At 73.6% G+C, this 57,671-nt stretch carries 34 protein-coding genes (1 of these 34 running past the window's edge); 15 read left to right on the top strand and 19 right to left on the bottom strand.

From position 1 onward, the window contains the following. A protein-coding gene (locus tag AB0J67_RS12150; RefSeq protein WP_363480196.1) for a glycoside hydrolase family 19 protein crosses the window boundary here: on the top strand, positions 1-653 show its 3' portion. Its footprint begins 427 nt before the window's first position; the window shows 653 of its 1,080 coding nt (coding positions 428-1,080); the start codon falls outside the window, past its left edge; its stop codon occupies positions 651-653. Between the two features lie 56 nt (positions 654-709). On the opposite strand, the gene AB0J67_RS12145 is transcribed toward AB0J67_RS12150, so the two are convergent. From AB0J67_RS12145 to AB0J67_RS12135, 3 genes are all read right to left on the bottom strand, one after another. Further along, on the bottom strand, positions 710-1,507 hold the full coding sequence (locus AB0J67_RS12145) for an ABC transporter ATP-binding protein (protein ID WP_363480193.1): 798 nt from the start codon (positions 1,505-1,507) through the stop codon (positions 710-712). A 61-nt stretch (positions 1,508-1,568) separates the two neighbouring features. Beyond that, positions 1,569-2,657 carry an iron chelate uptake ABC transporter family permease subunit gene (locus AB0J67_RS12140; protein ID WP_363480190.1) on the bottom strand — a complete coding sequence of 363 codons (1,089 nt, stop codon included), beginning with the start codon at positions 2,655-2,657 and terminating at the stop codon, positions 1,569-1,571. Positions 2,658-2,662: 5 nt separating this feature from the next. Next, complete coding sequence (locus tag AB0J67_RS12135) at positions 2,663-3,700, bottom strand: iron ABC transporter permease (protein WP_363480187.1); 1,038 nt, start codon at positions 3,698-3,700, stop codon at positions 2,663-2,665. Between the two features lie 143 nt (positions 3,701-3,843). Here AB0J67_RS12135 and AB0J67_RS12130 point away from each other — a divergent pair, with 143 nt between their 5' ends. The 4 genes from AB0J67_RS12130 (at position 3,844) to AB0J67_RS12115 (ending at position 23,520) form a co-directional block, all read left to right on the top strand. Beyond that, on the top strand, positions 3,844-4,884 hold the full coding sequence (locus tag AB0J67_RS12130) for an iron-siderophore ABC transporter substrate-binding protein (protein ID WP_363480184.1): 1,041 nt from the start codon (positions 3,844-3,846) through the stop codon (positions 4,882-4,884). A gap of 58 nt (positions 4,885-4,942) precedes the next feature. Next, positions 4,943-21,229, top strand: a complete 16,287-nt coding sequence (locus AB0J67_RS12125; protein WP_363480182.1) for an amino acid adenylation domain-containing protein — start codon at positions 4,943-4,945, stop codon at positions 21,227-21,229. Continuing rightward, a complete protein-coding gene (locus AB0J67_RS12120) occupies positions 21,226-21,447 on the top strand; it encodes an MbtH family protein (protein ID WP_363480179.1) in 222 nt (73 codons plus the stop codon). The genes AB0J67_RS12125 and AB0J67_RS12120 overlap by 4 nt, the downstream gene beginning before the upstream one ends. A 321-nt stretch (positions 21,448-21,768) precedes the next feature. Continuing rightward, positions 21,769-23,520 (top strand): prolyl oligopeptidase family serine peptidase, encoded by a 1,752-nt coding sequence (locus tag AB0J67_RS12115; protein ID WP_363480176.1) that lies wholly within the window; start codon positions 21,769-21,771, stop codon positions 23,518-23,520. Here the strand turns inward: AB0J67_RS12115 and AB0J67_RS12110 are convergent. After that, positions 23,484-24,773, bottom strand: coding sequence for a helix-turn-helix transcriptional regulator (locus AB0J67_RS12110; RefSeq protein ID WP_363480173.1), 1,290 nt, complete (start codon positions 24,771-24,773; stop codon positions 23,484-23,486). The genes AB0J67_RS12115 and AB0J67_RS12110 overlap by 37 nt on opposite strands. A 150-nt stretch (positions 24,774-24,923) precedes the next feature. Here AB0J67_RS12110 and AB0J67_RS12105 point away from each other — a divergent pair, with 150 nt between their 5' ends. From AB0J67_RS12105 to AB0J67_RS12085, 5 genes are all read left to right on the top strand, one after another. Then, entirely contained in the window at positions 24,924-25,130 is a 207-nt protein-coding gene (locus AB0J67_RS12105) for a hypothetical protein (protein WP_363480170.1), read from the top strand. Next, positions 25,102-25,350, top strand: a complete 249-nt coding sequence (locus AB0J67_RS12100; protein WP_363480167.1) for a hypothetical protein — start codon at positions 25,102-25,104, stop codon at positions 25,348-25,350. Before AB0J67_RS12105 ends, AB0J67_RS12100 begins: the two co-directional genes overlap by 29 nt. Before the next feature lie 163 nt (positions 25,351-25,513). Next, entirely contained in the window at positions 25,514-26,710 is a 1,197-nt protein-coding gene (locus tag AB0J67_RS12095; protein ID WP_363480164.1) for a fused response regulator/phosphatase, read from the top strand. Beyond that, positions 26,707-28,323: a CHASE3 domain-containing protein gene (locus AB0J67_RS12090; protein ID WP_363480162.1), complete on the top strand. Its 1,617-nt coding sequence runs from the start codon at positions 26,707-26,709 to the stop codon at positions 28,321-28,323. The genes AB0J67_RS12095 and AB0J67_RS12090 overlap by 4 nt, the downstream gene beginning before the upstream one ends. Continuing rightward, positions 28,320-28,766, top strand: a complete 447-nt coding sequence (locus tag AB0J67_RS12085) for a response regulator (protein WP_363480159.1) — start codon at positions 28,320-28,322, stop codon at positions 28,764-28,766. Before AB0J67_RS12090 ends, AB0J67_RS12085 begins: the two co-directional genes overlap by 4 nt. A gap of 24 nt (positions 28,767-28,790) precedes the next feature. On the opposite strand, the gene AB0J67_RS12080 is transcribed toward AB0J67_RS12085, so the two are convergent. The 10 genes from AB0J67_RS12080 to AB0J67_RS12035 all read right to left on the bottom strand — a co-directional run bounded on the left by AB0J67_RS12080 (position 28,791) and on the right by AB0J67_RS12035 (position 43,522). Continuing rightward, positions 28,791-30,992, bottom strand: a complete 2,202-nt coding sequence (locus AB0J67_RS12080; protein ID WP_363480156.1) for a transglycosylase domain-containing protein — start codon at positions 30,990-30,992, stop codon at positions 28,791-28,793. A 48-nt stretch (positions 30,993-31,040) separates the two neighbouring features. After that, the gene (locus tag AB0J67_RS12075; RefSeq protein ID WP_363480153.1) at positions 31,041-32,162 is read right to left on the bottom strand and encodes a phosphatase PAP2 family protein; all 1,122 of its coding nucleotides are present in this window, start codon (positions 32,160-32,162) and stop codon (positions 31,041-31,043) included. A gap of 129 nt (positions 32,163-32,291) precedes the next feature. Beyond that, entirely contained in the window at positions 32,292-34,223 is a 1,932-nt protein-coding gene (locus AB0J67_RS12070; protein ID WP_363480150.1) for a Xaa-Pro dipeptidyl-peptidase, read from the bottom strand. Positions 34,224-34,363: 140 nt separating this feature from the next. Further along, a complete protein-coding gene (locus AB0J67_RS12065; RefSeq protein ID WP_363480208.1) occupies positions 34,364-36,157 on the bottom strand; it encodes an ABC transporter ATP-binding protein in 1,794 nt (597 codons plus the stop codon). 121 nt (positions 36,158-36,278) lie between these two features. Next, positions 36,279-37,958 (bottom strand): ABC transporter ATP-binding protein, encoded by a 1,680-nt coding sequence (locus AB0J67_RS12060; protein ID WP_363480147.1) that lies wholly within the window; start codon positions 37,956-37,958, stop codon positions 36,279-36,281. Between the two features lie 143 nt (positions 37,959-38,101). Then, the gene (locus AB0J67_RS12055) at positions 38,102-39,295 is read right to left on the bottom strand and encodes an ArgE/DapE family deacylase (protein ID WP_363480144.1); all 1,194 of its coding nucleotides are present in this window, start codon (positions 39,293-39,295) and stop codon (positions 38,102-38,104) included. Next, positions 39,292-40,245, bottom strand: coding sequence for a methionyl-tRNA formyltransferase (locus AB0J67_RS12050; protein ID WP_363480141.1), 954 nt, complete (start codon positions 40,243-40,245; stop codon positions 39,292-39,294). The genes AB0J67_RS12055 and AB0J67_RS12050 overlap by 4 nt, the downstream gene beginning before the upstream one ends. 256 nt (positions 40,246-40,501) lie before the next feature. After that, positions 40,502-41,365 carry an ABC transporter ATP-binding protein gene (locus AB0J67_RS12045; RefSeq protein WP_363480138.1) on the bottom strand — a complete coding sequence of 288 codons (864 nt, stop codon included), beginning with the start codon at positions 41,363-41,365 and terminating at the stop codon, positions 40,502-40,504. Between the two features lie 70 nt (positions 41,366-41,435). Continuing rightward, positions 41,436-42,503: an iron chelate uptake ABC transporter family permease subunit gene (locus AB0J67_RS12040; protein ID WP_363480205.1), complete on the bottom strand. Its 1,068-nt coding sequence runs from the start codon at positions 42,501-42,503 to the stop codon at positions 41,436-41,438. A gap of 62 nt (positions 42,504-42,565) precedes the next feature. Continuing rightward, a complete protein-coding gene (locus tag AB0J67_RS12035; protein WP_363480202.1) occupies positions 42,566-43,522 on the bottom strand; it encodes an iron chelate uptake ABC transporter family permease subunit in 957 nt (318 codons plus the stop codon). 193 nt (positions 43,523-43,715) lie between these two features. Here AB0J67_RS12035 and AB0J67_RS12030 point away from each other — a divergent pair, with 193 nt between their 5' ends. Together AB0J67_RS12030 and ligD are read left to right on the top strand one after the other, a co-directional pair. Next, positions 43,716-44,762: an iron-siderophore ABC transporter substrate-binding protein gene (locus AB0J67_RS12030; protein ID WP_363480135.1), complete on the top strand. Its 1,047-nt coding sequence runs from the start codon at positions 43,716-43,718 to the stop codon at positions 44,760-44,762. A 91-nt stretch (positions 44,763-44,853) separates the two neighbouring features. Further along, a complete protein-coding gene (ligD, locus tag AB0J67_RS12025) occupies positions 44,854-45,825 on the top strand; it encodes a non-homologous end-joining DNA ligase (protein ID WP_363480132.1) in 972 nt (323 codons plus the stop codon). A gap of 92 nt (positions 45,826-45,917) precedes the next feature. Here the strand turns inward: ligD and AB0J67_RS12020 are convergent, their stop codons facing one another. Beyond that, positions 45,918-47,093 carry a metallophosphoesterase gene (locus AB0J67_RS12020; protein WP_363480129.1) on the bottom strand — a complete coding sequence of 392 codons (1,176 nt, stop codon included), beginning with the start codon at positions 47,091-47,093 and terminating at the stop codon, positions 45,918-45,920. 247 nt (positions 47,094-47,340) lie between these two features. Between AB0J67_RS12020 and AB0J67_RS12015 the strand changes: the two genes are divergently transcribed. Together AB0J67_RS12015 and AB0J67_RS12010 are read left to right on the top strand one after the other, a co-directional pair. After that, entirely contained in the window at positions 47,341-48,180 is an 840-nt protein-coding gene (locus AB0J67_RS12015) for an NAD(P)-dependent oxidoreductase (protein ID WP_363480126.1), read from the top strand. Between the two features lie 311 nt (positions 48,181-48,491). Beyond that, positions 48,492-49,853, top strand: coding sequence for a lysine N(6)-hydroxylase/L-ornithine N(5)-oxygenase family protein (locus tag AB0J67_RS12010; protein ID WP_363480123.1), 1,362 nt, complete (start codon positions 48,492-48,494; stop codon positions 49,851-49,853). 72 nt (positions 49,854-49,925) lie between these two features. Here the strand turns inward: AB0J67_RS12010 and AB0J67_RS12005 are convergent, their stop codons facing one another. The 4 genes from AB0J67_RS12005 to AB0J67_RS11990 all read right to left on the bottom strand — a co-directional run bounded on the left by AB0J67_RS12005 (position 49,926) and on the right by AB0J67_RS11990 (position 55,344). Further along, positions 49,926-51,176 carry an MFS transporter gene (locus AB0J67_RS12005; RefSeq protein WP_363480120.1) on the bottom strand — a complete coding sequence of 417 codons (1,251 nt, stop codon included), beginning with the start codon at positions 51,174-51,176 and terminating at the stop codon, positions 49,926-49,928. Between the two features lie 35 nt (positions 51,177-51,211). Continuing rightward, positions 51,212-52,630 carry an ATP-binding protein gene (locus AB0J67_RS12000; RefSeq protein ID WP_363480117.1) on the bottom strand — a complete coding sequence of 473 codons (1,419 nt, stop codon included), beginning with the start codon at positions 52,628-52,630 and terminating at the stop codon, positions 51,212-51,214. Then, positions 52,627-54,285, bottom strand: a complete 1,659-nt coding sequence (locus AB0J67_RS11995; RefSeq protein ID WP_363480114.1) for an FAD-dependent oxidoreductase — start codon at positions 54,283-54,285, stop codon at positions 52,627-52,629. Before AB0J67_RS11995 ends, AB0J67_RS12000 begins: the two co-directional genes overlap by 4 nt. A gap of 78 nt (positions 54,286-54,363) precedes the next feature. Beyond that, positions 54,364-55,344: an aminoglycoside phosphotransferase family protein gene (locus AB0J67_RS11990; protein WP_363480111.1), complete on the bottom strand. Its 981-nt coding sequence runs from the start codon at positions 55,342-55,344 to the stop codon at positions 54,364-54,366. Positions 55,345-55,755: 411 nt separating this feature from the next. On the opposite strand from AB0J67_RS11990, the gene AB0J67_RS11985 reads away from it, so the two are divergent. Continuing rightward, entirely contained in the window at positions 55,756-57,639 is a 1,884-nt protein-coding gene (locus tag AB0J67_RS11985; RefSeq protein WP_363480199.1) for a cellulase family glycosylhydrolase, read from the top strand. Positions 57,640-57,671 lie beyond the last annotated feature (32 nt).

Genomic DNA, 57,671 nt, shown 5'->3' with positions numbered 1-57,671 from the left:
CGCCGACGAGCAGCCCGCCGCCGACCAACCCGGGCGGGTTCGTGGTGACCGAGGCCCAGTTCAACCAGATGTTCCCGAGCCGCAACTCGTTCTACACGTACTCCGGCCTGGTCGCCGCGCTGAGCGCCTACCCGGCGTTCGCCAAGTCCGGCAGCACCACCGTGCAGCGGCAGGAGGCCGCGGCGTTCCTGGCCAACGTGCACCACGAGACCGGCGGCCTGGTCCACATCGTGGAGCAGAACACCGCGAACTACCCGCACTACTGCGACGCGGGCCAGCCCTACGGCTGCCCGGCCGGCCAGGCGGCGTACTACGGCCGTGGCCCGATCCAGCTGAGCTGGAACTTCAACTACAACGCGGCCGGCAACGCGCTCGGCCTGCCGCTGCTCACCAACCCGTGGCTGGTGCAGAACGACGCCGCCGTGGCCTGGAAGACCGGCATCTGGTACTGGATGACCCAGCACGGCCCCGGCACCATGACCCCGCACAACGCCATGGTCAACGGCGCCGGGTTCGGGGAGACCATCCGCAGCATCAACGGCTCCATCGAGTGCAACGGCGGCAACCCCGCCCAGGTGCAGAGCCGCGTCACCAAGTACCAGCAGTTCGTCGGGATCCTCGGCGTGCCCGCCGGGAACAACCTGTACTGCTGAGCGCCGCACGGGCGAAGCTCCGTTCACGCTGCTCGGCGGCGTGGACGGAGCTTCGGTCAGCCACGGGCGCGACGGTGTCGGCTGAGCGGGATGACCATCGGCGTCCCGGTCACCGGGTCCGGGACCACCTGACAGTTCAGCCCGAACACGGCGGTCACCAGCTCGGCCGTGACGATCGCCGTCGGATCGCCCTCGGCGGCGATGCGGCCGTCCCGCATGACCACGAGGTGGTCGGCGTAGCGGCAGGCCTGGTCGAGGTCGTGCAGCACCATCACCACGGTGCGGCCGTCGCGCCGGTTCAGGTCCACGACGAGGTCCAGCACGTCGACCTGATGGGCGAGGTCGAGGTACGTCGTGGGCTCGTCGAGCAGCAGCACCGGCGTCTGCTGGGCCACGGCCATCGCGATCCAGGCCCGCTGCCGCTGCCCGCCGGACAGCTCGTCCACCGGGCGCCGCGCGTGCTCGGTCATGCCGGTGGCGTCGAGCGCGGCCCGCACCGCCGCGTCGTCGGCCGCCGACCACTGCCGCCACCACGTCTGGTGCGGCGAACGCCCGCGGCTGACCAGGTCCAGGACGCTGATGCCCTCGGGCGCGACGGGGGACTGGGGCAGGATGCCGACCTGCCGGGCCACCTGGCGGGTGGGCAGGCTGTGGATGGCCCGCCCGTCCAGCAGCACCGTGCCCTGCGCCGGGCGCAGCAGCCGGGCCAGGGCGCGCAGCAGCGTGGACTTGCCGCAGGCGTTGGCCCCGACGATCACGGTGACCCGGCCCTCGGGCAGCCGCAGGTCCAGGTCGGACACGACGGTGCGGTCGTCGTAGGCGAGGCTGAGCCGCTCCGCCGATAGCGCTGTCACAGGTTCAGCCTCCACTTCCGGGCGGGGTTCGGGCGGGTGGGAGAGCAGGGCGGCCACGCTGTCAGCCGCCACTGCCGGCGCGGTGGGAACGGACGAGCAGCCACAGCAGCAAGCCCGCGCCGACGGCGCCGGTCACCACGCCGACGGGCAGGTCCAGGTCGGTGACCTGCCGGGCCAGCAGGTCGCTGCCGGTGACCAGCAGGGTTCCGGTGAGCGCGGACAGCAGCACGGGGGGCGCGGCGAGCCCGGCCAGGCGCTGCGCGATCTGCGGGGCGGCCAGCGACACGAACAGCACCGGCCCGGCCGCGGCGGTGGCGAACGACACGAGCGCGACGCCGACCAGCAGCAGCAGGCCGCGGGCGAACTGCACGGGGGTGCCGAGGCCGCGGGCCACGTCGTCGCCGAGTTGCAGGTCGCGCAGCCAGCCGGTGAGCAGCAGCGCCGCGGGCAGCAGCACGGCCAGGGCCAGGCCGACGGGGCGTACGGACTCCCAGCCGCGCCCGTTGAGGTTGCCGACCAGCCAGCCGACCGCCTCCTGCGCCTGGTGCAGCTTGGCCCGGGTGAGCAGGTAGTCGGTGGCGCTGGTGCACATCCAGGACACGCCGATGCCGACCAGCACGATGCGGAAGCCGGTGCTGCCGCGCCGCCAGGCCAGCAGGTACACCGCGAGCGCGCCGAGCAGCCCGCCGATCAGGCCGAGGGCGGGTGTCCCGAGGGTGTCGCCGAAGCCGAGCACGATCCCGGCGACCACGGCGGTGGTGGCCCCGGCGTTGATGCCGATCATGTCGGGGGCGGCCAGCGGGTTGCGGGTGATGGTCTGCAGGATCGCGCCGGAGGCGGCGAACGCGGCCCCGACCAGCAATCCGGTGAGCGCGCGCGGCAGGCGTACCTCGTGGACGATGAAGACGGTGCCGCGCGCGCCCTGCCGCCACAGCGCGGGCAGCACGTCGGCCGGCGGCACCGGGAAGTCGCCGTAGCTGAGGCTCACGCAGAAAACGGCCGCGGCGGCCAGTGCGACCACCAGGCACGCGGCGACCAGCCTGGGCCGGACGGGCAGGCCGAGCAGGGCCGGGCGGATCCGCCGGGTGCGGCGGAGCTTGGCGGGCACGCCGTCGGCGGCGGGCGGCGCGGCGGGGGTCAGCGTGGCCACGGCGGTCACAGCTCCGCGAGGCGCCGGCGGCGGGCCAGCGCGATGAAGAACGGGCCGCCGACGAACGCGACGACGATCCCGGCCTGGATCTCCTCGGGCCGGGCGACGACGCGGCCGAGGATGTCGGCGGCGAGCAGCAGGCAGGGTGCGCCGAGCAGGGTCAGGGCGAGGATGCGCCGGTGGTCCGGTCCGGTGATCATCCGGGCCAGGTGCGGGGCGACGAGCCCGACGAAGACGATCGGCCCGGCCAGCGCGACGGCGGTGCCCGCGAGCAGGGTGATGGCGAGGGTGGCGCGCAGCCGGACCAGGCCGACCCGGCGGCCGAGCGCGGCGGCGACGTCGTCGCCGAGGGCGAGGCTGTTCAGCGCGGGCGCGGTGGCCAGCGCCAGCACCCCGGCGGCGGCGAGCAGTGGCAGCACCCGCCACAGGGTGGCCGCGTCGGGGGCGGCCAGCGAACCGGCGGCCCAGAACCGGAACCGGTCCAGGGCGAGCGGGCTGCGCAGCACGAGCGCGCTGGTGAACGAGCCGAGCAGGAAGGTCACCGCGATCCCGGCCAGCGCGGTCTTGACCGGTGTCGCGCCGCCGCGGCCCAGGCCGCCGAGCAGGTGTACGGCTGCCGCGCCGCCGAGCGCGCCCGCGAAGGCGTACCAGACCAGGCCGGTGGGGGCGGTGCTCGCGCCGAACAGCGCGACCGCGACGACGATCGCGAAGGACGCCCCGGCGCTGACGCCGAGCAGGCCGGGGTCGGCCAGCGGGTTGCGGGTGAGCCCCTGCATGAGCGCCCCGGACAGGCCCAGCGCCGCGCCGATGAGCAGCGCGGCGGCGGTGCGAGGCAGGCGCACGTTCCAGACGATCGCCGCGATCTGGGGATCGACGTTCGCGCGGTCGAGCAGCGCGTCGGCGACCTGTCCGATGGGGACGGCGCGGCTGCCGAAGGCCAGCGAGACCAGGCACAACGCGGCCAGCAGGAGCGCTGCCGCGGGCAGGTACGCCGCGGCGCGGCGCAGGCCGGCGGGGCGCGGGGGCGCGGGGACCGGGGTCACTTCGACCTCATGGACGTCATCTTAAGGTGAGGCTTGCCTAACCGGGTAACCCCGTCTGACCTGCACAAAAGCCGCGAATCTTGAAATTAGGTTAGCCTTACTTTACCATCCCCTCAGTCTTATGCCTTCGTCGAGGGGATGCCATGTCCACCGTGTCGCAGCACGCCGCACCCGTGCGCCATCGTCGCATGTGGTCGGTCACCACCCGGTTGTCGGCGGCGCTCGCCGCGGCAGCGCTGGCGCTCACCGCCTGCGGCGGCGACCCGGCCGCCACCCCCGAGCCGGGCGCCTCGGCAGCCCAGGGCGCGGCGTTCCCCGTCACCGTGTCGCACAAGTACGGCGACACCGTCATCGACAAGGCGCCCGCCCGCGTGGTCACTCTCGGCCTCAGCGACCAGGACCCGGTGCTCGCCCTCGGCGTCGTACCGGTCGGCGCGATCGACTGGTTCGGCGAGCGCCCCTACGGCAAGTGGCCGTGGGCGCAGCCGCTGTGGGGCGGCAAGGCCCCGGAGATCGTCGGCGAGCGCGACGACTACAACCTCGAGAAGATCGCCGCGCTGAACCCCGACCTGATCATCGGGATGTACTCCGGCATGAGCCAGGACCAGTACACCAAGCTCACCCAGATCGCGCCCACGGTGGCGCAGGTCAAGGGCTTCGACGACTACTCCGCCCCGTGGCAGGAGATGACGATGCACGCGGGCAAGGCGCTCGGGCAGCCCGCCAGGGCCGCCGAGCTGATCGCCGGGATCGACAAGCGCCTCGCCGAGCTGAAGGCGGCGCACCCGCAGTTCGCCGGCAGGACCGTCGCCGTGGTCGAGCCGTACGAGCCCGGCAAGTACGCCGTGTTCGCGCCCAGCGACCCGAAGGTCGTGCTGCTGACGCAGCTCGGCTTCACCGTGCCGGACACCATCGTCAAGGCCGCCGGCAAGGAGTACGCCGCCGAGATCGGCTCCGAGCGGCTCGACCTCATCGACGTCGACAAGCTGGTCTTCCTCACCGCCGACGCCTCCACCGAGCAGACCGTCAAGGCCGACAAGGTGTACGCCACGCTCAAGGTCGCCAAGGAGAACCGGGCGGTGTTCCTGCCGTACGAGACGCCGCCGCTGGGCGCCGCGCTGTCCTTCGGCACGGTGCTGAGCCTCCCGTACGCGCTGGACCAGCTGGTCCCGCTGCTCGGCTGAGCCGTCCCGCCCCACTCTCCATCCGCGCCACCCGCACCACCCCGAAAGGTGTCTCCCCGTGACCGAGACCGTGTCCCAGCCCGTATCGGACGAGGAACTGCACCGCATCCTCGTGGCGTGGAACGACACCGAGTGCGCGGCGCCGCCCGCGACCTGGCCGGAGCTGTTCGCCGCCCAGGTCGCGCGGCGGCGTGACGCGATCGCGCTGGTCTTCGAGCAGACCAGCCTCACCTACGGCGGGCTCGACGCGGCCGCGAACCGGCTCGCGCACGCGCTGATCACCCGGGGCGCCGGGCCGGAGGCCGTGGTCGGGCTGTGCCTGCCCCGGTCGGTGGAGCTCATCGTCGCCCAGGTCGCCGTGCTCAAGGCGGGCGCGGCGTACCTGCCGCTGGACCCGGACTACCCGGCCGAGCGCATCGCCTACATGGTCGCCGACGCGCGACCGGCCTGCCTGGTCACCACGGCCGACCTCGCGCCCGTGCCGGCCGAGGCCGCGGCGACGAGCCGGCTGGAGCGCGGGTCGGAGCCGGGCGGGCCGGGGGACGACGCGGCAGGGCCGGTGCCGGTGCTGATACTGGACGACGCGGCGGTCGTCGCGGAGCTGGCGGCGCTGCCCGGCACCGCACCGTCCGACGCGGACCGGGGCGGCGCGCTCACCCCGGACAACGCCGCGTATGTCATCTACACCTCCGGCTCGACCGGCCGGCCCAAGGGCGTCGTGGTGTCGCACTCCGGCGTGGTGAAGCTGCTGGCCACCGCGACCGAGCGGCTCGGCGTCGGGCCGCACAGCCGGGTGCTGCAGTTCGCCTCGCCCAGCTTCGACGTCGCGTTCTTCGACCTGTGCCTGGGCCTGCTCACCGGCGCGCGGCTGGTCGTCGTGCCCGCCGAGCGCCGGGTGCCCGGCCCGGAGCTGACCGATTACGCCCACGCGCACGGCGTCACCTTCATGATCCTGCCGCCCGCGCTGCTCGCCGCGCTGCCGGAGGAGCTGTCGCTGCCCGCGGGGGCGACGCTGCTGGCGGGCACCGAGCGCATCTCGACCGCGCTGGTGGCCCGCTACGCGCGCGGCCGCGAGATGTTCAACGCGTACGGGCCCACCGAGGCGACCGTCAACTCGACCCTCGGGCTGTGCGATCCGGACATGGACCCGCTGGCCGGGGTGCCGATCGGGGTCCCCGACCCGGGCACCCGCTGCTACGTGCTCGACGCCGCGCTGCGCCCGGTGCCCGTCGGCGAGCTGGGCGAGCTCTACCTCGGCGGGCCGGGCCTGGCCCGCGGCTACCTGGGCCGCCCCGGCCTGACCGCGCAGCGCTTCGTCGCCGACCCGTTCGGCGCACCCGGCCGGCGCCTCTACCGCACCGGCGACCTGGTGCGCTGGCTGCCCGACGGGCGCCTGGACTTCGCCGGGCGCACCGACGACCAGGTGAAGATCCGCGGGTACCGGGTCGAGCTGGGCGAGGTCGAGACGGTGCTGCTGCAGCACGAGACCGTCGGGCAGGCCGCCGCGCTGGCCCGCCAGGACCGGCCCGGCGACACCCGGCTGGTCGTGTACGTGGTGCCCCGCGACGGGCAGGAGGTCTCGCCCGCCGGGCTGCGCGCGTACGCCCAGGAATGGCTGCCGGAGCACATGGTGCCCGCGGCGGTCGTGGTGCTGGACCGGCTGCCCGTCACCACCAGCGGCAAGCTGGACCGCGCCGCGCTGCCCGCGCCCGACTACGCCGGGCAGGCCGGCGGCGCCGCCGCGCGCGACGACCGCGAGCGCCTGCTGTGCGGCCTCTACGAGCAGGTGCTGGGCCTGGCCGGGGTCGGCGTCGACGACGACTTCTTCGCCCTCGGCGGCGACAGCATCGTCTCCATCCAGCTCGTCATCGCCGCCCGCAAGGCGGGGCTGACCCTCACCCCGCGCCAGGTGTTCGAGCAGCGCACCGTCGCCCGGCTCGCGCTCGTCGCGACGGCCGCGCAGGCCGCGCCCGCCGACGACCCGCTGGCCGGGGTGGGCGAGGTGCCGCTCACGCCGATCATGTCCTGGCTGGACACCTGCGGCGGTGAGATCGACGCGTTCAGCCAGTGGCTCGCCGTGCGCCTGCCCGCCGGAGTGACCCGCGAGGCACTGACCGCGGCCCTGCAGGCGGTCACCGACCGCCACGACGTCCTGCGCTCGCGCCTGGAGCGCGCCACCGGCGAGCGCCCCGGCCGGCTGATCGTCGGCGCGCCCGGCACGCTGACCGCCGCTGACCTGCTGCGTCGCATCACCGTCGCCGACATCGCGAACATCGCCGCAGACCACCTCGACGCGGCTTCCGCAGCTTCCGCGGATCCGGCTTCCGCGGCTTCTGCACCTTCCGCAGCTTCGGCTTTCGCAGATCCGGCTTTCGCGGATCCGGCTTCCGCGGAAGCTGCTTCCGCGGATTCGGCCTCTGCGGATGCGGCTTCCGCAGCTCACGCCGCTGTGGCCGTCGCCGGCAAGGCTGAGCCCGATCCGCTTTGCTCTGCACCCAAATACGCACGTGCGTATTTGGGTGCAGAGCAAAGCGAAGACAGCGACACACTCCGCCACCTGCTCGACACGGCCGCGCAGGAGGCAGGCACCCGGCTCGACCCGACCGGTGGTGTCATGTTCCAGGCGGTATGGCTCGACGCCGGGCCGGACCGTCCCGGGCACCTGCTGCTGATGCTGCACCACATGATCGTCGACGGGGTGACCTGGCGCATCCTGCTGCCCGACCTCGCCGCCGCCTACGCCGACGCGGCCGCCGGGCGGCTGCCCCGGCTCAGCCCGGTCGGCACCACCCTGCGCACCTGGGCCAACGGGCTGGCCGCCGCGGCCGAGCACCCGGACCGGTTCGCCGAGCTGGAGCTGTGGACCGGGATGCTGGCCGGGGACGACCCGGCGTTCGCGCACCGGGCCCTCGACCCGGTCGGCGACCTGGCCACGGTCCGGCACCTCACGCTGCATCTGCCCGCCGAGCGCACCGCACCGCTGCTGACCACCGTCCCCGCGACCTGGCACGCGGGCGTCAACGACGTGCTGCTCACCGCGCTCGGCGTCGCGGTCACCCGCTGGCGGGCCGCGCGCGGCCTGCCGACCCCGCCGCCGCTGGTGGCCCTCGAAGGCCACGGCCGCGAGGAGCAGCTCGTGCCCGGCGCCGACCTGTCCCGCACGCTCGGCTGGTTCACCAGCATCTTCCCGGTGCGGCTCGACCTCGGCCCCGACCCGGCCGACCCGGGCGCGGCGCTCAAGCACGTCAAGGAGCGCCTGGCCGCGCTGCCCGACCGCGGCGCCGGGTACGGCCTGCTGCGCCATCTCAACCCGCAGACCGCCCCGCTGCTGGCCGCGCTGCCGCAGCCGCAGCTCAGCTTCAACTATCTGGGCCGGTTCGGGGTCGAGGACGGTGACTTCACCGCCCTGCCGGGCGTCGGCATGCTGGCCGGCGGGTACGACGCCGCGATGCCGGTCGCGCCGTACACGCTGGAGGTCAACGCGTTCGCGCAGGAGGGGCCGGACGGGCCGTCGCTCGGGGTGACCTGGGCGTTCCCGGAGGCGCTGCTGGACGAGGCGGCCGTGCGGGAGCTGGCGCAGGCCTGGTTCGACGCCCTCGGCGAGCTGGCCGACGCGGCCGCCGTGCCGGGCGCGGGCGGGCACACCCCGTCGGATTTCCCGCTGGTCGCGCTGTCCCAGGCCGACGTGGACGGGCTCGAGTCGGCGGTGCCGGGGCTGGCCGACGTGCTGCCGCTGTCACCGCTGCAGGAGGGACTGCTGTTCCACGCGTACGCGGGCGACGGCAGCTACCAGGTGCAGCAGGTGGTCGAGCTGCACGGGCCGGTCGACGCGGCCGCCGTGCGCCGCGCCGTGGACGCGATCGTGGCCCGGCACGCCCCGCTGCGGGCGTCGTTCCACGAGCTCGCCGACGGCCGCCTGGTGCAGGCGGTCGCCACCCGCGCCGCGGCGCCCTGGCGGCAGGTCGACCTGTCGCGGATGGACGCCGCCCCGGCTGCGGACCTGTTCGAGCAGATCCTGGCGGAGGAGAAGGCCGCGCCGTTCGACCCGGCCGCCGTGCCGCTGGTGCGCCACCTGCTCGTCGACCACGGCGCCGACCGGCACACCCTGGTGCTCACGCACCATCACATCGTGACCGACGGCTGGTCCGCGGCCGTCGCGCTGCGCGAGCTGGTCGCCCTCTACGCCACCGGCACGCAGCCGGTGCGCCTGCCCGCGGTCGCGCCGTACCGCGAGCACCTGCGGCAGCTCGCCGAGCGCGACCGCACCGTCGCCGAGACCGCGTGGCGTACCGCGCTGTCCGGCGTGGACGGCCCGACGCTGCTCACCGGGCCGGCGGCTGGAACGACGGCGGCGGACGAGCCGACGGCGCCGGCCAAACCGCCCGTCGCCGCCGCAGCCGGGGCACCCGAGTCCGGCGGCGCCGTCGCGGATGCGGGGGCGCGAGCACGGCAACGGACCGGGCATGGAAGCGCCGACGTCCGACAGGTCGGGATCGCGGTGCCGGCGGGCGCGGGGGAGCGGCTGGCCGCGCTGGCGCGGGGGCGGGGGCTCACCCCGACCACCGTGCTGTACGCCGTGTGGGGGCTGCTGGTAGGCCGCCTGACCGGGCGCCGCGACGTCGTCTTCGGCAGCACCGTGTCCGGCCGCGACACCGACGTGCCCGGCATCGAGTCGATGATCGGCCTGTTCATCAACACGGTGCCGGTCCGGCTGACCTGGTCGCCGTACGACACCCTCGGCGGCGTCCTGGACCGGCTGGCCGTGGCGCAGACCGCGCTGCTGGACCACCAGCATCTCGGCCTGCCCGCGATCGCGCGGCTGGCCGGGACGGAGCTGTTCGACAGCCTGGTCACCATCGAGAACCTGCCCGACCCGGGCGAGCTGCGCGACGCCTCCGGCACGGTACGCGTCGGCGGTGTGTCCTACCGCGAGGCCACGCACTACCCGGTGAGTCTGCTGGCCACGCCGGGCGACGAGCTGGAGCTGGTCGTCGAGTACGACCCGGCCCGCCTGGACGCGGTCACCCTGGCCCGGATCGAGCGGGGCCTGCCCGCGCTGCTGGACGCCGTGCTCACCACCCCCGAGCTGGCGGCGGGAGCGGTGGACCTGGGCACGGCCGTCCAGCCGCTGCGCGGCGAGCCGGTCAGCGCAGCCTCCACCGGCGGTGCCGGGCTCGTCGGCGGCGCCGAGCCTGCAGAGAGCGCAGCTCTCGTCGACGGTGCCGGTCGCGTGGGCGGCGTCGGCCTGGCCGGGATGGTCGCCAGGCAGGCCGCGCGCACGCCGGACGCGGTGGCCGTCATCGCGGCCGACCAGCAGCTCACCTATGCCGGGCTCACCCGGCGGGCGGCGGCGCTCGCGGCGCGGCTGACCGCGCGCGGGGCCGGGCCGGAGCAGGTCGTCGCCGTCGCGCTGCCCCGCTCGGCGCAGCAGGTCGCGGTGATGCTCGGCGTGCTGTACGCCGGTGCGGCGTACCTGCCGGTCGATCCCGCACACCCCAACCTGGGCGCGGTGCTCGCCGACGCGGGGGCCACCCTGGTGGTGACCACCCCGGACCTGCTGCCGCGCCTGCCGCGCGCGGAGGGCCTGGCCTACGTGCTCGCCGACGCGGGCGAGGCGGCGGGCGCGCCGGTGGCCGTCGACCCCGAGCACCCGGCGTACGTCATCTACACCTCCGGCTCCACCGGCCGGCCCAAGGGTGTGCTGGTCAGCCACCGGGCCATCGCGGCCCAGCTCGACTGGTCGCAGCGCACCTTCGGCCTGCACGGCGCCGACCGGATGCTGCAACTGGCCCCGGCGACCTTCGACACCTCGGTGTGGGAGATCTTCTGGCCGCTCACGGCGGGTGCCGCCGTGGTGCTGCCCGCGCCGGGCGCGCAGCACGACCCGGCCGAGCTGGCCGGGCTGATGCGCGAGCACCGGGTCACCGCGGCCACCTTCGTGCCGTCCATGGTGGAGGCGTTCCTGCTCGCCGACGAGGTGATCGCCGACCCGTCGTGGGCCCGTGACCTGCGCTGGGTCTCCTGCGGCGGCGAGGCGCTCACCGGTGACCTGGCCCGGCGCTGGGCCGCGGCCACCGGCACCCGGCTCGACAACTTCTACGGCCCGACCGAGACCGCAGTGCAGGTCACCTGGTGGCCCAACGACGGCGCCCACGGCGGCGCGGTGCCGATCGGCGGCCCCGTCGCGGGCACCGCCCTGCACGTGCTCGACGACTGCCTGCGCCCGGTGCCCGACGGCGTGCCCGGCGAGCTGTACGTCTCCGGCGTGCAACTGGCCCGGGGCTACCTGGGCCGCCCCGGCCTGACCGCGTCGCGTTTCGTCGCCGACCCGTCCGGCGCTGCGGGCGAGCGCATGTACCGCACCGGTGACCTGGTGTCCCGCCGCCCCGACGGGACGCTGGTCTACCTCGGCCGCACCGACCACGAAATCAAGATCCGCGGGGTACGCATCGACCCGGCCGGGATCGAGTCGTGGCTGACCGCCCGCCCCGACGTCGCCCAGGCCGTCGTGCTGGCCCGCACCGACGGCCCCGGCGCCGCCCAGCTCGTCGCGTACGCCGTCCCCGCGCCGGGGCACTTCCTCAACGCGGTGTCGCTGCGCGAGGCGGCCGCCGCCGCGCTGCCCCGGGCCCTGGCTCCGTCGGCCGTGGTCGTCCTCGACGCGCTGCCGCGCACCGCCGGCGGCAAGCTCGACCGCGCCGCCCTGCCCGCCCCGCGCCCGCTCTCCACACCGCCCACGCGGCCCGCCGCCACCCCGCCGGCCGAAGATCGTCCGACTTGCCAGGCACATGGTCCTATGTGCGCTCAGGATACGCCCGGTTGCCAGGCAAGTCGGGTGATCGAGGGCGGGGCGGCCGGTCCGGTGGGCGTGCTCGCCGGGATCTTCGCGGCGGTGCTGGGCGTGGCGGCGGTCGGGCCGGACGACGACTTCTTCGCGCTCGGCGGGGACAGCATCCTGTCCATCGGCGTGTCCAGCCGCGCCCGCCGGGCAGGGCTGGCGGTGAGCCCGCGCGACGTGCTTGCCGCGCGTACGCCGCGACGGCTCGCGGGGATGGTGCCGCCGCCGGTGGACAACCCAGAAGTTGTCGCGACAACACAGGAGTTGTCGCTCGCGGCGGGCAACCCCGACCCTGACGGCGTCGGCGATGTGCCGCTGCTGCCGATCGTGCAGTGGCTGCGCGACACCGGCGCGTCGATCGACCGGTTCACGCTGCCGATGCTGCTGGTCACCCCGGCCGGGGCGGACCAGGACGCGATCGCCGCGACGTTGCAGCGGGTGCTCGACCACCACGACGGCCTGCGTCTGCGCCTGCAGCGCATCGCCTCGGTGCTGTGGACCCTGCGCACCGAGCCGCGCGGCACGGTGCGCGCGGTCGACCTGCTGACCCGCGTGGACCTGTCCACCAGGGACGACGCCGACCTGCCGGGCCTGCTGGCCGGGCACGCGGCGGCCGCGACCGGCCTGCTCGACCCGGACGCGGGCAGCATGCTGCGCGCCGTCTGGTTCGACGCGGGCGACCGCCCCGGGCGCCTGCTGCTCGTCGTGCACCACCTCGCGGTCGACGGGGTGTCCTGGCGGGTGCTGTTCGAGGACCTGGCCACCGCGTGGGACGCCGCCACCGGCGGGGTCGCGTCGCTGCCGCCGGTGGGCACGTCGCTGCGCAGGTTCGCCCAGGTGGTGACCGCGCAGGCGCAGCAGCCGCAGCGCCTCGCCGAGCTGGCGCACTGGGCGGCCACCCTGGCCCCGGGCGCGGACCTGCTACCCGGTGGTGGCGCACTGACCGGTGGCGCACTGACGGGTGCGGCACCGGCCGGTGGCACGCCTACCGGTGCTGCGCTGCCGGGTGCTGCGCTGCCGGGTGCTGCGCTGACCGAGGCTGCACTGACCGGGGCTGCACTCCCCGGTGCGGCACTTCCCGGTGCGGCCGGGGCTGGTGCGCCCGTGGCGGCGCGGCGGGTCACCGAGCTGCCTGCCGAGGTGACGGCGTCGCTGCTGGCGGCGGTGCCCGCGCTCGGCGGCGAGATCACCGACGGGCTGCTGGCCGCGCTGGCGGTGGCGGTCCGCGGGTGGCGCGAGCGCCGGGGGTACGCCACCGGCGAGCTGCTCGTCGACGTGGAGCGCCACGGACGGGAGCAGCTCGAACCGGAGCTCGACCTGTCCCGGACGGTCGGCTGGTTCACCAGCGTGCAGCCGGTGCGCCTGCCTGACGCCGGTGGCGACCTGGCCGCGCTGGTCGCGGCGACGGGCGAGCGGCTGCGGGCGGTGCCCGACGGCGGCCTCGGCCACGGCATGCTGCGCCACCTGAACGCGCAGAGCGCGCCCCTGCTGGCCCGCATGGCCGCGCCGCAGGTGCTGTTCAACTACTTCGGCCGCTTCCCGGCCGCGACCGGCGCGGCGTGGACGCCCGCCCCGGAGTCGGCCGCGATCGGCGAGATCAACGGCGGCCTGGCGCTGTCGCACCCGTTGCAGCTCGACGTCGTCGCGGCCGAGGGCCCGCACGGCACCGTGCTCACCACCACCTGGACCTGGCCCGACGGCACCCTGACCGCCGACGACCTCGACGCGCTGACCGGACTCTGGCACGAGGCGCTGACCGCGCTCGCGCAAACCGCTGCCGCGTCGAAAACGGCGCCGCTGGTCGAGCTGACCGGCGCGGAGCGGGCGCGGCTGGCCGCGGTCAGCCCCGGGCCGGTGGCCGACGTGTGGCCGCTGTCGCCGCTGCAGGAGGGCCTGTTCTTCCACGCCAGCTACGACGCCGCGAGCCTGGACGTCTACACCGGACAGGACGCCTTCGACCTGGGCTACCGGGTGGACGCGGAGCGGCTGCGCCGGGCCGGTGCGGTGCTGCTGGGCCGCAACGCGGCGATGCGCGCCGGGTTCACCAGCGAGGGGCTGAGCCGGCCGGTGCAGTTCGTCGTGGACGGGCTGGAGCTGCCGCTGGTCGAGGCCGACCTGACGGGCCTGAGCGGCGAGCAGGCCGCGGCGCGTACCGCGGAGCTGATGGCCGCCGACCGGGTGGCCCGGTTCGACCTGGCCCGCCCGCCGCTGTGCCGGATGCTGCTGATCCGGCTGCCGGACGGCCGCGACCGGCTGGTCGTCACGCACCACCTGATCCTGTGGGACGGCTGGTCCGAGGAGCTGTTCGTCGAGCAGCTGTTCACCCTGTACGAGCGTGACGGCGACGCCGCCGGGCTGCTTGAGCCGGGGTCGTACCGCGACCACCTGGCGTGGCTGGCCGCGCAGGACGAGGCGGAGGCGGCACGGGCCTGGCAGCGGGCGCTGGCGGGCCTGGCCGAGCCGACGCTGGTCGGGCCGGCCGACCGCACCCCGGCCCCCGCGGTGCCGCAGCGCGTCGACGGCGTGCTGTCCGAGCAGCTCAGCGACCGCGTCCGCGGGGCCGCGCGCGAGCACGGGCTCACCCTGAACACGGTGCTGACCACGGCGTGGGGCCTGACCCTGGGCGCGCTGACGGGGCGGGCCGACGTGGTGTTCGGCATGACCGTCGCCGGGCGGCACTCCGAGGTGGAGCGGGTCGAGGAGACCATCGGCCTGTTCCTGAACACGGTCGCCATGCGGGTCGCGCCGCAGCCCGGTGAGCGGGTCGGCGACCTGCTGCGCCGGGTCCAGGACCAGCGCCTGGCGCTGATGCCGTACGACCACGTCGGGCTGGGCCAGGTGCAGCGCGACAGCGGGCACGCGACCCTGTTCGACACGCTCTATGTGCTGCAGAACTTCGTGGACGAGGACTCCACTGCCAACCTGCGGGCCCGGCACGGCATCGAGGCCGTCGACGGCGTGGACGCCACGCACTACCCGCTGACGCTGGTGGTGACCCCGGCGCGGGCGATCCGGATGTGGCTCGACCACCGGCCCGACATCGTGGACGGCGCCGCGGCACGCGACGTGCTGGCCCGGTTCGCGCTGGTGCTGGAGCGGCTGGTGGCCGGGCTGGACGCGCCGGTGCGGGAGCTGGACCTGCTGCTGCCCGGCGAGCGTGCCGAGCAGGAGGCCGAGTGGGCGCGGGTCGCGCACGGCATCGGCGAACTGACCGTCGCCGACCTGCTCGCCGAGCAGGCGGCCCGGACGCCGGAGGAGATCGCGCTGGTCGACGGCGAGCTGCGGCTGACCTACGCCGCTTTCGACGCGCGGATCAACCGGATGGCGCGGCTGCTGCTGGCCCGCGGTGCGGGGCCGGAGACGGTGGTGGGCCTGGCCCTGCCGCGCACCGCCGACATGGTGGTGGCGCTGTTCGCGGTGCTGCGCACGGGCGCGGCGTACCTGCCGCTGGAGCTGGACCTGCCCGCCGAGCGGCTCGGGTTCATGATCGAGGACACCGCGCCGTCGTGCGTGCTGAGCGTCTCCACGGTCGCCGACCGCCTGCCGGGCAACGCCGAACCCGTGCTGCTGGACGATCCGGCGGTCGCGGCCGAGCTGGCCGCCCTCGACGGCGGTGACCTGGCCGACGCCGAGCGGCCCGGGTTCGCACCCGGGGTGCCGGGGCGGCTGGAGCACCCGGCGTACCTCATCTTCACGTCGGGCTCGACGGGCCGCCCGAAGGGCGTCGTCACGCCGTACCGCGGCCTGACGAACATGCAGCTCAACCACCGCGAGGCGATCTTCAACCCGGTGATCGAGGCCGCCGGGGGCCGCCGGCTGCGGATCGCGCACACGGTGTCGTTCGCGTTCGACATGTCGTGGGAGGAGCTGCTCTGGCTGGTCGAGGGGCACGAGGTGCACGTCTGCGACGAGCAGCTGCGCCGTGACGCGCCCGCGCTGGTGGCGTACTGCGACCGGCACGGCGTCGACGTGGTCAACGTGACCCCGACGTACGCCCAGCACCTGATCGAGGAGGGGCTGCTCGCCGACGGGCCGGGCCGGCACCGGCCGCCGCTGGTGCTGCTCGGCGGCGAGGCGGTCTCCGACGCGGTGTGGGCCGCGCTGCGGGACACCCCCGGCACGCTGGGCTACAACCTCTACGGCCCGACCGAGTACACCATCAACACGCTCGGCGGCGGCACGCTCGACAGCGACAGCCCCACCGTGGGGCGCGCGATCTGGAACACCCGCGCGTACGTGCTCGACGCGCAGCTGCGCGAGGTGCCGCCGGGCGCGCCCGGCGAGCTCTACATCGCCGGCATCGGCCTGGCCCGCGGCTACCACCGGCGCGCCGGGCTGACCGCCGAGCGTTTCGTCGCCGACCCGTACGGCGCCCCCGGCGAGCGCATGTACCGCACCGGCGACCTGGTGCGCCGCCGCCCCGACGGCAACCTCGACTTCCTCGGCCGCACCGACGACCAGGTGAAGATCCGCGGCTACCGGGTCGAGCTGGGCGAGATCGAGTCGGCGCTGGGCACCCACCCGGCCGTCGCGCACGCGGCGGTGATCGTGGACTCCGCCGGGGACGGCGCGAAGCGGCTGGCCGGCTACGTCGTACGCGGCCCCGGCTGGGACGGCGCCGACGACGACGTGCTGCGCGCGCTGCGCGAGCAGCTCAAGCGGACCCTGCCCGACTACATGGTGCCCACGGCGCTGATGGCCGTGGACCGGCTGCCGCTGACCGTCAACGGCAAGCTCGACGTCCGCGCCCTGCCGAAGCCGGAGGTGCGCACCGGCGCGGCGAGCCGCCCGCCCGTGAGCGAGACCGAGCGGACGCTGTGCGAGCTGTTCGCGCAGCTGCTGGGCCTGCCCGCGGTCGGCGTCGACGACGGGTTCTTCGACCTGGGCGGGCACTCGCTGCTGGCGATCCGCCTGGTCAGCCGGGCCCGCGCCGCGCTGGGCGCGCAGCTGTCCCTCCGCGACCTGTTCGAGGCTCCGACGGTCGCGCAGCTCGCGGCCCGGATCAGCCCGGACGCCGCGACGTCGGCGCGGGCCGAGCTGACGGCCCGGCCGCGCGAGGGCGAGCTGCCGCTGTCGGCCGCCCAGCAGCGGCTGTGGCTGCTCGACCAGCTCGCCGGACCGTCGGCGGCGTACAACTTCCCGCTGGTCATGCGCCTGCACGGCCCGCTGGACCGCGCCGCCCTGCACGACGCGCTGCACGACGTGGTGGCCCGACACGAGTCGCTGCGCACCGTGTTCACCTCCGTCGAGGGCGAGCCGTCCCAGCGCATCCTGCCCCCGGATGAGGCGAGGCCGGTGCTCGAACCGGTCCGTGGTGACCTCGGCAAGCTGATCGCCGAGGCGGTGGCCCGCCCGTTCGACCTGGCCGCCGAGCTGCCGCTGCGCGGCACGCTGATCGCGGCCGGGCCGGACGAGCACGTGCTGGTGCTGCTGCTGCACCACATCGCGACCGACGAGTGGTCCGACGGCCCGTTCCTGCGCGACCTGGCCACCGCCTACGAGGCACGCCTCGCCGGGGCGGCGCCGGGCTGGACGCCGCTCGTGGTGCAGTACGCCGACTACACGCTCTGGCAGCGTGACCTGCTCGGCGACGCGTCCGACCCGGACAGCCTCGCCGCGCGGCAGCTCGCGTACTGGCGGCAGGCGCTGGCCGGGGCGCCGGAGGAGGTGACCCTGCCCGCCGACCGGCCCCGCCCGGCCGAGCCGGACGCCCGGGGCGGCTCGGTGTCGTTGAGCCTGCCCGCCGCCACGGCGGCCCGGCTGCGGGAGGTGGCGGCCCGCTCGGGCGCGAGCATGTTCATGGTGGCGCACGCCCTGTCGGCGGCGCTGCTGCACCGGCTCGGCGCGGGCGACGACCTGCCGCTCGGCGCGCCGATCGCCGGGCGCGGCGAGGAGGGCCTGGACGACCTGGTCGGGTTCTTCGTCAACACGCTGGTGCTGCGCACCGACCTGACCGGGTCACCGTCGTTCACCGCGCTGCTGGCCCGGGTGCGCGAGACCGACCTGGCCGCGTTCGCCCACGCGGACGTGCCGTTCGACGCGGTGGTCGAGGCGGTCAACCCGGCCCGCCTGCCGGGGCGCAACCCGCTGTTCCAGGTCATGGTGGTGCACCGCAACCACGTGCGGGAGTGGTCCGGCCTGGCCGGGCTGCGCTGCGCCGACGAGCCGCCGGCCGTCACCACGGCCCGGTTCGACCTGGTCGTGGAGCTGCTCGACGGCCCGGCGGGGGAGCTGGACTGCCTGCTCACCTACCGTGCCGCCATGTTCGACCACGGCACGGTCGAGCTGCTCGGCCGCCGCCTGGCCGCGCTCGCCGAGCAGGTCGGCACCGACCCGGACCGGCCGCTGGCCGACGTGGAGCTGCTGGTCGACGGCGAGCGGGAGCGGGTGCTGCGCGGCTTCAACGACACCGCGCGGACCGTCGCGGAGCTGACCCTGCCCGAGGCGTTCGCGCTGCGGGTGGCGCGGGCCCCCGAGGCGGTGGCGGTCATCGACGGCGAGCGCGAGGTCTCCTACATCGAGCTCGCCGCGCGCGCCGGCCGTCTCGCGCGGGCGCTGTCCGCCAAGGGGGTACGCCCCGAGAGCGTGGTCGGCGTCGCGGTGCCCCGCTCGCTGGAGACGATCGTCGCCGTGCTCGCGGTCAACCGGCTCGGGGCGGCGTTCCTGCCGCTGGACCTGAACCATCCGGCCGACCGGCTCGCGTACATGATCGAGGACTCGGGCGCGGCACTGGTGCTGACCACCGGCAAGGCCCGCAACCTGCTGCCCGGGACGGCGGCCCCGGTGCTGGTGCTCGACGAGGTCACCGACCAGACGCCGGTGCGGCCGGTGGTGCCGCCGCCGTCCGGGCTGGACCACGCCGCGTACGTCATCTACACCTCCGGCTCGACCGGCCGCCCGAAGGGCGTCACCGTGTCGCACGAGGGCATCGGCAGCCTGGTCGAGACCGCGGTGGACCCGATGGGCGTCACGGAGGGCAGCCGGGTGCTGCAGTTCGCCTCGATCGGCTTCGACGTGTTCGCGTTCGAGGTGTCGATGGCGCTGTGCACCGGCGCCGCGCTGGTCATCACGCCGGACGAGGCCCGGGTGCCCGGTCCGGCGCTGTCCGAGCTGCTCTACACGCACGGCGTCACGCACGCGATCCTGCCGCCGTCGCTGGTCTCCATCCTGCCGCCCGACGCCGACCTGCCCGAGGGGCTGTGCGTGCTGGTCGGCACGGAGACGGTGCCACCGGGCCTGATCAACCGCTGGGCCGGGCACCTGAAGCTGTTCGCCGCGTACGGCCTCACCGAGGCCACGGTCAACTCGACGCTGTGGCGCGCGGTGCCGGAGTGGGACGCGCCGGTGCCGATCGGCCGCCCCGACCCGAACACCGTCGCGTACATCCTGGACGAGCGGCTGCGCCCGGTGCCGGTCGGCGTCGTCGGCGAGCTGTACGTCGGCGGCCGCGGCCTGGCTCGCGGTTACCTCGGCAAGCCGGGGCTGTCCGCGCAGCGCTTCGTCGCCGACCCGTTCGCCGGGCCGGGGGCGCGGATGTACCGTACCGGCGACCGGGCCCGCTGGCAGGCCGACGGGACGATCGACTTCCTCGGCCGGGTCGACAACCAGGTGAAGATCCGCGGCTTTCGGATCGAGCCGGGCGAGATCGAGGCGGTGCTGGCCGGGCACGGGTCCGTCCGGCAGGCCGCCGTCGTGGCCGACCGCACCGGCGACACCACCAGGCTCGTGGCGTACGTGTCGCCGGACGGCCCCGCCGACCCGGCCGTGCTGCGCGCGCACGTCGGCGCGGTGCTGCCCGAGTACATGGTGCCGTCGCTGGTGGTGGTGCTCGACGGGCCGCTGCCGGTCAACCCGAACGGCAAGGTGGACCGCAAGGCGCTGCCCGCGCCGGACTGGGGCTCGCTGGCCGGCGACGCCAAGCCCGCGACCGCCCGCGAACACCAGCTCGCGGAGCTGTTCGCCGAGATCCTGGGCCTGCCCCAGGTCGGCGTGCACGACAGCTTCTTCGCCCTCGGCGGCCACTCCATGGCCTCGATGCGCCTGATCGGGCGGATCCGCACCGTGCTGGGTGCGCAGCTCGCGGTGCGGGACGTCTTCGACGCCCCGACGGTCGCCGAGCTGGCCGGGCGCCTGGAGGGCGCCGCGGCCGCCGACCGGCCCGCGCTGGTGGCGTCCCGGCCGGGCGCCGGTCTCGCCGACCGGCTCGCGCCGGTGCAGCAGCACCCGTGGCGGCTGCACCGGGCGGTGACCGCGCCCGGCTGGGACATCGCGTTCGCCGTGCCCGCGGCCGAGCTGGACGTGGTCGCGCTCGACGCGGCCCTGCACGACGTGGTGACCCGGCACAAGCCGCTGCACACCGGGTACGGCGACGACGGCGTGCCCCGCGGCGCGCTGCCGGAGCGGGTGCTGGAGCCGGTCGCCGACGACGGCACCCCGCTGGCCCGCCGCCTCGACGCGCTGGCCCGGGAGACCATCGACTTGACCGGCCACCCGCCGCTGCGGGCCCGGCTGGTCATCGGCGCCGACGAGCACGGCGTGCCGGGCAGGGCGCTGCTGCTCACCGCGCATCACCTCGGCGTCGACGAGTGGTCCGTGGTGCCCCTGCTGCGCGATCTCGCCACCGCGTACGACGCCCGGATCTCGGGCCTCGCACCGCAGTGGGCGCCGCTGCCGGTGAGCTACGCCGACTACACGCGCTGGGCGTACGCCCTGCTCGGCGACCCCGCCGACCCGGCGAGCCGGCACGCGCGCCAGCTCGCGTACTGGCGGGACACGCTGGCCGGGATGCCGGACCTGGACCTGCCCGCGGACCGTCCGCGCGGCGGCGCGGTGTCGCGGCGCGGCGAGACGGTCGCGTTCCGGCTCGACGCGGCGCTGCACCGGGGCGTCGACGAGCTGGCCGGGCGCAGCGGCACCAGCATGTTCATGGTGGTGCAGGCCGCGTTCGCGGCGCTGCTCACCGGGTATGGCTGCGGCACCGACCTGCCGATCGGCAGCCTCGCCGCCGGCCGGACCGAGGAGGCGCTGGCCGACCTGGCCGGCTGCTTCTACAACACCGTCGTGCTGCGCACCGACACCGCCGGCGACCCGCCGTTCACGCAGCTGCTGGGCCGGGTGCGCGCCGCCGACCTGGCCGCGCTCGACCACCAGGACGTGCCGTTCGCGGCCGTGCTCGACGCCGTCGCGCCGGGCACGCACGGGCCGCGGGTGATGGTGGTGCACCACGAGGAGGCCCGGCTCGGCGGCGCCGGGCTGCGTTTCGACCAGATCCCCACCGGCACGGTGCGGGCCGAGCTGACCGTCAGCTTCTACGAGCCCGCCGGGGACGCCCCGGTGCACGTGGAGCTGGAGTACGCCACGGCCCGCTTCGACCGGCCCACCGCCGAGCGGATCGCGGCCGACCTGGTGTCGCTGCTGTCGGCGGCGGTGGCCGACCCGACCCGCACACTGTCCGAGCTGTTCCCGCCGGCCCCGGCCGGCACCGACGCACAGGAGAAGAACCGATGACCAACCCGTTCGAAGACGCCGACGGCCGCTACCTCGTGCTCGTCAACGACGAGGACCAGCACTCGCTGTGGCCCGCGTTCGCGGCCGTCCCGGCGGGCTGGCGCACCGTGTTCGGCGAGGACACCCGCGACGCGTGCCTGGCGTACGTCGAGGCCAACTGGACCGACCTGCGCCCCCGCACCCTTCGCGAGCGGATGGAGGGTGGTGCGGCCTCGTGACGGGGGGATCGCCGATTTCGGTCAGAAAGTGAGGTCCTAACGCACTTTCTGACCGAAATCGACGATCTTCCTACCGCCTTCGGCGGCGCGGCGGGTGATGTGGAGGGCGGGCTCAGGACGGCCATGGGAGATGGGTGCGTGAGCCCGCCCGGCACCTGCCACCGCAGCACCTCCGGCGGTACGGCGACAGGGCCACGGGAACCATTCACGCCCATGGGCAGCGGATTCTCCAGGAGCGCCAAGCGGACCGAAGGCTGGTCCGCATGGGCCGCGGACGAACGGCGCTCGACCTCGGTCCCCGGGCTGTGATCGGATGAGCCGGTGAGTGACGGCGCGGCTGCGGCCACCGGGTGGGCGGCGCGGACATCGGCCCGCTACGACAGCCTGGCCGCCACCCCGTCCGGTCTGCAGTGGGTCGAGCGCGACCCCGCATCGGGCCACAGCGTCCTGGCCACCTGGACGCCGTCGCGTGGGACGGTCCTGGGCACCGTGCCGATCGGCAGCGACGTGCATGCCTACGGCGGCGGCGCCTTCGTCGGCACGGACTCGGGCACCTGGGTGGTGCGGGAGTCCGACGGGCAGGTGTGGCATGCCGACTCGGGCGTGCGGCTGACCGGCTCGCCGCACCGCCACGGCGGGCTGAGCGGCGGAGACGGCCTTCTCCTGTGCGTGCGTGAGACCGCGACCCACGACCAGCTCGTCATCGTCGACCCCGCGGGTCCGCCCGAGTCCGTCGTCGTGGAGGCCCCGTTCCTGGGATCAGCCGTCCTCGACGGCGGCCGCTTGGCATGGACCCGGTGGGAGGGCGGCACCGTCCCCTGGGACTCCAGCGAGGTCTGGGTGGCGCGGCACGAATCCGGCGTGGCCCGCGACGCCACGCGGATTGCCGGCGGTCCGCACGAGTCTGCGGTCCAGCCGCGCTGGGCACCGGACGGCTTCCTCTATTTCATGTCGGACCGGACCGGTTGGTGGAACCTCTACCGCTGGCGTGCCGGGCGCACCGAACCCGTCGCGCCGATGCGCGCCGACTGCGCCGCCGCACCCTGGGAGCTGGACTACCTCAACTACGCCTTCGTCGGCGGAGGCCGGGTGGCGCTCACGGCGCAGACCGGTCCGCTGCACCGCCTCTTCGTAGTCGAGGCCGCCGGGACCGTACGACCGGTGGAGCTGCCGTACACCTCCATCAAGCCCTACCTGGCCGCTGTCGATGATCGTGTGGCGCTCATCGGCGGTTCGCCCGACCGGGATCTCGAAGTCGCCCTGGTCGCCACGGACGGCTCCGACGGAGTGAAGGTGATCCGCGCCGGGGACCGGGCGCCCGCCACGGCCGTCGCGGTGCCGGAGATCATGCGGATCAGCTCGGGAGACGCCCTGGTGACCGTGCTGTTCCACCCGCCCCGCGCCGAGAGTACGGCTCCGGTGATCGTGCGCCCGCATCCCGGGCCGACGCACCACAGCGCCTTCCGGCTCGACGAGGAGGTGCAGTTCTTCGTCCGCAACGGCTTCGGGGTCGCCGACGTCGACTACCGCGGCAGCACCGGGTACGGCAGGGCGTTCCGCAAGGCGCTCGACGGCCAGTGGGGGATTCTCGACGTCGAGGACTGCCGCGCGGTCGCGCAGCATCTGCTCGACACCGGCCGGGCTCGTCCCGGCGGGCTGTTCATCTCCGGTGCGAGCGCGGGCGGCTACACGGCGTTGCGTGCCGTCTGCGAAGACGGGCCGTTCGCGCTGGCCGTGGCCCGCTCCGCGATCGTGGACCCGCAGCGGTGGGCGCACACCGCGCCCCGGTTCCAGCGGCCGCACGCCACGATCCTGTCGTCCGCCGACGCGAAGGTGCTGCCGTCGCGGTTCACCGCACCGGCGCTGCTCATCCACGGTGACGACGACACGGTCGCGCCGATCGCCGACGTCACGGCGCTCGCCGGGGCGCTGGCCCGCCGTGGCCTGCTGCACGGGTTCTTGCGGCTGCCGGGTGTCGGCCACTACCTGAGCGCGCCGGATGCCCTGGCCACGGCACTGCACGCGGAGCTGGCCGCCTATCGAGCCGTGCTCGGGCGCGTGGCCGCGCCCTGACCTGCCGCGGTCGACGTGGGCAGCGTGGCCCGGACCAGTTCGGCCAGCTCCTTCACCTCGGGCAGGTGCCCGTGCCGGTGCAGCTCCGCCATCATCAGCGCCACGCGATGCTTGGCGCGGAACGACGCGGTCGCTCGCGCCTGCCGGACGGCCACGTGGCCCGCAGCGCAGGCCTGCTCCAGGTCTCCCATGCGGGCCAGGCACGACGCCAGGAGCGCGGCGTCGATCGCCCGGCGGCGTACGCGCATCGGTTCGAGCAGCCGCAGCGCGCGCGACGCCTCCTGCTGGGCGAGGTCGAACCTGCCCAGGTCGAAGAAGCAGTGCGCCTTCTCGTCGGCGAGGTCGGCCTCGCCGAAGTAGCCGATCCAGCCCGGTTCCTCACCGGCTGAGCGGCGAGACAGGTCGGCGTCCACCTCCTGTAGCGACGCCATGCAGGCACGCTCGTCACCGCGGCGGGCGTGGGCCCGGGCGAGGACCGTCCGGAAGGCGGCGCGGGTGCCGGGCCCGGCGTGCCGCTCGGTGCCCTGCAGCGCGGCGGTGGCGAGCCGGATCGCCTGCTCGGCGTCACCGCAGTGCAACGCGAGATGGGCGAGGCTCACGCCGACGATGTAGCCGCCGTACAGACGGTCGCCGGTGGCCCCGACGACCTCCAGTGCCCGCAGGTAGTGCCGTTGTGCCACGCCGTCCGCGCCGAGGTCCACCGCTTCGTAGCCGGCCAGTTCGAGCAGCCCGGTGGCCACTTCCGGGCTGGCGGCGACGACCTCGTCGAGCCCGTCCTCCAGCACGCCCGCGACGGCGGTGTACGCGGCTCCGGCACCGCAGGCGTGATCGAGCTCGCGAAGGCTGCGCAGGGTCTGACGCGCGGAGAGGGAGGCTTCGGTGTCGGCGCGACCGCGCCGGGAGGTGTCCGGGGCCAGCAGCCAGTCCAGCACCGGACGGTCCGACGCCTCGGAGTGGTATCCGGAGCCGGCCGGATCGCCGCCACGGCGCAACCTCCGCTCACGGACGAGCATCGGCCACATCCGCCGCAGCGCGCCACGGGCGTCGAGGGCGTCGTCGCACCGTCCGACGAACTCCTCACTGGGCAGGCGCTGCGCCGTCTCGATCTTGCGAACCAGGTCGCGGTGCTGGTAGAGCAGACGGCCGAGTTCGGCCTGGGACAGGCCGCGCGCCGTGCGCAGGCGTCTCACCTCTGCCCCGAAGTAGTGCAGCGCAGATCGGGTCGGCTCCAGCTCCCCCGGTTTCTGCCCCATCCGCCCTCCCCGTCGTCGGAGACCACCATCAGTCGATTGTGGAGCGAGCCGCCGACACCCGCGTGTGGGCGAGGCAGTCACGATGAGGACAGGGCCGCCGTCCGCATCGGGTGGCTACCCCGCCGGGCGGGCGTGCCGTGTGCTTGAGCCATGCTCTTCACGAAGCTCATGCGCCTTGCGGGCCGGGCCGACCAGGACGCGACCCGGCAGCTGGTCACCTGTCAGGAGGAGGAACCGGCAGCGCCGGCCGACGTCGACGCGATCACGCGATTCAGCGCGGCGACCGCTTGGGCCCGGGAGGACACGCGGCTCCTTACTATGATCATTGATGGCCTGCGCCGCCCGGAGCGGCGGTGACGGGGCACGCAACGAGCCCCAGTGGTTCGTGGCCGACGGCAGCAGGGTCGTGCTCGGCAGCGAGGTGCGCGTCGACGACGGTCCCGGCGCGTACGGCGTCGTCGTGGGTGTCGACCCCGATCATGGGATGCCCGTGGTCGAGCTGGTCAGCGGACCGCACGCGGGGCAGGTGCGCAGGTTGTGGCCCGGTCAGGTCCTGGGGCTGCGGTCAGCGCGGTGACCGAGATGGGCACCCCCGGTGCAGGGATGTTTCAAGCGGTGCGGTGAGGTTAGTACCTGCGGGATGCATAAGTTGTGCAACCAGGCTCGCCGCAGGCATGATCGGCGTGCGTTGCCTGGAACCCGCGTTCACCCCACCCTGCGGCGTCGGAAGTAGGACATCCATGTTCACCGCTGCACCCGTGCCGGCGCAGCCACGCGGACCGGCGCGGCTGACCCGGCTGCGGGTGCTGCTCGTCGAGGACGACGAGGGCGACGCCTTCCTGGTCGAGGAGCTGCTGCGGGAGCAGGACGCCGCGATCCAGCTCACCGTGGTGCGCAGCCTGCGCGAGGCGCGGCCGCTGCTGGCCGACGTCGACTGCATCCTGCTGGACCTCGGGCTGCCGGACGCGCAGGGCATCGACGGGCTGCGCCGGGTTCTGGCCGAGGCGCCGGGCACGGCCGTCTGCGTGCTGACCGGGCAGCAGGACGCTCACGTCGGCATCGGCGCGGTCGGCGAGGGCGCGCAGGACTACCTGGTCAAGGGCCAGGTGGACGGCGCCCTGCTGGAGCGCTCGGTGCAGTACGCCGTCGAGCGCAAGTACGCCGAGGAGAACGCGCGGCGGCTGCGTGAGGTGGAGCTGCGGCAGGCGGAGTCGGCGCGGCTGGAGCGCGGTCTGCTGCCGCAGCCGCTGATGACCACCGACCGGCTGGCCGTGCACACGTTCTACCGGCCCGGCCGCTACGAGGCGCTGCTGGGCGGGGACTTCTTCGACGTGGTGCAGACCTGCCCGGAGACGGTGTACGCGATGATCGGCGACGTCAGCGGCCACGATGTCGACGGCGCGGCGCTGGGCGTCGAGCTGCGGGTGGCCTGGCGTGCGCTGACCCTGGCGGGCGTGCCGCAGGAGCAGACGCTCGCCGCGATGGAGCAGGTGCTGTCCAGCGAGCGCAGCCACCCGAGCACGTTCGCCACGATGGCGGTGGTCCGCATCGACCTGGCGGCCGAGGCGGCGTCGTTCTGGCTGGCGGGCCATCCGCCGCCGCTGCTGCTGTCGGGCGGCCGGGTGGCCGAGGTCGAGGCGCCGTACGGGCTGCTGCTCGGGCTGGGCGACGCACCCCGGGAGCGGGCCGAGGTGGCGCTGGGCGAGGACTGGTCCCTGCTGCTGTATACCGACGGCCTGGTGGAGGGCCGGGTTGGGGTCGGCGGTGAGCGGCTCGGTGACGACGGGTTGCGCGGGTTGTGCGCGGGCCGCCTCACCCGCGGGGAGTCGATGGAGCGGCTGCCGGCGAGCCTGGTCGGCGAGGCCGAGACGCTCAACGGCGGTCCGCTGGCCGACGATGTGGCGATCGTTCTGCTGAGTAAGGAATCGAATCCGTGATCAAGAGCGTGAAGTGGAGCCACCCCCGCGGCTGGTCACTGCGGGCCCGCGTGACGGCCCTGACCGGCACCGCGGCGGTGCTGCTGGCACTGCTGGCGCTGGCCGCGACGGCGCTGGCCGCCGTCAACCGCGAGCAGCTCGACGCGGTGCTGAACAAGACGGGTGTGCTGCGGCTGAGCAGCGAGCGGCTGAACATCTCGCTGGTCGACCAGGAGACCGGCATGCGCGGCTACGCGCTCAGCGGAGACACCGCCGATCTCGCCCCCTACCGCAGCGGCCGCGAGGAGGAGGAGGCGCTCTACGCCTCCATGATCCCGTTGCTGGCCGACGAGCCCGCGGTGCGGGGCCAGCTGGAGCGGGCGAGGTTGACCGCGGCCACCTGGCGCACCCAGGTGGCCGAGCCCGTGATCACCAAGGCCCGGGACGCCGGTCCGGACGCGGCGCAGGAGCTGCTCGGCCAGGTCAGCGGCAAGGAGCGGTTCGACCAGGCGCGCGCCGAGGTGGCCCGGCTGCAGGAGCAGATCGTCACGCTGCGCAACGCGGCGGTGGCCGACGTGCAGTCCAGCAGCGAGCGGCTGGTGGTGCTGCTGATCGCGGCCGGCGCCGTCGTGGTCGTGCTGGGCGTCGGCCTGGTGATCATGATCAACCGGATGGTGACCGTCCCGGTGACCGCGCTCGCGGCGCAGGTGCGCAACGTGGCCCGGGGCGCCTACGACACGAAGATCTCCATCGACGGCGCGCCGGAGCTGGAGGCGCTGGCGCGCGACGTCGAGACGATGCGCCGGCAGATCGCCAGTGACCTGCGCGAGGTGCGCGAGGCCCGGCAGGCCGTGGAGCTGGTCAACCAGCAGCTGCAGGCGCAGGCGGCCGAGCTGACCCGCTCCAACCGTGACCTGGAGCAGTTCGCGTACGTCGCCTCGCACGACCTGCAGGAGCCGCTGCGCAAGGTGGCGAGCTTCTGCCAGCTGCTGCAGCGCCGGTACGCGGGGCAGCTCGACGAGCGGGCCGACCAGTACATCCTGTTCGCGGTGGACGGCGCGCAGCGCATGCAGCGGCTCATCAACGACCTGCTCGCGTTCTCCCGGATCGGGCGCAACACCAGCGGGTTCGAGCCGGTGTCGCTGGACGCGGTGATGACCGAGGTGGCCGCGCAGCTCAACGTCGAGGACCGGTACGGCGCCGACGCCATCACGTGGTCCGGCCTGCCCACCGTGGCGGGCGAGGAGGCGCTGCTCGGGACGCTGCTGGTGAACCTGATCGGCAACTCGCTGAAGTTCCGCAACCCGGACGTGCCGCCGCGGGTCGAGGTGAGCGCCCGCCGCGACGGCGACGCGTGGGAGATCACGGTCGCCGACAACGGCATCGGCATCGAGGCCGAGTTCGCCGAGAAGATCTTCATCATCTTCCAGCGGCTGCATGCCAAGGACGCCTACCCGGGCACTGGAATGGGGCTGGCGATCGCCAAGAAGATCGTGGAGTACCACGGCGGCCGCATTTGGGTCGACGCCACCCGCACCGAGGGCGCTGCCATACTGTTCTCGCTGCCCGTGGCAGAGAACACCGGTGCGGAATCGCTCACGGTGCCGACCCCGCACAAGGAGCTGACCGCATGATCTCCGCCGACGACCGCCCGATCACCGTGCTGCTGGTCGAGGACGACCCGGGCGACGTGCTCATGACGCGGGAGGCGTTCGAGGAGTACAAGATGCGCAACACCCTCAACGTCGTCAGCGACGGCGTGGAGGCGCTGGCGTACCTGCGCCGCGAGGGCGAGTTCGCCGACGCGGCCGTGCCGGACCTGATCCTGCTCGACCTGAACCTGCCCCGGCGGGACGGGCGCGAGGTGCTCGCCGAGATCAAGAACGACCCCGACCTGTGCCGCATCCCGGTCGTGGTGCTCACCACCTCGCAGGCCGAGGAGGACGTGCTGCGCAGCTACCAGCTGCACGCCAACGCGTACGTGGCCAAGCCGGTGGACTTCGAGCGGTTCATCTCGGTGGTCAAGCAGATCGACGACTTCTTCGTCAGCGTGGTGCGCCTGCCGAACCGCGGCTGACCGCGGACCGGCGCCGCCGCGCCGTCAGGGCGACGCCCGGCCGGTGCCGAACACCAGCCGGTTGCTGCTCGGCTTGCTGAACTGGGTGTTCGGCTTGCCCCGCATGGCGTCGCGCATGGCGTACTGCACCGCCGGGTTGATCACCCGGTGCGACATCTTGTGCGTGCTCACCTGCGCCCAGTCCGGATCGGTCTGGAATCCGCTGATCGCCAGCAGCTTCGTGGTGATGGTCAGCGTCACCGACTTGGAGTCGTCGGTGGTGCCGGTCTTGCCGGCGATGTGCTTGCCGATGATCTCCTTGGAGTCGCGCGCCGTGGTGCCGTTGCAGCGGCCGTAGAGCGACTGGTCGCCCAGCGGGCAGCGGGCCGCGTCGATCGCGGCGCGCGCCACGTCGACGGGGATGTTCTGCCGGCAGCGCGGGTCGCCCGCGGCCAGCTCCTCGCCGTCCCGGTTGACGATCTTCTCGACCGGGATCGGCTCGCAGTAGACGCCGTCGGCGGCCAGCGTCGCGAACGCGTTGGCGATCTGCAGCGGGGTGTGGTCGGACGCGCCGAGCGTGAACGGCCCCCACAGCTCGGGGCGCTCGTTGGCCCAGTACGCGTCGTCCATCGGGGTGCGCGGGTTGTCGTAGAAGGTCAGGCCGAGGCGCTTGGCGGTGTCGATGACCCGGGCGCCGCCCACCCGCTCGAACAGCGGCACGAAGTAGGTGTTGACCGAGTTGCCGAAGCCGGTCCACATGTTCTGCGTGCCCCAGCCCCGGCCGCCGGAGTTGGTCGGGCACCAGTAGCCGCCGCAGCTCGGGCTGCCGGTGATCCGGGTGCGCGACACGTACGGCGCCCGCGTGTTGATGTTGTAGTTGAGCGGGTAGCCCTTCTCCAGCGCCGAGACCAGCGTGAAGATCTTCATGACCGAGCCGGCCTGGTATCCGCCGAGGTCCGGGCCGCCCGTCAGCAGCGGGTTGGTGGTGTTGGGGTAGCTGCCACGGATGCCGCGCCGGGCCAGCGCCGGGTTGGAGTGCTTGCCGTTGGTCGGCTTGGTCTTGCTGTCCAGCCGGAAGTTGCGGTTGGTCGCCAGCCCGCGCACCTTGCCGGTGCCGGGCTCCACGGCGGCCAGCATGACCGCGTCGGACTTCCACTTCCACCGGCCGCCGTCGAGGTCCGGGTTGCGGTTGAGGGAGCGGTCGATGCTGCGGTCCATGGCGGCCTGCGTGGTCGGGTCCAGCGAGCTGATGATCCGGTAGCCGCCGGACTTGAGCTGCCGCTCGCGCTCGTACGGCGTGGTGCCGAACACCTCCTGCTGGGTCCACCAGCGCTGGAAGAAGTCGCAGAAGAAGCCCCACTTGATGTTGGCGGCCTCCACGCAGCCGTTGGCGGTGTTGGCGCCGACCACCTTCAGCGGCTCGGCCTTGGCCATGGCGCCCTGCTCCGGCGTCAGCATCTTGGCCTGCACCATCTCGTCCAGCACGTAGTCACGCCGGGCGACGGCCAGGTCCTTGCCCTTCAGGGTCTCGGCGTCGAAGTCGCCGGGGAACTTCACCAGCGCCGCGATGAACGCGGCCTCGGCGACGGTGAGATCCTTGGGCTGCTTGTCGAAGTACACCTTCGCCGCCGCGAAGATCCCGTAGGCGCGGTTGCCGAAGTACGCCGTGTTCAGGTAGCCCTCGAGGATCTGGTCCTTGGACAGCTGCTCCTCGATCGCCAGCGCGTACCGCATCTCGCGGATCTTGCGCCAGGCGGTGTCCTCGGTCGCGTCCACGACCTCCTGCGCGGTGGTCGCCGAGTACGAGATGGACAGCCGGACGTACTGCATGGTCAGCGTCGAGGCGCCCTGCTCCACCGTGCCGGCCCGCTTGTTGGCGATGAACGCCCGCGCGATGCCCTTCACGTCGACGCCGATGTGCTTGTAGAAGTTCTGGTCCTCGGCGGCCAGCACCGCCTGCCGCACGATCAGCGGGACCTCGGCGAGCGCGATGTCGCGCCGGTTCTCGTCGTACATGGTCGCCAGCAGCGTGGTGCCGTTGCTGGCGTAGACGTAGCTGAGCTGAGGCGAGCTCCTGGTCATCAGGTCGTCGGGGAGCCGGCCGAGCTCGTGGCCGCCGATCTGCGCGGCGAACCCGGTCAGCGCCAGCGCGGGGAACGCGGCGGCGGCCACGATCACCCCGGCGAGGACGCCGCACAGGAGCATGGCGGAGATGTCGATGAGGATCTTGCGAGCGCGTACACGCATGACGGCCACCGCCTCGGATCACGTGCTGGGCTCAAGGGTCGCACACACCTACGACATTTCGTTGCGACGCGAAACAGTTTTGTGATCGTCCTGCAACGTCGGCGTGGCGTCGCGTCCGGAATAGAGGGAGGCGGCCCGGGGGGCGACGGTGCCGCTGCCGATCGTGGAGCCTGCGCCGACCACCGCGGTGTCACTCTTGCGGCAAGCGACAACTTGTGGGTTGTCCCGACAACCCACAAGTTGTCGGGCAAGGCAGCGGGTCACCGCCCGGTCGGCGGCGAAGGCGACCGCGAGCCCGGCGGCGACGTCGGCGGTGTAGTGATAGCGGGTGTACACGACCGACAGCGTCAGCCCGATGGTGAGCGGCAGCAGCCACCGGAACGCGGCGCGGCCCTGGATCCGGCGGACCGCCAGGCACACCGCCCACGCCCCGGCCACGTGGGCCGAGGGGAAGGCGGTGCCGGCCGGGTCGGCGTGCGCCATGAGCAGCTGCTGCGCCGGGGCGAGCAGGTAGCCGGTCAGCACGGGCGGGTCGAGCTGCCCGGCCAGCGAGTGGACCGGACCGCGCACCGGCACCACCAGGTACCCGAGGTAGCAGGTGTACACGGCGGCGGCGACGGTGGTCACCAGCCGCTCCAGGTCGGCCAGGCGGCGGCGCAGGAGCAGCAGCACCGGCGGGACCACGATGTAGAGGTAGTAGCTGACGTAGCAGGCGTAGAACAGCTCGGTGAGCGGCCGCGACACGATCGCGTCCAGCCACAGCGCGGGGTGTCCACCCCAGACGCCGGACTCGAACCGGTTCATCGCGGCGTCGAGGTACCGGCCGCGCAGGGCCAGCACGGTGCCACCGGTCATGGTGTAGACCACCGGCGCGACCACGAGCGGGTAGCTCAGCCGCAGCGCGGTCAGCACCCGGTCGTGCGGCCGCCGGGCGTACGCGGCGAGCAGTGCGCCGACCACGGCCGCCGTGGCGGCGTACCCGGCGAGGTAGAGCGGCCAGCGGGGCACGTGGTCGTGGCCGATCGCCACCAGTGTCGCGGCCACCGCCAGGAAGCCGAGGACGATCGCGTCGAGCGGCCGCAGGATCGAGGTCCGGGCGGCCGGGCCGCTCGCCACCGGGCTGTCGCCACGGTGCGCCGGACTCCGTTCGGACTCGCGCAAGGGATGCACCTGATGAACAGTACCCCCGAAACGACGCGTGAAACGACGCAACTATAGGGGCAGAAACAGGACGGTAGGGCGCATACCGGGAATTGAGGCGGGACCGCGCTCCGAGGGTGAGCGCGGTCCCGCCGCCGGTCACTGGAAGCGGGTGCCCGCCAGCGGGCTCACCGTGCCGTCGTAGATCACGGACGGCGCGTCCGTGCCGTAGGCCGACGCCGACGGCGCGAGCGCCCCGGCGGGGGCGATCGGCAGCTTCAGCACGCTGCCGGCCAGGTCGACGGTGACCGTCGCCCCGGTCGAGTGCGCCGACACGAACTCCGCGTCGGTGAGCGTCAGCACCACCCCGAGCCGCTGCCCGGCCGGGATGACCTGGTCGATCGGGCGCAGCTTCCACGTGATCGTGTAGTAGGTGCTGGTGTTCATCGCGGTGGTGCCGGTCAGCGAGTCGCGGTGCTGGCCGTCCATCCAGCCCCGCGACAGCACCTGGTACGCCGCGCTCGACACCACCTTCGCCGTGTCCTTGTAACAGGCGTCGTCGGTGCTCGACGACGAACCCCAGCACGTCTGGCTGGTCAGCGTGCTGATGCCCTCACCCGAGCTGCGGTAGTTGACCCGGGTGGCGGTGCCGTAGGTGACGAGCTTCGCGGTCAGCGTCGTCGTCGCCTTGCTCGACCGGACCCGCAGCGTGATCGTCGGGGTGCCGGAGATGCGCAGGTCCGAGGCGAGCACGGGCGTCTGGTACACCTTGCGGCCGGTGCGGGCGGTCGTCGGCGAGCTGACCGCGTTGGCCTCGGTCAGCGACGGCGTGTCGGTCAGCGACAGGCTGCCCGAGCCCGCGCCGGACGACGCCAGCACCCCCGGGTTGCCGGTGCCCTGCAGCACGTAGTTGACCGTCGCGGTGCCCGACGGCGGCCACAGCGCGCTGGTCTGCCACACGTCGGCGGCCCGCTCCACGTCGGCCATCGGCTCGCTCATGATCCCGTTGTCGATGCCCAGCAGCCAGTAGTCGAACCAGCGGTGCAGGGTGGACACCCAGGCCGAGCGCCGGAAGTCGAACGGGTCGACGTGGCCCTCCTGGGACAGCCAGATCTTGCGCGGCACGTTGTTCGCGGCCAGCGCGTCCCACCACTGCCCGAAGTGGACGCCCTGCACGTTGAGATCGTTCATGCCGTGCACGACGAACACGCTGGCGCGCACCGACGCGGCCGAGGTGACGTAGTTGCGGGCGGCCCAGAACGAGTTGTAGTTGCCGGTGCTCGCGGCGTGGCCGCTGCTCAGCGCGCTCGACACCGCCGTGCAGGTGCCCGACGGGCGGCCGTTGACCGTGTTGTGCAGGCTGGGCACCGAGCTGACCCTCGGGTTGACCATGCCGTTGGCCCGGTTGTAGTCGTACCAGCTGGAGATCGCCCCGATCGGGACGATGGTCGCCAGGCCCGGCACGCCGGTGGCCGCGACCGCGTTGGCGACCGTGCCGTCCCACGACTTGCCGATCATGCCCACCTTGCCGGTGCTCCAGGTGGTCGCGCTGACCACCGCGCCCGCGGCGTTGCGACCGGTGGCCCGGCCGTTCAGCCAGTCGATGACCGCCTTGGCGCCCTGCACCTCCTCGGTGCCGCCGACGTCCTCGCAGCCCGTGGACCGGCTGGTGCCGGGCAGATCGGCGGCGATGAAGGCGTACCCGCGCGGCACGAAGTAGTTGTCGTAGTACAGCGGGAACTTGGAGACCGTGCCGTCCGCGGCGTACATCTTCTTCTCGGACTCGTTGCCGCGCCCGCAGCACTGGTAGTAGGGCGAGGCGTCCATGATGACCGGCACCTTCACCCCGGCCGTGGCGGCCTCGCGGGGCCGGATGATGTCCGCGACGACCCGGTCGGGGGTGCCGTTGCCGTCGTTGTCGAGCGGGGTGTCGACGTAGACGGTCTCGCGGATCGCGGTCGAGTAGTCGTAGATCGGGTCGCTGAGCAGCGCGACAGGGGCTGCGGCGGGAGCTGGGGCGGCGGAGGCGGGTGCCGCGAGCGCGGTGGTGCCGAGCAGCGCGAGCACGCACAACAGGGGTATGCGACGCATGACACATGCTTGCATCGCCATGTTTCGCTGTCTACCGGGCCGGGTTGATCGGTGGTCCGGGTCGAAAAGTGAGATCGGGCCGCACTTTTCGACCCGAACCACCGACCTCGCCAGCCGGACTTCCGGCGCTCAGCGACAGGTCAGTCCGCCGGGCCGCCGGGGCGGCGGCCGGACCACGCCTGCCAGAGTTCGGCATACCGGCCGCCCGGTGTGCCGCGCAGCTCGTCGTGGGTGCCGCTCTCCACGATGCGGCCGCCGTCGAGCACGACGACCTGGTCGGCGAGCGCCGCCTGGGTGAGCCGGTGGGCGACCAGCAGGCCGGTGCGCCCGTCCAGCGCGGCGGCGACCGAGGCCTCCAGCATCCGCGCGCCGGCGCTGCCCGCCTCGGCGGTCGCCTCGTCGAGGACCGCGACGGCCGGGTCGGCCAGCACCAGCCGGGCCAGGGCGAGCTGCTGGGCCTGCGCCGCGGTGAGGCGGTGCCCGCCCTCACCGACCACGGTGGACATCCCGTCGGGCAGCGACTGCACCCACTCGGCCGCGCCGACCCGCTCCAGCGCCGCGACGAGCTGCTCGTCGGTCGCGGAAGGACTGGCCAGGCGCAGGTCCTCGGCGAGCGTGCCCGCGAAGACGTACACCTCCTGCGTGATCAGCGCGACGGCCCGCCGGCCTGACGGATCGAGGTCGCCGAGGCCGACGCCGCCGACCCGGATGCTGCCCGAGGTGGGCTCGTGCACGCCCGCGACCAGGCCCGCGAGGGTGCTCTTGCCCGCGCCGCTCGCGCCGACCAGCGCCACCCGGCGTCCCGCGGGGACCGCGATGGTCACGTCGTGCAGCACCATCCGGTCCGCGGTGTACGCGTGGCTGACCGCCTCGGCCCGCAGCGACGCGTCGGCGGGGGAGCGGGGCGCCGGGGGCGCGACGGGCTCGGGCAGCTCGGCGACGCCGACCAGGCGCGCCAGCGAGGCGTACGCCGCCTGCACGTCGTCGATCAGGCCCAGCGCGGTGTTGATCGGGGTGAACAGGTTGTGGAAGTACAGCGCCGCCGCGGTGGCCGTGCCGATGGACACCTCACCGTTGCGGACCAGCAGGAACCCGGTGACCAGCACCGCGCCCAGCCCGATGAACTCGGCCAGGTTGAGCCGGGCGTAGAACCGGGTGACCAGGTTGACGCCGCGCATGGTCAGGTCGACGGCCTCCTGCGACCGCTCGCCGACCAGGTTCAGGTGCCGCTCGCGGCGGCGCAGCGCGCGCACCGTGGCCGCGCCGCTGATCGTCTCCAACAGCTGCTGCTGCTGGGCGCCGACGGCGATGCGCTGCCGGGCGTAGACGGGCAGGGCGCGGCCCGCGTACCAGCGGACGGTGTGCAGCTGCACCGGGGCGGCGAGCAGGGCGGCGAGCATGAAGCGCCAGTCGAGCACGGCCAGCCCGGCCAGGGTCAGCCCGATCGCCAGCAGCGAGCGGGCCAGCTCGGGCAGGCCGCTGCGGACCACGGACGCGACCGCGTTGAGGTCGTTGCCCGCGCGGGAGGTCAGGTCACCGGACCCGGCCCGCTCGATCCGGCCCAGCGGCAGCCGCAGCGCCCGGTCCAGGAAACGCTCGCGCAGCTCGGCCAGCGCCCCCTCACCCAGCCGCGCGACCAGCGTGAGCCCGTACGCGGTCGCGGTGCCGGACAGCACGGCGACCACGGCCAGCGCCACCACCGGCGTGGTGAGCGCGGCGGCCGGGCGGCCCAGGCTGACCAGGTCCACGATGTGGCCGAGCAGCGGCGCGACGGCCAGCCCGATCGCGGTCGCCGCGACGAGCACCGCCAGCCCGGCCAGCGCCAGCAGGCGGCGCGGCCGCAGCAGCGCGCGCAGCGCCCGGACGGTCTGCGCACCGGTGGCGACCGGCAGCAGCTCCCGCTGCGGGCCGGTGGCCTGCTCCCCGTGGGTCATTGCCGGCTCCTCGCTGCGCTCGTCGTCACCGTGGGTCACCGAAGTCACCGTTCGCTCGCTCATGCCCGCTCCCGGCTGCGCTGGTCGGCGGCACCGGGACAGGAGCCCGTGCCCTGCTCGCTCATGCCAGCACCGCCGCGCGGTACGCGTCGTGCGCGCGGACGAGCTCGTCGTGGGTGCCCGCGGCGGTGACCGTGCCCCCGGCGACGAAGCGGACGGTGTCGGCGGTGGCCAGCAGCGCCGGGCTGGTCGTGATGACCACGGTGGTCCGCCCCTCGCGCAGGCGGCGTACGCCGTGGGCGATGCGGGACTCGGTGACGGCGTCCACGGCCGTGGTCGGCTCGTGCAGCACCAGCACCGGCGGGTCGGCGGCCAGGGCACGGGCCAGGGCGACGCGCTGGCGCTGCCCGCCGGACAGGGTCCGGCCGCCCTCGCCGAGCAGCCCGTCCAGCCCGCCGGGCAGGGTCGCGGCGACCTCGTCGGCCGCCGACGCGGACAGCACCAGGCCCAGGCCGTCCCCACCGCCGGGGCGGATGTCGTCGCGCAGGGTGCCCTCGAACAGGTCGGCGTCGTGCGCGGCGACCAGCAGCGCGCCGCGTACCGCGTCGGGGTCCAGGGTGGACAGGTCGTGGCCGTCGAGGGTGACGGTGCCCGCGGCCGGCTCCCGTTCCCGGCCGAGGCATTCGATCAGGGCGTCGGCGTGCGCGGGGTCGGCGGTGACCACGCCGACGAACGCGCCCGCCGGCACGTCCAGGTCCAGCCCGGCCAGCCCGGAGTGGGTGAGCCCGCGTACGGTCACCTGCCCCTTCACCGGGCCGGGCAGCGGCGCCTCGCCGCCGACGGCGGGCGGGGAGTTCAGCACCTCGGCGATCCGGCCGGCGCTGGCCCGGCCCTGGGCCAGCTCGCCGTTGACCCAGACCATCAGCGACAGCGGGCCGACCAGGTACTGCGCCATGCCGACCGCCGAGACCAGCGCGCCGATGCTGATCTCGCCGTCGGCGGCCAGCCGCCCGCCGACCAGCGCGACCAGCGCCAGGAACAGCCCGTTGACGGCGAGCAGGGTGCCGTCGTGCCGGGCCTTGGCCCCGGCGGCGTGCAGGGTCGCGGTCAGCGCGGCGCGGCTGCTGAGCCGGTAGCGGTCCGCCGCGGCCCGCTCGGCGCCGATGCCCTTGAGCACACGCAGCCCGCCGACCAGGTCGGCGGCGAGCCCGGCGGCGTGCGCGGCGCGCTCCTGCTCCTCCTCGCTGCGCCGCTGCAGCGGCCGCCCCAGCAGGTGCGCCAGCACCATCATCAGCGGGGTGCCGAGCAGCACCAGCAGCCCGAGTGGCAGCGACACCCGCAGCAGCGCGACCGCGCCGACGGCCAGGCCCGCGATCGCGGCGATGCCGAGCGGCATGACCAGCGCCACCATGCCGACCCGGCCCGCGTCGCCGGTCGCGACGCTGGCCAGCGCACCGGGCAGGCGGCCGGTGTCGGCGCCGCCGCGCGCGTCGAGCACCCGCTCGGTGACGCGGACCCGCAGCCGGTGCCCGGCCTGCTCGGCGGCGCGCTCGCCGAGCCGTGCCCCGAACCGGAAGCTGTACGACAGCGTCGCGAACACCGCCGCCAGCACGCCGATCCACAGCAGCAGCGAGCCGGTCGAGCCGGAGCCCACGGCACGGTCCACCACGACGCCGATCACCACCGGCACCAGCGCCTCACCGGCCTGGTGGCCGGTGCTGAGCACGGCGCTGCCGGTGATGCGCCGGGCCTGTTCGCGCAGGCTCTGGCGCAGCACACGGCCGCCGGTGAGCTGGGGCATGTCCACTCCTTCAGGGGTGCGGCCGCAAGCCGCAGGGTTCGGGCCCGCGGGGCCGCCGGGGGCCAGGCGCAGGGTGGGTCGGGCGCTGTCTGCGGTCAGGGGCGGTGCGGGGTCGGGCGTGGTCGAGGATCGCGCGGTGCGGGTCAGGCGCAGTGCGTCGCGGCAAGGCGGGTCAGTGTCGCGCTCGCCTCGGCGACCTCGGAGATCGGCACGTACTCGTCGGGGGCGTGGGCGAGGTCGATCGCGCCGGGTCCGTACTGGACGGCGGGGATGCCGGCGGCCGCGAGCAGCCGCAGGTCGCTGCCGTAGGGGGCACCCCACCGGGCCGGGTCCGTGCCGGTCGCGGCGATAAGCGCCTCGGTGAGCGCCGGGTCGGGGTTGCGGCCGGGCGCGAACTGCCCGCCCCACCACTCGACGGTGACCGGGTGCCGGGCCAGCCACGGATCGGCGGCGCAGGCCGCGGCCAGGGCCGCCTCGAACGCCGCCTTGGCCTGCTGCGGGGACTCGTCGAGGGCGACGCCGAAGCGCCCCTCGGCGACCAGCTCGCCCGGCACCGACGACGACCAGTCGCCCGCGTGCACGGTGCCGATCTCCAGCGCGTACGGGATGTCCCAGGTGCGCATCAGCGGGTCGACGTCGCGGTTGCGCGCGGCTTCCAGCTCCCGCAGCGCGGTGAAGACGGGCAGGAACTTCTCGACCGCGCTGACGCCGCCGGTGCGGCGGGCCGCGTGCGTGGACGACCCGGTGACCCGCAGCCGGAACGTCAGCGCTCCGGCGTTGGCGGGCACCACGGCCAGGCCGGTCGGCTCGGGGATGACGCAGGCGTCGGCGCGCCAGCCGCGCGCCAGCAGCCCGTACGTGCCCAGGCCGCCGTCCTCCTCGCCGACCACGCAGGCGACCAGCACGTCGCCGCGCAGCCGGGCCTGCTTGAGCTGCTTGACCGCGAGCAGCGCGGCGACCAGGCCGCCCTTCATGTCGCAGGCGCCCCGGCCGTAGACGCGGTCGCCGTCCACCTTCCCGGAGAACGGGTCGTCGGTCCACGCGGACAGGTCACCGGGCGGCACCACGTCGACGTGCCCGTTGAACATCAGCGACCGGCCGCCGCCGCTGCCGGGCAGCCGCCCGACCAGCCCGTACGCGCGCTCGCGGGGCACCTCCATGCCGGGGAAGGCGGGCTGGGCGGTCAGCTGCGCCAGCGGCAGCTCCCAGAGGTCGACCTCCAGGCCTTCGGCGCGCATCCAGTCGGCCAGCATCGCCTGGATGCCGGCCTCCTCGGGCGCGCCGCCCACGCTGGGCACGCGGATCAGCTCGGACAGCAGCTCGGTCAGCTCGTTCACGACGGGAAGTGTCCCAGGTAGCCGCCCATCGTCCGGAACAGGTCGGTGGCGGCCAGCTCGGTGCCGTCGTCGAGGCGTACCCGCTCGATGACCAAGCCCTTGCTCCTGCCGCGGCGGGCCTGCGCCCCGGCGACGATCGCGACGCCGTCGCCCTCGCGGTAGAAGACCCGGCCCGGAGTGCCGCCGTACACGGCCTGCGAGACCGACGCCTTGAGGACGCGGATCCGCTGCCCCCGGTAGTAGGTGTAGGCGTTCGGGTACGGGTCGCACTGGGCGCGGACCAGGCGGTCGAGCTCCTCGGCGGTCCAGGTCCAGTCGATGCGCAGGTCCTCGTCGGCGCGCTTGTGGAAGAAGCTGGCCTGCGAGCGGTCCTGCGGGGTCCAGTCGGTGCGGCCCGAGGCGATCAGGCGCAGGCCCTCCACGGTGATCGGGCCGAACATGTCGAGGGTCTTGTGGAACAGGTCGACGGTGGTGTCGCGCTCGCCGACCGGCGTGGACCACTGCAGCACGATGTCGCCCGCGTCGAGGGTGTCGTCCATCATGTGCGCGGTCACGCCGACCTCGGGCTCGCCGTTGAGCAGCGCCCAGATCAGCGGCGAGAACCCGGCGTACTTGGGCAGCAGCGAGTCGTGGATGTTGAGGGTGCCGTGGCGGGGCAGGTTGAAGATGTGCGGCGGGATCCAGGTGCGCCAGTTGGTGGCGACGATGACGTCCGGCTCGGCCTCCTTGAGCCGCGTGAACAGCTCGTCGTCGTCGGGCCGGTTGCGCTCCAGCATGGGCACGCCGTGGGCGACGGCCAGGTCGGCGACGGAGTCGCTCCAGATCCGCTCGTACGCGTGGTCGCTCTTCGGATGCGTGACGACGAGGACGACCTCGAGGTCGGGCGCCTCCAGCAGGGCCTGGAGGGTGCGGTGGCCCCAGGTCTGGTATCCGAACATCGCGACCCGCATGGGGTGCCTCCTCTGGAGCTGCATAGGTAAGCCTTACTAAGGTAACCCTAATGTAGTCGTCGGGACTGGCGCGCGGAAGGGTGCTTTGTCCACCTCGGACGGACTGCTCCCGCTTGCCGCCGCCGGCCCGTCCGGCTGCCGCGCGCCGGGGGTGGTGCCTGTTCCCGCGCGACAACTTCCGGGTTGTCCGGACAACCCAGAAGTTGTCGCGTCGCGACCGTGGACGTGCACCGGCGCGGTCGCCGACGCGCAGACGTCACGCCACCGCGGGCCGCAACGCGCCGGCACCACCGGCGGGTGCGGTGCGGCGACGGCGGCGGTCGGCGGGCACGACCATGGGGGTCGCGGTCTGCGGGTCGGGGATGACCTCGCAGGCCACCCCGAAGACCCGCTCGACCAGGTCGGCGGTCATCACCCGGTCGGGCGCGCCCTGGGCGAGCACCTGCCCGCCGCGCATCACGACCAGGTCGGTGGCGTAGCGGCAGGCCTGGTTGAGGTCGTGCAGCACGGCCACCACCGTGCGGCCCTGCTCGTGCAGCTCGGCGCACAGGTCGAGCACCTCGAACTGGTGCGCCAGGTCCAGGAACGTGGTCGGCTCGTCGAGCAGCAGGATCGGCGTCTGCTGGGCCAGCGCCACGGCCAGCCACACCCGCTGCCGCTGCCCGCCGGACAGCTCGTCGACGAACCGGTCCGCGAGGTCGGTCACCTCGGTCACCGCCATCGCCTCGCGTACGGCCGCCTCGTCCTCGGCCGACCACTGGCGCAGCAGCCGCTGGTGGGCGAACCGGCCGCGGGCGACCAGGTCCTCCACCACGATCCCGGCCGGGACCAGCGGCGACTGCGGCAGCATGCCGAGCTGCTTGGCGACCTGCTTCGACGGCAGCGACGCGATCGCGGCGCCGTCCAGGTACACCGTGCCGGCCTGCGGCCGCAGCACCCGCGCCAGTGCCTTGAGCAGCGTCGACTTGCCGCAGGCGTTGGGGCCGACGATGACCGTGAACGAGCCGTCGGCGATCTCGACGCCCAGCTCCCGGGCGACCACGCGCCGGTCGTACGCCAGGGTCAGGTTCTCCGCGCGCAGCCGTGCCGGTGCCTGCATCGCCGTCTCCTCGGTGCTCATGCCTTCTCCTCGCTTCGCTCGTCGACGGCATGAGCCGAACCGTGCCATCCGATTCGCTCGCTGCGCTCGTTCATCGGCCGCGGCGCCATTCGCGCCCCAGCAGCCAGGTCAGGTAGAGCCCGCCGAGCGCGGCGGTGACCACGCCGACGGGGACGTCGTTGTCGGGCAGCACCCGGTGCGCCGCCCAGTCGCTCGCGGCCAGCAGCGCGGCGCCCATCATGGCGGCGGGCAGGATGCCCGGCCCCGGTGCGCGGGTGAGCCGGGCGGCGAGCTGCGGCGCGGCCAGCGCCACGAACGCGATCGGCCCCGCCGCGGCGGTCGCCCCGGCCGCGAGCCCGACGGCGGCCAGGGTGAGCAACACCTTGCTGCGCTCGACGCGTACGCCGTGCAGGATCGCGGTCTCGTCGCCCAGCGCCAGCATGTCCAGGTGGCGCCCCTGGTGCAGGGCGACGGGCAGCAGCACGGCCAGCGCGGTGCCGGCGATGGCGACCTCGGTCCAGGTCCGGCCGTTGAGGCTGCCGATCAGCCACACCTGCGCGGCCAGCGCCTCGTCGAGCCGGGCTCGGATGATCATGAACGAGTTGGCCGCCTCCAGCAGCGCGGACACGCCCACACCCATCAGGACCAGCCGGAACGCCTGGGTGCCGCGCCGGAACGCGAGCAGGTAGATCGCCACCGCGGTGGCCAGGCAGCCAATGACCGCACCGGCCGCGACCTGCACGCCGCTGCCGTCCAGCAGCAGGATCACCACCAGCGCGCCGGTGGCCGCGCCGACGGTCAGGCCGACGAAGTCGGGGCTGCCCAGCGGGTTGCGGGTCAGGCCCTGGAATACTGCGCCGCTCGCGCCGAGCGCCGCCCCGACCAGCAGCGTGACCAGCACCCGGGGCAGCCGCAGCTCCAGCACGATGAAGTCGGTGCCCGCGTCGCCCTGACCGGCCAGGCTGCGCAGCACGTCGGCGACGGGCAGCGCGAAGTCGCCGCTGGACAGGTTCACCACGGCGATAGCCAGCGCGGCCAGCAGCAGCAGGCCGCCGACGAGCATGGCCCGCACCCGCAGCCGCAGCGAGATCCGCCCGCCCCGGGTCCGCAGCACGATCCGCCGCGCGCCGCGCTCGCGCGCCGAAGCCGTGATCTTCATCGCCGCCGGTGCGGGTGCTGCGGTCTCCGGCTCGGCCGGCGGGTCGAGGCGGGTCGGCGTCGTCACAGGGCACCCAGCTTCCGGCGGCGGCACATGGCGATGAACACCGGCGCACCCAGGAACGCGGTCACGATGCCGACCTGCAGCTCCGACGGCGCGGTCAGCACCCGGCCGAGCACGTCCGCGCCGAGCAGTAGCACCGGTCCGAGCACGACGGAGTACGCCAGGATCCAGCGGTGGTCCGGCCCGGTGATCGAGCGGGCCAGCACGGGCACGGCCAGGCCGAGGAACCAGATCGGGCCGCAGGCGGCGGTGGCCGCCCCGCACAGCAGGGTGACCACGGCGATGCCGAGCACGCGGATGCGGGCCGGGTGCGCGCCCAGCGCCGTGGCCGCCTCGTCGCCCATGCTGAGCGCGTTCAGCCGCCCGCCCAGGCTCAGCGCCAGCAGCACGCCCACGATCAGGAACGGCGCGAGGCGCACCAGGGTCGCCCCGTCGCGGTCGGCCAGCGAGCCGACGTCCCAGTGCCGGTACCGGTCGAACGCGTCGCGGCGGGTGACCAGCACCGCCCAGACCAGCGCGCCGAGCACGGCGGTGAACGAGACCCCGGCCAGCACCTGGCGGTCCGGGGTGGGGAAGCGGCCGGAGCCGCCGAGCGCGAACACGACCGCCGCGGTGACCGCCGCGCCCGCGAACGCGAACCACACGTAGGAGGCGGGCGAGGTGATGCCGAGGAACGCGATCGCCACGACGACGCCCGAGGACGCGCCCAGGTTCACGCCGAGCAGGCCGGGTTCGGCCAGCGGGTTGCGGGTCAGCGCCTGCATCAGCGCGCCGGCCAGCCCGAGCGCCGCGCCGACACCGAGGCCGAGCAGCGTACGGGGGATGCGCAGCTGGTACACGATGATCGACTCCTGGGAGCCGTCGTCGTGCCGGAGCACCTGCCACACCGTGTCCAGCGGGATGGTGCGGCTGCCCACCGCGATGCTCAACGCGACGACGCCGGCCAGCGCGAGCAGCCCGAGCACCAGCCCGAGCCGCCGCCGGGCGGCACCGGCGCGCGCGCGTACGGCGTCCGGCGGCGCCGGTGCGTCGGCGGTCTGGGTCGTCACCGCAGGTCCCCCTCCCGAGTTTGAGATTAGGGGAGGCTAACCTATGCTCTCCGGCGGGCGGCCACAGGGCCTCCCACCAGTGCAGAAAGGAACCACCCCCGTGCGGCTTCTCTCCCACGCCCGGATGCTGGCGGCGGCCACCGCCGCCGTCCTCAGCCTCGGCCTCGCCGCCTGCGGCGCCGACGAGGAGCCGTCCGGCACCTCCAGCCAGGGCGCGACCTCGGGCGCCTTCCCCGTCTCGGTCGAGCACAAGTACGGCACCACCGAGGTCAAGGCCGAGCCGAAGCGCATCGTCGTGGTCGGCCTGACCGAGCAGGACGCGCTGCTGTCCCTCGGCGTCGTGCCGGTCGCCACCACCGAGTGGTTCGGCGGGCACCCGGGCGCGGTGTGGCCGTGGGCGCAGGACGAGCTCGGCTCGGCCGCCAAGCCCGAGGTGCTCACCAACACCGACGGGATCAAGTTCGAGAAGGTCGCCGCGCTGCGCCCCGACCTGATCCTGGGCATCTACTCCGGCCTGACCGCCGAGGACTACGCCACCCTGTCGAAGATCGCGCCGACCGTGGCGCAGCCCAAGGACGTCATCGACTACGGCGTGTCGTGGCAGCAGACCACCCGCATGGTGGGCGCCGCGGTGGGCCGCAAGGACCAGGCCGAGAAGGTCGTCGCCGACGTCGAGGCGAAGATCGCCGCGGCCAAGGCCGCCAACCCGAAGTTCGCCGGCGCCACCGGCCTGGTCGCCACCACGTGGGAGGGCTTCTACGTGTACGGCGCGCAGGACGCCCGCGGTCGCCTGCTGCAGGACCTCGGCTTCAAGCTGCCCGACGGCCTGGACGCGATCACCGGCAAGGAGTTCGGCGCGAACATCAGCCGCGAGCGCACCGACCTGCTCGACACCTCGGTGCTGATCTGGCTGGTCGACGACTACGGCAAGGACAAGGCCAAGCTGCACGCCGACCCGCTGTACGGCAAGCTCAAGGTCAAGGCCGAGGGCCGCGACGTGTACCTGGAGAACGGCGAGCTGCTCGGCGGCGCCACCTCCTACATCACCGCGCTGTCCCTGCCGTACCTGCTCGACGGCCTGGTGCCGCAGCTGGCGGCGGCCGTCGACGGCGACCCGGCGACCGAGGTCAAGCGCGCGGCCAAGTGACCCGCTGCCCGCGACGGGGTGGACGGATTCCGTCCACCCCGTTTTCCGTACTCGCGTTGACGGCGGGGCCGGGCCGGGTAATGGTGATCACATGGCCCGTGACGGTGAGACGCGCGACGGTGTGGAGCTGACCAACCTCGACCAGCCCCTGTTCGACGGGGCCGGGGCGACCAAACGCGACCTGGTGGACTACCTGGACGCGGTCGCCGAGCGCATGCTCCCGGCGCTGCGCGACCGGCCGCTGTCCGTGATGCGGGTGCGTCCCGGCCAGCCGCCGTTCATGCAGAAGAACCTCCCGAAGTACACCCCGGACTGGGTGCGGTCGGTGACGGTGTGGGCCGAGGCGTCGCACCGCGAGGTCACCTACGCCCTGTGCGACGACCGGCGCACCCTGATCTGGTTCGGCAACCAGCGCGCGGTCGAGTACCACACCGCGCTCGCCCATGCCGCGGATCCGGGGCACCAGACGCACCTGATCCTGGACCTGGACCCGCCCGAGGGCGACCACTTCGCCAAGGCGGTGCAGGGCGCGCTGCTGGTACGCCGGGCGCTGGCCGACTGCGGGCTGGACGGCGCGGTCAAGACCAGCGGCAGCAAGGGCGTGCACGTGTTCGTGCCGCTGGACGGCACCGCCGGCCCCGAGGACGTCGCCGCCGCGACCCGGGCCGTGGCCGCGCGCGCCGAACGCCTCGACCCGAAGCTCGCCACCACCGCGTTCATCCGGGAGGACCGCCACGGCAAGGTCTTCCTCGACGCGACCCGCTCCGGCGGCGCGACGGTCGTCGCCGTCTACAGCCCGCGCATCCGGCCCGGCCTGCCGGTGTCCTTCCCGGTGTCCTGGGCGGACCTGGACAGCGTCACCCCCGCCGACTTCACCATCGGCACCGTCCCCGACCTGGTCGCCAAGCAGGACCCCTGGGCCGACTGCATGCCCGCCCCGCAGGCGCTGCCCGCCGACCTGGTCGAGGAGGGCCACACCATCCCGATCGCCCGCGTGCAGGCGATGCACGAGGGCAAGCGCCGCGCCAAGGCCAAACGCGAAGCCGGCCCCACCGACGCGTGACCCGGTCCGCGCCCATGATCGTCCGACTTGCCTGGCACATGGGCGAAAGAGCGTTCAAGATACGCCCGGTTGCCTGGCAAATCGGGTGATCTTCAGGCGGTGCGGAGGACGAGTTCGGTGATCTCGCTGGGGGCGAAGACGCGCAGGGGAGGGCCCCAGAAGCCGGTGCCGCGGCTGGTGTAGAGCTGGGTGCGGTCGCTGTGGCGGGTCAGGCCCTGCACCGCGGGCTGGTCGAGCTTGACCAGGTAGTGGAAGGGCCAGATCTGGCCGCCGTGGGTGTGCCCGGAGATCTGCAGGTCCACGCCGTGGCGGACCGCGTCGGTGATCTGCTTGGGCTGGTGGGCCAGCAGCAGCACCGGCAGGTCCGGGTCGGTGCCGGCGAGCGCGGCCGCGTGGTCCATCGAGTGGCCGGTGCGCGAGTGCGCGGCGGTGATGTCGTCGACGCCGGCCACCACCAGCCGGTCGCCGCCGCGCTCCACGATCAGGTGCCGGTTGTGCAGGCACTCCCAGCCCAGCTCCGCCATGTGCGCGAGCCAGCCCTCGGCCTCGCCGTAGTACTCGTGGTTGCCCGTCACGTACGCCCGCGCCAGCTTCGCCCGGATCTCGCCGAGCGGCGCGGCCATCTCGCGTCGCTGGGCCACCGTGCCGTCGGCGATGTCGCCGGTGTGGCACACGATGTCCGGTTCGAGCGCGTTGACCGCTCTGGTGACCCCTGCCGACCAGCGGGAGCGCTCGATCGGGCCGTAGTGCGTGTCGGTCAGCAGCACCACCTTCAGGCCGTCCAGCCCCTTGCCGAGCCGGGGGAGCACCACCTCGACCCGGCGCACCCGGGGCACCCGCATCGCCTCGGCGTACCCCCAGGCGACCAGCACCAGCGAGACCGCGGCGACCGCGGCGGCGGTGATCCGGGAACGCAGCGGGTCGGCGACGCCGCCTAGGGCCAGCGCGGCCCGCAGCACGTTGCCCAGCAGCGCCCAGGTGAACAGCACCCAGACCACGCCGAGCGTGGTGTCGGCGATCCGCGAGGCCCAGTCCCTGCCGCGGGCGTGGCCCTGGAACATCAGCACCGGGAAGGCCAGCGCGAACCCGCCGAACAGCACGGTGCCCGCCGCCACGACGGGGGTGGGCCAGTGCGCGCCCGCCATGAGCAGCGTCCACCACGGGACCCCGAACAGCAGTCCCAGGACCGTGGTCACGGCCAGGCCGAACAGCAGCGGTCGCAGGGACCGTCGCGCGGGGGCGGCCTGGACGGCCTCGCCAGTCGACACCAGCACTCCTCAGCAGAAGGTCGGACTCTCCAGCATGCCACGCCGGCCCCACCGGCCGGGCCGTCGCCGCCTGAAGATCGGCGGGAAGCGGCCGACGCAGATCTTGTGCGGTTGCTGTCGTCCCGGCAGGCACGAACTGCACAAGATCCATCCGATGGGACGCCTCGGCAGGCGGTCGGCACGCTCGGCGGCGGACGGGGTAGAACCTGAGCATGAGCAGAACGCACGCAGGCCGGCGGTACGCATCGTGAAGCGGGTCCTGGTCACCGGGGCGGCCGGGCGGCTCGGCCGCGCCACGCTCGACCTGCTCGCCCGCGAGGGCGTCGCCGCCACCGCGTTCGACCTGCGCGATCCCGGCGACCTGACGGCCGAGCGGGTCGTGGTGGGCGACAGCGGCGACGCGGTGGCGGTGCGCGAGGCCCTGTCCGGGGTGGACGCCGTGGTGCACTGCGCGGCCCTGCCGGCACCCACGCTCGGCACGGCGGAGCAGGTGTTCTGCGGCAACACGCGGGGCACCTTCGTGGTGCTGGAGGAGGCCGCGCAGGCCGGGGTGGGCCGGGCGGTGCTGGCCGGCAGCCAGTCGGCGTACGGGTTCGCGTGGTCGCCGCAGCCGTTCGCGCCGCACTACCTGCCGCTCGACGAGGCGCACCCGCTGCTGCCCGCCGACCCGTACGCGCTGAGCAAGCAGGTCGACGAGCAGATCGGGGAGATGGTCGCCCGCCGGCACGGCATGACCGTGGTGGCGCTGCGGTTCCCGCTGCTCGGCGGGCTGGCCGAGCGCCTGCCGACCTATGCCGAGCGCTACCGGTCGGAGCCGGGCGACGGCGCGCGGTCGCTGTGGGCGTACCTGGAGGACCGCGACGCCGCGACGGCGAACCTGCTGGCGCTGACCCGGCCGCTCGACGGCTGCCACGCGATCCTGGTCGCCGCGCTGACGACGCTGGCCGCGCTGCCCACCGAGGAGCTGCTCGACCGCTTCCACCCGGGTGTCCCGCGCCGGATCGCGTTCCCCGGCCGGACCGTCCCGCTGGACCTCTCCCGCGCCGCCGACCTGCTCGGGTTCGTGCCGGAGCACCTCTGCGGCTGACCGGGCCGACTCGGTGTAGGTCGGCGGGAGGTGACAACTCCTGGGTTGTCGCGACAACCCAGGAGTTGTCACGTGCACGGGCAACAGTGACCGGAGCCGAGGCAGCCCAGGACGGTGCCGGGAAGGCGAGTGAACGTCGGAAATGCTTGACACTGAGGTTTGCCTTGCCTAATTTACCAATATAGATCATCGATCCATTCACGACCAGCACCGGCCAAGACCCCGTATTGGCAAGGCGCGAGCAGTAGGTTAGCCTAACCTAAGTCATGGACCAACTGGGTCCATCGGCGATGCTTAGGGATAGGACGGAAATGTCAGACTTCACGCTCGGTTCCGGTGCAGACGTCGTTCACGACATCGTCGGTGTGGGTTTCGGGCCGTCGAACCTGGCCCTGGCCATCGCCGCCGCGGAGAGCCCCGCCCCGGTCAGCGCCGTCTTCCTGGAGCGCCAGGCCGAGTTCGGCTGGCACCGCGGCATGCTGCTCGACGACGCCACCATGCAGGTCTCCTTCATGAAGGACCTGGTCACCCTGCGCAACCCGGCGAGCCGCTACAGCTTCCTGTGCTACCTGCACAGCCGCGGCCGGCTGATCGACTTCATCAACCACAAGAATTTGTTCCCGCTGCGCGTCGAGTTCCACGACTATCTGGAGTGGGCGGCGCGCCAGGTCGACGACACCGTGCGGTACGGCCACGAGGTCGTCGACGTGCACCCGGTCTTCGAGAACGGCCGCGCGGCCTACGTGAACGTCATCGCGCAGGGCCCGCGTACGGCCGTCGCGGTGCGCGCCCGCAACGTGGTCTTCGCGACCGGCCTGCGCCCGGAGCTGCCCGCCGGGGTGAAGCCGTCGCCGCGCGTCTGGCACAGCCACGACCTGCTGCGCCAGGTCGACCAGTGGACGGGCGCGCGGCGCTTCGTCGTGGTCGGCGCGGGGCAGAGCGCCGCCGAGGCCACCGCGTTCCTGCACGAGCGCTTCCCGCGGGCCGAGGTGTGCTCGGTGTTCTCGCGGTACGGGTACAGCCCGGCCGACGACAGCCCGTTCGCCAACCGCATCTTCGACCCGGCCGCGGTCGACGACTTCTTCACCGCGCCGCCGCAGACCAAGCAGCTGCTGCTCGACTACCACCGGGGCACCAACTACTCGGTGGTCGACCTCGACCTGATCAACGACCTCTACCGGCGCATGTACCAGGAGAAGGTGCTCGGGCAGGAGCGGCTGCGGATGCTCAACGCCAGCCGGCTGGCCGCCGCCGACGACCTGGGCGACCGGGTGCGCGTCGGGATCTCGTCGCTGATCACCGGCGAGCAGACCGAGCTGGACGCCGACATCCTGGTCTGCGCGACCGGCTACCGCCAGGCCGACCCGTCGGGGCTGCTCGGCGACCTGGCCGCGCACGTGCACCGCGACGAGCAGGGCCGCCTGGTCGCCGGGCGCGACTACCGGCTGTCCACCGGCCCCGACCTGGAGTGCGGCATCTACCTGCAGGGGGGCACCGAGCACACGCACGGCATCACGTCCTCGCTGCTGTCGGCGACCGCCGTGCGGGCCGGCGAGATCCTGCAGTCCGTGCTGGACCACCGCGACGCCCCGGCCGACCCGACCCCGGCCGAGCTGTCCGCCCTGATCCGCTCGCTCCCGGCACCCGCGATAGGCATGGTCCCCGCGGCCTAGCACCACGCCGTCGCCCGCCCCTGCGGCGGACGACGTGGCCGAGCTGCTGTTTCAGGGAGACCGCCCGAATCCCTACACCTTCCCCGAAACCGTGGCACCACCCTGTGGCGCGTCCGCGAGAGCGGGGGTGGGCGGGGGGAGGAGGAGGGGGCCGCGGCGGCCGAGGGCCCAGACGGCCAGGGCGAAGCAGCTCAGGATCATCCCGGCGACGGTCACGGCGGTCCAGCCGCCCAGTGACCAGAGCACGGTGGCGGCGCCCGAGCCGAGCGCGCCACCGAGGAAGGTCCCCGTGACGTATGCGGTGTTGAGCCGGCTGCGCTCCTGCCCGGACACGGCGAACACCCGGGTCTGGTTCAGGATGGCCTGCGCCTGCAGGGCGATGTCGAGCACCACCGCCACGACGACCAGCAGCACGACCGAGCGGCCCGCCGCCGCCGCGACGGCGAACATCACCAGCGCCAGCGCCCATGCCGCGCCGGTGGCGGGGACGGACCAGCCGCGGTCATGCAGCCGTCCGGCGCGCTGCGCGGCGACCGCGCCGGCGAGCCCGGCCAGCCCGAACAGCCCGATCACCGACACCGGATAGCCGAACGGCGGGCCGCTGAGCAGGAAGGTCAGCGGGGTCCAGAACAGAGTGAACGCGGCGAACCCGGTCGCTGCCAGCACCAGCGTCCAGCGCACGGTCCGCTCGCGGCGCACGGCCGAGGCGACGGAGGCGAGCAGCGCCGGGTAGCGCATGCGGGCTTTCGGCTGCTGCGGGGGGATCGCCCGATGCAGCAGGCACGCCAGCACGACCGCGACGGCCGCGGCGAGGGCGTAGATCGCGCGCCAGCCGGCCACGTCCGCGACCAGGCCGCTGATGGTGCGGGAGGCCAGGATGCCGGTCAGGATCCCGGACACGACCACGCCGACGACCCGGCCCCGGTCGCCGTCGCCGGCCAGGTCGCCGGCCAGCGGCGTGAGGAGCTGCCCGGACACGGTGGTCGCGCCGACCGCCGTGACGGCGAGCAGCAGCACCGGCATCGACGGCGCCACCGCGCACAGCAGCAGCGCCGCGGCCGCGCACAGCATCATGACCGGCACGAACCGGCGCCGGTCGGTGACGTCGCCGAGCGGCACGAGCAGCAGGATGCCGGTCGCGTAGCCGAGCTGCGTGACGGTGATCAGCCATCCGGCGGTGGCGGTGGAGGTGTGCAGGTCGGCGGCGATGAAATCGAGCAGCGGCTGCGCCCAGTACAGGTTGCCGACCGCCGCTCCCGCGGCGAGGGCGAACAGGAAGGTGAGCCCCCGGCCCATGACCGGCGGGTGGGAATGGTCCTGCATGGGCGGGCATCCTCCGAAGGCCTCGCCGGGCCGGGTTACTCGGCGGGCGGCTCGACGGGCAGCAGTACGCGGAAGCGGGTGTCGCCGGGCGAGGACTCCACGCGGATGTCGCCGTGGTGCTTGTTGACCACGATCCGGTAGGAGATGTCCAGGCCCAGGCCGGTGCCCTCGCCGACCGGCTTGGTGGTGAAGAACGGCTCGAAGATGCGTGGCCGGATCGCGGGGTCGATGCCCGGACCGGTGTCGCCCACCTCGACGAAGACGCTGTCGTTCTCCCGCCCGGTGCGCACGGTGAGCGTGCCGGTCTCGCCCATCGCGCCGAGCGCGTTGTCGATCAGGTTCGTCCAGACCTGGTTCAGCTCGGCGGCGTACGCCGGGATCTTCGGCAGCGTCCGGTCCAGCTCCTTCACCACGGTCACGCCCCTGCCGAGCTTGCCGGAGAACATCGCCAGGGTGGCCTTGACCAGGTCGTTGACGTCGACCTCCTGGTACGGCGCGCGGTCCAGCTGCGAGTACTGCTTGGCCGCGGAGACCAGGCCGGAGATGCGGGTGACCGAGTCGTCGATCTCGCCCATCAGCAGCTCGGTCTCCAGCGTGTAGGTCAGCCAGCGCACCGCCGACTCGAAATTCTCCACGCCGACCGTGTCGGACACCTGCTGCAGCCACTCCTCGTCGACACCGCCCGCCACCAGCGTCGGCGCGATGTCCCACGCACCGGTGATGTCGCGCTCCTCCAGCCAGTCGGCCAGCGCGTCCTCGGCGTCGGACGTCTGCACCGGGCTGAGCTGCGGCGCGGCGTCGATCCGCTTGACCGCCTCCTCCTGCAGGTCGACGAGCTGGCGCAGCTTGGTGCCGTCCAGCCGCCCGTCGGCGATCAGGGACAGCTTGTGCCGCATCCCGGCGACCCGCTGGCGCAGCACGGCGGTGGCGCGTACGGCGGCCGCGGCGGGGTTGTTCAGCTCGTGGGTCAGGCCCGCCGACAGCGAGCCCAGCGCCAGCAGCCGCTCGCGCTCGCCGATGATCGTCTGCATGCTGCGCATGCCGAAGAACAGGCCTTCGAGCAGGTGCATCGCCATCGGGAACCAGTCGCGCATCATGTGCGCGAACTGGTCGGAGGGCAGCACGAACACCTCGACGTCGGTGATCGCCAGCAGCGAGTTGGCGTAGCGCTGGGGGACGCGCTCGCCGAGGTAGGCCTGCATGGCGCCGGCGTACACGCCGCGCTGGTCGGTGCGGCTGACCTCGACGTGGTCGCCGTGGACCAGGCGGCCGAGCGCGATGGTGCCCGACAGCAGGACGTAGAAGCAGGTCGCCTCGTCGCCCTCGGTGTAGATCGGCCCGGCCGGGATGCACTCGATCCGGCCGTGCTCGACGAGCCAGTCGAGCTGCCCCTCGTCGAGGGCCTCGAACAGGAACAGGGTGCGCAGCAGTCCGGGGGTGAGTTCCGTGGTCACTGCCCCTCCAAGTAGCGATGTACCAGTGAGATGGCCATGGCGCCCTCGCCGACGGCGGAGGCGACGCGCTTGACCGAGTCGGACCGCACGTCACCGGCGGCGAACACGCCCGGCACGCTGCTCTCCAGGTGGTAGGGGTCGCGGTCGAGGATCCAGCCGGGCGGGCGCTTGCCGCCGGCCAGCAGGTCCGGGCCGGTCAGCACGAAGCCGTGCTGGTCGCGGGCGACGACGCCGTCCAGCCAGCCGGTGCCGGGCTCGGCGCCGATGAAGATGAACAGGTAGGACGCGTCCACCGTGGTCCGCTCGCCGCTGCGGTTGTCGACCAGGACCAGCCGCTCCAGGTGCTCCTCGCCCTCGCCCCGCTCGACCTGGGTGAACGGGTGGACCTCGATGTTCTCGATCGCCTCGATCTGGTCGATCAGGTAGCGCGACATGGACCGGCGCAGGTCCTCGCCGCGGATGAGCATGTGCACGCGGCTGGCGTACCGGCTGAAGTAGACGGCGGCCTGGCCGGCCGAGTTGGCCCCGCCGACGATGTAGACCTCCTGGTCCCGGCAGCCGGGCGCCTCGGTCGCGGCCGAGCCGTAGTACACGCCGCGGCCGGTCAGGTCGGTGCATCCGGGCACGTCGAGCATCCGGTACGACACCCCGGTGGCCAGCACCACGCTGTGCGCGGCGATGCGGGTGCCGTCGGCGAAGTGCACGACGCGGGCCGAGCCGCACGTCTCCAGCGCGGTCACCTCGCGGGCCGACAGCAGCTCGGCGCCGAACTTCAGCGCCTGCCGGCGGGCCCGGTCGGTGAGCTGGGCGCCGGAGACGCCGTCGGGGAAGCCGAGGTAGTTCTCGATGCGGCTGCTCTGACCCGCCTGCCCGCCGGTGGCGCGCCGCTCGACGAGCACGGTGCGCAGGCCCTCGGAGGCGGCGTACACGGCAGAGCCGAGACCGGCCGGGCCGGCCCCGATGACGATCACGTCGTAGAAGTCCGACGCCGGGGTGGTGGTCAGGCCGATGTTGCCCGCGAGCGTGGCCACGTCCGGCTGGACCAGCGTCTTGCCCTCCGTGGTGACCACCAGCGGCACGTCGTCGGCGGTGAGCCCGGCCGCGGCCAGCAGGCGGGCGCCCTCCGGGTCGTCGGCGACGTACCAGCGGAACGGCACCAGGTTGCGGGCCAGGAAGTCACGGATCTTGTACGAGTGGGCGGACCACCGGTGGCCGACCACGCGCAGCTCGGCCGAGGCCGCATCGGGCGTCGCCTGCCAGGCCCGCAGCAGCTCATCGCAGACGGGGTAGAGGCGCTCCTCCGGCGGGTTCCACGGCTTGAGCAGGTAGTGGTCGACGTCGACGAGGTTGATCGCGTTGATCGCCGCGTCGGTGTCGGCGTACGCGGTCAGCAGCACCCGGCGCGCCTGCGGGAACAGGTCCATCGCCGATTCCAGGAACTGGATGCCGTTCATCTGGGGCATCCGGTAGTCGGCCAGCAGCAGCGCGACCTGCTGCCCGCGCAGCTTCAGCTCGCGCAGCGCGTCGAGCGCCTCGGCGCCCGAGGCGGCCCGCACCACGCGGTAGGTCTCCCCGTAGTGTCGGCGCAGGTCGCGCGCCACCGCCCGGGAGACGGCGGGATCGTCGTCCACGGTCAGGATCGCCGGTGTGCTCATGACAACAATCAAACACCCTGACGGGCCCGATCCATGCCCGGGTGATCGAGAACGCCTCACGCGTCACTGCTGTAACTTTCACACCGCAGCGAGCTCGTCCAGATCCGTCGTCAGCATCCCGGTGGCGAACGCGAGCAGCTCGGCGTTCTCCTTCTCCGGGTAGCCGCGCACCGCGGTCTCGGCGATCAGGATCAGCCACAGGTAGCTGCGGTAGAGCCACAGCCGGATCTGCTCGGCGGGGGTCAGCGCCCGGCCCAGGAAGCCGTCGAGCACGGCCGCGGCCTCCTCCTCCGGCACGAACGAGACCAGCGAGACCAGCTCGGCGAGCGGGTCGCCGTAGAAGGCGCGCTCGCCGTCGATGATTCCCTCGACGCGCCACCCCTCCCCGTCGGCGATCACGAAGACGTTGCCGTCCCACAGGTCGAAGTGGACCAGCGCCGGCACGGTGACCTCGTCGAGCAGCGGGGCGTGCCGGTGCACGAGCTCGCGGATCTCGGCGGCGGGCCGGGGCAGCGGCCGGTCGCTGCCGGTGGCGTCGGCCAGGATGTCCTCGACGAACCACAGGAACGACTCCCGCCAGGACGCCGTGCGGGTGCGCCCGTCGCGGCGCGGGTAGCCGAACCGCTCGCCGGTGACGGCGGTGACGGCGGCGCCGATCCGGCCCAGTTCACACCGGACGGCCAGCAGGTGCGCCGGGTCCATGGTCTTCTTCACCTGCTCGAACGACACCCCGCGCAGCCGCTCCAGCACCATGACGCCGCGCTCGGGGTCGGCGTGCCACAGCCGCGGCAGCGGCACGCCCGCGCCGGCGGCCCGCCGGAAGAACTCGATCTCGGTGTGCATCAGGTCCACCTCGTACGTCAGCACCGTCAGCCCCGGCTCGGGCGCGACCTTGAGCACGACCTCCCGCCCGTCGGCCAGGCGTACCGCGTGCGCGGCGTTGAAGAAGCCGTCGGTGAACTCCTCGCTGCCCGTGACGACGGCCTGCTCGCCGAGGCCGTCGCGGATGAGGCGGGCGATGTCGGCATCGGACAGGACCGGCTTGGTGATGCTGCGCATGGCGACGATGATCGCGTGGGAGCGCTTTCTCCGGCAAGACCTCTCCGGACGTCCCGCGCGGCGGGATTGACGGAGACTGTTGCGTCCGGGTTACGGGAGCCTTACGCTCCTACGCAAATGGGAGCGCTCCCGCTCACCGTTGTCGATGTTCGCTCCATTCCGGACCTCGGCTTACGGTGTCGGGATCCGACCAGCCCCGCCTCCTCGGGCTGATCGTCGCCGCGCCACCCCCGGTGCCCGGCCGGGGGAGCGCGGCACGATCCGGCGCACGAGTGGGAGCGCTCCCGTCCTGCTGGCGGCACCGATCGCCGCCCGCTAACCGCTCCCGGAAGGTTCTCCATGGCATCGAGTAGAAGGTCGGGGATCCGCTCCCGACTGCGCCTACCCCTCGCGCTGGCCTCGCTGGCGACCATGCTGGCGGCCGGTGCGGCCGTGCTCGCCCCGACCACCGCCGCCGCGGCCGTGCCGGAGAAGGACTGGCTGCACGTCCAGGGCAACAAGGTCGTCGACGAGGCCGGCAACCAGGTGTGGCTGACCGGCGTCAACTGGTTCGGCTTCAACGCCTCCGAGCGCGTCTTCCACGGCCTGTGGTCGGGCAACATCACCTCCATCACCAAGGGCATGGCCGACCGCGGCATGAACATCGTGCGCGTGCCGATCTCGACCCAGCTGCTGCTGGAGTGGAAGAACGGCCAGACCGTCGCCGCGCCCAACGTGAACACATACGCCAACCCCGAGCTGGCGGGCAAGAACAACCTGCAGATCTTCGACTACTGGCTGCAGCTGTGCGAGCAGTTCGGCCTGAAGGTCATGCTGGACGTGCACAGCGCCGAGGCCGACAACTCCGGCCACATCCACCCGGTGTGGTGGAAGGGCACGATCACCACCGAGCAGTTCTACCAGGGCTGGGAGTGGGTGACCAACCGGTACAAGAACAACGACACCATCGTCGCGATGGACATCAAGAACGAGCCGCACGGCACGCCCAACACCCCGCCGCGGGCCAAGTGGGACAACAGCACCGACCAGGACAACTTCAAGAACGTCTGCCAGACGGCGGGCAACCGGATCCTGGCGATCAACCCGAACGTGCTGATCCTGTGCGAGGGGATCGAGGTCTACCCGCGGCCGGGCGAGACCTGGAGCTCGCCGAACACCGACCCGGACCTGACGCCGAACTACTTCTACAACTGGTGGGGCGGCAACCTGCGCGGCGTGCGCGACTTCCCGGTCAACCTGGGCGCCAACCAGGACCAGCTGATGTACTCGCCGCACGACTACGGCCCGCTGGTGTACGAGCAGCCGTGGTTCCAGGGCGCGTTCGACAAGGCCTCGCTGACCAACGACGTGTGGCGGCCGAACTGGTTCTACATCCACGAGGACAACATCGCGCCGCTGCTGATCGGCGAGTGGGGCGGCCGGCTCGGCCAGGACGCCCGCCAGGACAAGTGGATGACCGCGCTGCGCGACCTGATCGCCGAGCACCGGCTGCACCAGACGTTCTGGGTGCTCAACCCGAACTCCGGCGACACCGGGGGCCTGCTGCTCGACGACTGGGCCACCTGGGACACCGCCAAGCTCAACCTGCTCAAGCCGGCCCTGTGGCAGCACCAGAACAAGTTCGTCAGCCTCGACCACCAGGTCCGCCTGGGCGGCACCAGTAGCACCACCGGCTACAACCTCGCCGACGTGTACGGCGGCGGTGGCGGCACCGGCGACACCATCGCCCCGTCGGCCCCGTCCAGCCTGCGCACCACCGGCGTGACCAGCAGCTCGGTCTCGCTGGCCTGGAACGCGGCCACCGACAACGTCGGCGTCACCGCGTACGAGGTCTACCGCGCGGGCACCCGGGTGGCCACCGTCTCCGGCCTGACCTACACCGACACCGGGCTCGCCGCGTCCACGGCGTACTCCTACACGGTGCGGGCACGCGACGCGGCGGGCAACGTCTCGGCGGCGTCGTCCGCGGTCACCGGCACCACGTCCGGCGGCGGTGGCGGCGGTGGCGGCTGCACCGCGGTCCTGCGGGTGATCAACAGCTGGCAGGGCGGCATGCAGGGTGAGGTCACCGTCACCAACACCAGCACCAGCACGTCCGTCGGCTGGGCCACGGTGCTGAACATCCCGACGACGCTGACCATCAGCAACCTGTGGAACGGCGTCCGCAGCGGCAGCACGGTCACCCACGCACCGCACAACGGCGCCCTGGCCCCCTCGGGGAACACGACCTTCGGGTTCGTCGCCAGCGGCACCGGCGCGGTGACCGTCACCAGCTGCGCCCTCGCGGTCCCGTAACCGGCGGCGCAGGGCCCGGCGCGACGGGCCCT

This window comes from Catellatospora sp. NPDC049609, from assembly GCF_040675365.1.
Lineage (GTDB): Bacteria > Actinomycetota > Actinomycetes > Mycobacteriales > Micromonosporaceae > Catellatospora.
This window is presented reverse-complemented; position numbering and strand designations above follow the sequence as displayed.

Bases quoted from the DNA above. Each gene is read 5' to 3' on its own strand.
- AB0J67_RS12130 (WP_363480184.1), top strand. From the start codon at position 3,844: ATGTCCACCGTGTCGCAGCACGCCGCACCCGTGCGCCATCGTCGCATG.
- AB0J67_RS12065 (WP_363480208.1), bottom strand. From the start codon at position 36,157: ATGACCCACGGGGAGCAGGCCACCGGCCCGCAGCGGGAGCTGCTGCCG.
- AB0J67_RS12010 (WP_363480123.1), top strand. From the start codon at position 48,492: ATGTCAGACTTCACGCTCGGTTCCGGTGCAGACGTCGTTCACGACATC.
- AB0J67_RS12060 (WP_363480147.1), bottom strand. From the start codon at position 37,958: ATGCCCCAGCTCACCGGCGGCCGTGTGCTGCGCCAGAGCCTGCGCGAA.
- AB0J67_RS12005 (WP_363480120.1), bottom strand. From the start codon at position 51,176: ATGCAGGACCATTCCCACCCGCCGGTCATGGGCCGGGGGCTCACCTTC.
- AB0J67_RS11995 (WP_363480114.1), bottom strand. From the start codon at position 54,285: ATGAGCACACCGGCGATCCTGACCGTGGACGACGATCCCGCCGTCTCC.
- AB0J67_RS12040 (WP_363480205.1), bottom strand. From the start codon at position 42,503: ATGAAGATCACGGCTTCGGCGCGCGAGCGCGGCGCGCGGCGGATCGTG.
- ligD (WP_363480132.1), top strand. From the start codon at position 44,854: ATGGCCCGTGACGGTGAGACGCGCGACGGTGTGGAGCTGACCAACCTC.
- AB0J67_RS12085 (WP_363480159.1), top strand. From the start codon at position 28,320: ATGATCTCCGCCGACGACCGCCCGATCACCGTGCTGCTGGTCGAGGAC.
- AB0J67_RS12120 (WP_363480179.1), top strand. From the start codon at position 21,226: ATGACCAACCCGTTCGAAGACGCCGACGGCCGCTACCTCGTGCTCGTC.
- AB0J67_RS12105 (WP_363480170.1), top strand. From the start codon at position 24,924: ATGCTCTTCACGAAGCTCATGCGCCTTGCGGGCCGGGCCGACCAGGAC.
- AB0J67_RS12050 (WP_363480141.1), bottom strand. From the start codon at position 40,245: ATGCGGGTCGCGATGTTCGGATACCAGACCTGGGGCCACCGCACCCTC.
- AB0J67_RS11990 (WP_363480111.1), bottom strand. From the start codon at position 55,344: ATGCGCAGCATCACCAAGCCGGTCCTGTCCGATGCCGACATCGCCCGC.
- AB0J67_RS12110 (WP_363480173.1), bottom strand. From the start codon at position 24,773: ATGGGGCAGAAACCGGGGGAGCTGGAGCCGACCCGATCTGCGCTGCAC.
- AB0J67_RS12095 (WP_363480164.1), top strand. From the start codon at position 25,514: ATGTTCACCGCTGCACCCGTGCCGGCGCAGCCACGCGGACCGGCGCGG.
- AB0J67_RS12070 (WP_363480150.1), bottom strand. From the start codon at position 34,223: ATGCGTCGCATACCCCTGTTGTGCGTGCTCGCGCTGCTCGGCACCACC.
- AB0J67_RS12100 (WP_363480167.1), top strand. From the start codon at position 25,102: ATGGCCTGCGCCGCCCGGAGCGGCGGTGACGGGGCACGCAACGAGCCC.
- AB0J67_RS12080 (WP_363480156.1), bottom strand. From the start codon at position 30,992: ATGCGTGTACGCGCTCGCAAGATCCTCATCGACATCTCCGCCATGCTC.
- AB0J67_RS11985 (WP_363480199.1), top strand. From the start codon at position 55,756: ATGCTGGCGGCCGGTGCGGCCGTGCTCGCCCCGACCACCGCCGCCGCG.
- AB0J67_RS12045 (WP_363480138.1), bottom strand. From the start codon at position 41,365: ATGAGCACCGAGGAGACGGCGATGCAGGCACCGGCACGGCTGCGCGCG.